The sequence below is a fragment of the Mycobacterium sp. E183 genome (genome assembly GCF_001667735.1).
Lineage (GTDB): Bacteria > Actinomycetota > Actinomycetes > Mycobacteriales > Mycobacteriaceae > Mycobacterium.
This window is the reverse complement of sequence record NZ_LZJN01000001.1, coordinates 1-53549: the sequence shown is the minus strand read 5'-3', so window position 1 is coordinate 53549 and position 53549 is coordinate 1. Positions and strand designations below refer to the sequence as shown.

Annotated in this window: 38 protein-coding genes and 2 pseudogenes; 13 read left to right on the top strand and 27 right to left on the bottom strand. The window is 70.6% G+C overall.

Translation table 11 applies throughout. The features are described from left to right. The 15 genes and pseudogenes from A5691_RS00195 to A5691_RS00125 form a co-directional block, all read right to left on the bottom strand. The coding region (locus A5691_RS00195) for a type I polyketide synthase (RefSeq protein WP_197694372.1) at positions 1 to 1771 on the bottom strand (1771 nt) is incomplete at its 3' end. 7 nt (positions 1772 to 1778) lie between these two features. After that, on the bottom strand, positions 1779 to 8129 hold the full coding sequence (locus tag A5691_RS00190; protein WP_068015370.1) for a type I polyketide synthase: 6351 nt from the start codon (positions 8127 to 8129) through the stop codon (positions 1779 to 1781). Positions 8130 to 8173: 44 nt separating this feature from the next. After that, entirely contained in the window at positions 8174 to 9235 is a 1062-nt protein-coding gene (locus tag A5691_RS00185) for a type III polyketide synthase (RefSeq protein WP_067754907.1), read from the bottom strand. Positions 9236 to 9343: 108 nt separating this feature from the next. Further along, the gene (argH, locus tag A5691_RS00180; RefSeq protein ID WP_068266364.1) at positions 9344 to 10762 is read right to left on the bottom strand and encodes an argininosuccinate lyase; all 1419 of its coding nucleotides are present in this window, start codon (positions 10760 to 10762) and stop codon (positions 9344 to 9346) included. Next, positions 10759 to 11967, bottom strand: coding sequence for an argininosuccinate synthase (locus tag A5691_RS00175; RefSeq protein ID WP_067754900.1), 1209 nt, complete (start codon positions 11965 to 11967; stop codon positions 10759 to 10761). The genes argH and A5691_RS00175 overlap by 4 nt, the downstream gene beginning before the upstream one ends. A 19-nt stretch (positions 11968 to 11986) precedes the next feature. After that, positions 11987 to 12481 (bottom strand): arginine repressor, encoded by a 495-nt coding sequence (locus tag A5691_RS00170; protein ID WP_067754896.1) that lies wholly within the window; start codon positions 12479 to 12481, stop codon positions 11987 to 11989. Next, positions 12478 to 13407: an ornithine carbamoyltransferase gene (gene argF / locus A5691_RS00165; RefSeq protein WP_067779518.1), complete on the bottom strand. Its 930-nt coding sequence runs from the start codon at positions 13405 to 13407 to the stop codon at positions 12478 to 12480. Before argF ends, A5691_RS00170 begins: the two co-directional genes overlap by 4 nt. After that, entirely contained in the window at positions 13404 to 14582 is a 1179-nt protein-coding gene (locus A5691_RS00160) for an acetylornithine transaminase (RefSeq protein WP_082950065.1), read from the bottom strand. Before A5691_RS00160 ends, argF begins: the two co-directional genes overlap by 4 nt. Before the next feature lie 64 nt (positions 14583 to 14646). After that, the gene (argB, locus tag A5691_RS00155) at positions 14647 to 15534 is read right to left on the bottom strand and encodes an acetylglutamate kinase (RefSeq protein WP_067754887.1); all 888 of its coding nucleotides are present in this window, start codon (positions 15532 to 15534) and stop codon (positions 14647 to 14649) included. Next, on the bottom strand, positions 15531 to 16742 hold the full coding sequence (argJ, locus tag A5691_RS00150; RefSeq protein WP_068015363.1) for a bifunctional glutamate N-acetyltransferase/amino-acid acetyltransferase ArgJ: 1212 nt from the start codon (positions 16740 to 16742) through the stop codon (positions 15531 to 15533). Before argJ ends, argB begins: the two co-directional genes overlap by 4 nt. Beyond that, positions 16739 to 17798 (bottom strand): annotated as a pseudogene (argC, locus tag A5691_RS00145) (N-acetyl-gamma-glutamyl-phosphate reductase). The gene argJ and the pseudogene argC overlap by 4 nt, the downstream one beginning before the upstream one ends. A 36-nt stretch (positions 17799 to 17834) precedes the next feature. Further along, positions 17835 to 20321, bottom strand: coding sequence for a phenylalanine--tRNA ligase subunit beta (pheT, locus tag A5691_RS00140; protein ID WP_068015357.1), 2487 nt, complete (start codon positions 20319 to 20321; stop codon positions 17835 to 17837). After that, positions 20321 to 21364 carry a phenylalanine--tRNA ligase subunit alpha gene (pheS, locus tag A5691_RS00135; protein ID WP_067891857.1) on the bottom strand — a complete coding sequence of 348 codons (1044 nt, stop codon included), beginning with the start codon at positions 21362 to 21364 and terminating at the stop codon, positions 20321 to 20323. The genes pheT and pheS overlap by 1 nt, the downstream gene beginning before the upstream one ends. A gap of 121 nt (positions 21365 to 21485) precedes the next feature. Next, positions 21486 to 22292 carry a rhomboid-like protein gene (locus tag A5691_RS00130; protein ID WP_068015352.1) on the bottom strand — a complete coding sequence of 269 codons (807 nt, stop codon included), beginning with the start codon at positions 22290 to 22292 and terminating at the stop codon, positions 21486 to 21488. A 17-nt stretch (positions 22293 to 22309) separates the two neighbouring features. After that, the gene (locus tag A5691_RS00125) at positions 22310 to 23218 is read right to left on the bottom strand and encodes an adenylate/guanylate cyclase domain-containing protein (protein ID WP_068015347.1); all 909 of its coding nucleotides are present in this window, start codon (positions 23216 to 23218) and stop codon (positions 22310 to 22312) included. A gap of 191 nt (positions 23219 to 23409) precedes the next feature. On the opposite strand from A5691_RS00125, the gene A5691_RS00120 reads away from it, so the two are divergent. Continuing rightward, the gene (locus A5691_RS00120; RefSeq protein ID WP_067754860.1) at positions 23410 to 24465 is read left to right on the top strand and encodes an oxygenase MpaB family protein; all 1056 of its coding nucleotides are present in this window, start codon (positions 23410 to 23412) and stop codon (positions 24463 to 24465) included. On the opposite strand, the gene A5691_RS00115 is transcribed toward A5691_RS00120, so the two are convergent. From A5691_RS00115 to infC, 4 genes are all read right to left on the bottom strand, one after another. Then, positions 24452 to 25243: an RNA methyltransferase gene (locus A5691_RS00115; protein WP_067754857.1), complete on the bottom strand. Its 792-nt coding sequence runs from the start codon at positions 25241 to 25243 to the stop codon at positions 24452 to 24454. The genes A5691_RS00120 and A5691_RS00115 overlap by 14 nt on opposite strands. A gap of 3 nt (positions 25244 to 25246) precedes the next feature. Further along, positions 25247 to 25642 carry a 50S ribosomal protein L20 gene (gene rplT / locus A5691_RS00110; RefSeq protein WP_067281580.1) on the bottom strand — a complete coding sequence of 132 codons (396 nt, stop codon included), beginning with the start codon at positions 25640 to 25642 and terminating at the stop codon, positions 25247 to 25249. A gap of 68 nt (positions 25643 to 25710) precedes the next feature. After that, complete coding sequence (rpmI, locus tag A5691_RS00105; RefSeq protein WP_067754855.1) at positions 25711 to 25905, bottom strand: 50S ribosomal protein L35; 195 nt, start codon at positions 25903 to 25905, stop codon at positions 25711 to 25713. Positions 25906 to 25935: 30 nt separating this feature from the next. Then, the gene (infC, locus tag A5691_RS00100) at positions 25936 to 26544 is read right to left on the bottom strand and encodes a translation initiation factor IF-3 (protein WP_082950068.1); all 609 of its coding nucleotides are present in this window, start codon (positions 26542 to 26544) and stop codon (positions 25936 to 25938) included. Positions 26545 to 26972: 428 nt separating this feature from the next. On the opposite strand from infC, the gene lysX reads away from it, so the two are divergent. The 5 genes from lysX (at position 26973) to A5691_RS00075 (ending at position 34338) form a co-directional block, all read left to right on the top strand. Continuing rightward, positions 26973 to 30317, top strand: a complete 3345-nt coding sequence (lysX, locus tag A5691_RS00095) for a bifunctional lysylphosphatidylglycerol synthetase/lysine--tRNA ligase LysX (RefSeq protein ID WP_082950064.1) — start codon at positions 26973 to 26975, stop codon at positions 30315 to 30317. A gap of 76 nt (positions 30318 to 30393) precedes the next feature. After that, on the top strand, positions 30394 to 31881 hold the full coding sequence (locus tag A5691_RS00090) for an alpha/beta hydrolase family protein (RefSeq protein WP_197508545.1): 1488 nt from the start codon (positions 30394 to 30396) through the stop codon (positions 31879 to 31881). A gap of 6 nt (positions 31882 to 31887) precedes the next feature. Continuing rightward, positions 31888 to 32325 (top strand): DUF6653 family protein, encoded by a 438-nt coding sequence (locus A5691_RS00085; protein WP_231969395.1) that lies wholly within the window; start codon positions 31888 to 31890, stop codon positions 32323 to 32325. A 10-nt stretch (positions 32326 to 32335) separates the two neighbouring features. Then, entirely contained in the window at positions 32336 to 32569 is a 234-nt protein-coding gene (locus A5691_RS00080) for a hypothetical protein (protein ID WP_067754846.1), read from the top strand. A gap of 29 nt (positions 32570 to 32598) precedes the next feature. Then, a complete protein-coding gene (locus tag A5691_RS00075) occupies positions 32599 to 34338 on the top strand; it encodes a serine/threonine-protein kinase PknH/PknJ (RefSeq protein WP_068015341.1) in 1740 nt (579 codons plus the stop codon). A 6-nt stretch (positions 34339 to 34344) separates the two neighbouring features. Here A5691_RS00075 and uvrA read toward each other — a convergent pair whose 3' ends face one another. Continuing rightward, positions 34345 to 37248 carry an excinuclease ABC subunit UvrA gene (gene uvrA / locus A5691_RS00070; protein WP_067781812.1) on the bottom strand — a complete coding sequence of 968 codons (2904 nt, stop codon included), beginning with the start codon at positions 37246 to 37248 and terminating at the stop codon, positions 34345 to 34347. 111 nt (positions 37249 to 37359) lie between these two features. Between uvrA and A5691_RS00065 the strand changes: the two genes are divergently transcribed. Further along, positions 37360 to 38037, top strand: a complete 678-nt coding sequence (locus tag A5691_RS00065; RefSeq protein ID WP_067891872.1) for an MBL fold metallo-hydrolase — start codon at positions 37360 to 37362, stop codon at positions 38035 to 38037. A gap of 12 nt (positions 38038 to 38049) precedes the next feature. Here A5691_RS00065 and A5691_RS00060 read toward each other — a convergent pair whose 3' ends face one another. After that, the gene (locus A5691_RS00060) at positions 38050 to 38493 is read right to left on the bottom strand and encodes a universal stress protein (protein WP_067754834.1); all 444 of its coding nucleotides are present in this window, start codon (positions 38491 to 38493) and stop codon (positions 38050 to 38052) included. A 285-nt stretch (positions 38494 to 38778) separates the two neighbouring features. Between A5691_RS00060 and A5691_RS00055 the strand changes: the two genes are divergently transcribed. Continuing rightward, entirely contained in the window at positions 38779 to 40350 is a 1572-nt protein-coding gene (locus tag A5691_RS00055; RefSeq protein WP_067754912.1) for a glycosyltransferase family 39 protein, read from the top strand. Positions 40351 to 40402: 52 nt separating this feature from the next. Then, complete coding sequence (locus A5691_RS00050; protein WP_067754831.1) at positions 40403 to 41122, top strand: MgtC/SapB family protein; 720 nt, start codon at positions 40403 to 40405, stop codon at positions 41120 to 41122. Positions 41123 to 41134: 12 nt separating this feature from the next. Here A5691_RS00050 and A5691_RS00045 read toward each other — a convergent pair whose 3' ends face one another. The 4 genes from A5691_RS00045 to A5691_RS00035 all read right to left on the bottom strand — a co-directional run bounded on the left by A5691_RS00045 (position 41135) and on the right by A5691_RS00035 (position 47518). Next, entirely contained in the window at positions 41135 to 42541 is a 1407-nt protein-coding gene (locus A5691_RS00045; RefSeq protein ID WP_067754828.1) for an MFS transporter, read from the bottom strand. 57 nt (positions 42542 to 42598) lie between these two features. After that, complete coding sequence (gene uvrB / locus A5691_RS00040) at positions 42599 to 44758, bottom strand: excinuclease ABC subunit UvrB (protein ID WP_067754825.1); 2160 nt, start codon at positions 44756 to 44758, stop codon at positions 42599 to 42601. Positions 44759 to 44834: 76 nt separating this feature from the next. After that, on the bottom strand, positions 44835 to 45329 hold the full coding sequence (locus tag A5691_RS26985) for a hypothetical protein (protein ID WP_082950063.1): 495 nt from the start codon (positions 45327 to 45329) through the stop codon (positions 44835 to 44837). A 143-nt stretch (positions 45330 to 45472) separates the two neighbouring features. After that, entirely contained in the window at positions 45473 to 47518 is a 2046-nt protein-coding gene (locus tag A5691_RS00035) for a serine/threonine-protein kinase (protein ID WP_068016086.1), read from the bottom strand. A gap of 296 nt (positions 47519 to 47814) precedes the next feature. Here A5691_RS00035 and A5691_RS00030 point away from each other — a divergent pair, with 296 nt between their 5' ends. Then, positions 47815 to 50439 carry an FHA domain-containing protein gene (locus tag A5691_RS00030; RefSeq protein WP_197508546.1) on the top strand — a complete coding sequence of 875 codons (2625 nt, stop codon included), beginning with the start codon at positions 47815 to 47817 and terminating at the stop codon, positions 50437 to 50439. A gap of 12 nt (positions 50440 to 50451) precedes the next feature. Here A5691_RS00030 and A5691_RS00025 read toward each other — a convergent pair whose 3' ends face one another. Beyond that, complete coding sequence (locus tag A5691_RS00025) at positions 50452 to 51198, bottom strand: SDR family oxidoreductase (RefSeq protein WP_067759878.1); 747 nt, start codon at positions 51196 to 51198, stop codon at positions 50452 to 50454. A gap of 84 nt (positions 51199 to 51282) precedes the next feature. Here A5691_RS00025 and A5691_RS00020 point away from each other — a divergent pair, with 84 nt between their 5' ends. The 3 genes and pseudogenes from A5691_RS00020 (at position 51283) to A5691_RS00010 (ending at position 52454) form a co-directional block, all read left to right on the top strand. Then, entirely contained in the window at positions 51283 to 51723 is a 441-nt protein-coding gene (locus A5691_RS00020) for a DUF402 domain-containing protein (RefSeq protein WP_067759884.1), read from the top strand. Next, positions 51708 to 51989: pseudogene (locus A5691_RS00015) on the top strand (ATP-dependent DNA ligase); the annotation flags it as partial. The gene A5691_RS00020 and the pseudogene A5691_RS00015, both read left to right, overlap by 16 nt. A gap of 48 nt (positions 51990 to 52037) precedes the next feature. Beyond that, the gene (locus tag A5691_RS00010) at positions 52038 to 52454 is read left to right on the top strand and encodes a hypothetical protein (protein ID WP_068016082.1); all 417 of its coding nucleotides are present in this window, start codon (positions 52038 to 52040) and stop codon (positions 52452 to 52454) included. A gap of 70 nt (positions 52455 to 52524) precedes the next feature. Here A5691_RS00010 and A5691_RS00005 read toward each other — a convergent pair whose 3' ends face one another. Next, positions 52525 to 53490: a DUF2889 domain-containing protein gene (locus tag A5691_RS00005; RefSeq protein ID WP_068016078.1), complete on the bottom strand. Its 966-nt coding sequence runs from the start codon at positions 53488 to 53490 to the stop codon at positions 52525 to 52527. Positions 53491 to 53549: the final 59 nt, after the last annotated feature.

The following is a 53549-nucleotide window of genomic DNA, read 5'->3' as shown; positions in this document are numbered from 1 at the left end:
CGAAGGCCTGGGCGAAGGCCGGAAAGCGTTGGTACAGCTCCCGTCCCATCCCGAGCCGCTGGGAGCCCTGGCCGGGGAACACGAACACGCGCTTACCGACCGGGCGGGTTCGCCCGACCGCCGCGCCCGGGCCGGGCGCCCCGGACGCCACCCCGGCCAGCCCCGCCATCAGGGCGTCCCGGTCGCCGCCCACCAGCACGGCGCGGTGCTCCAGGGCCGCCCGGGTGGTGGCCAGCGACCAGCCCACGTCCACGGCGCGCAGAGCGGGCTCGACGTCCAGGTATGCCAAGAGCCGCCCGGCCTGCGCGGCCAACGCCTCGGCGGACCGGGCCGACACCACCCATGGCAGCACCGCGTCCGGTTGATCATGTTGAGCTGCAACGGGTTCCGGCTCGGCGGGCGGCTGCTCGACGATTACGTGGGCGTTCGTCCCGCTGATCCCGAACGACGACACCCCCGCGCGGCGCTGTCCGTCGCGCGCCGGCCAAGACCGGGGTTCGGTCAGCACCGACACCGCGCCCGAGGACCAGTCCACGTGCGGCGACGGCACATCCACGTGCAGCGTCTTGGGCGCCACCCCATGCCGCATCGCCTGGATCATCTTGATCACGCCGGCCACCCCCGCGGCGGCCGACGTGTGACCGATGTTGGACTTGATCGATCCCAGCCACAGCGGCCGGTCAGCCGGCCGGTCCTGCCCGTAGGTCGCCAGCAGGGCCTGGGCCTCGATCGGATCGCCCAGAACCGTTCCGGTGCCGTGGCCTTCGACCACGTCGACGTCCGCAGCGGTCAGCCCGGCGTCGGCCAGGGCCGCCCGGATCACCCGCTGCTGGGACGGCCCGTTCGGTGCGGTCAGCCCGTTGGAGGCGCCGTCCTGGTTGACCGCCGAACCGCGCAGCACCGCGACCACCGGATGCCCCAGCCGTCGCGCGTCGGCGAGGCGCTCCAGCACCAGGACGCCCGCGCCCTCCGACCACGACGTGCCGTCCGCGGCGCCGGCGTAAACCTTGCACCGGCCGTCGGGGGCCAGCGCCCGTTGCCGGCTGAATTCCACGAACGCGGCCGGGGTGGCCATCACCGTCACGCCTCCGGCGAGCGCCAGGTCACACTCCCCCGAGCGCAGCGACTGCGCCGCCAAATGCATGGCCACCAGCGAGGACGAACACGCCGTGTCGATCGACACCGCGGGGCCTTCCAGCCCCAGCACGTACGACACCCGCCCCGAGGTCACGCTCAGGGTCGAACCGGTCAGCCCGTAGCCCTCCAGCTCTCCCTTCACCTCGCCGCCGTAGCCGGCGTGGATGACCCCGGCGAACACGCCGGTCGCCGAGCCGCGCAAGGCCAGCGGGTCAATCCCCGCCCGCTCCAACGCCTCCCAGGAGATCTCCAGCATCAACCGCTGCTGGGGATCCATCGCCAGGGCCTCGCTGGGGCCCACCCCGAAGAAGCCCGCGTCGAAGGCCGCGGCGTCGCGCAGGAAGCTGCCCTGGCGGGTGTACATCTTCCCGGCCGCGTCGGGATCCGGGTCGTAGAGCCCCTCGACATCCCAGCCGCGATCCGCCGGGAAGTCCGACACCGTGTCGCGGCCGTCGTTCACCAGCTCCCACAGCGCCTCCGGCGAATCGACCCCGCCGGCGTACCGGCACGCCATGCCCACCACCGCGATCGGTTCGGACAGCTTGCCTTCCAGCTCCGCGACGCGTCGCCGCGCCCGACGGAGATCCGCCGTCAGGCGTTTCAGGTAGTCGACGTGCTGCGTGGTATCCGGCATCGCGGTCTCAGCGGCCGAGTTCTTCATCGAGGATGGCAAAGAGTTGGCTTTCGCTGGCGGCGTCGAGGTCGGCGTCGAGGCCCTCGGGGTCGAGGTGATCGGCGGGGCCCACGGCCGCGAGCAGAGTCTGCAGGCGGGCCCGCAGCGCCGCCCTGTCGGATGGGTCCCAGTCGGTCCGGCCGAGCAACGCCTGCAATTCGCGGGTGATGTCGGTGAAGCGGGCCATCAGGTCGGGCTGGTCGTCAACCGGGTCGGCGGACAGGTGGCCGTCGAGGTGCCCGGCCAGCGCGGCCGGCGTGGGGTAGTCGAAGATCAGCGTGGGCGAAAGGGTAAGGCCGGTAGCCGTTTTCAGCCGGTTGCGCAGTTCGACCGCGGTGAGCGAATCGAAGCCGAGGTCGCCGAAGGCGCGGCCCGGGTCGATGTCGGCGGGGTTGGGCAGGCCCAGCACGGTCGCCGCGTTCGCGCGGACCAGGTCGACCAGCTCGCGGTGGCGGGCCTCGGGGGTCAGGCCGTGCAGGCGCGCGGCGAGACCGGTCAGCAGGGCGGTCGCGTCGGCGTCGTCGACGACGCGGCGGGTGGTGCGGGTGGCCAGCTCGCTCAGCAGCGGCGGCAGCGCGGCGGCGTTGTCGGACAGGGCGATCCGATCCAGGCGGGCGGCCATCAGCACCGGGGCCTCGAGCAGCATGCCGGCGTCGAAGGATTCCAGCGCCTGCTGGGTGGACAGTGGCGCGATGCCGAGCCGGCTCATCCGGGCCTTGTCGCGCTCGCCGAGGTGCGCCGTCATCGCCGACGCCTGCTCCCACAGGCCCCAGGCCAGCGACAGGCCCGCGAGCCCGTGCGCCCGCCGGTGGGTGCACAGGCCGTCGAGGAAGCTGTTGGCCGCCGCGTAGTTGGCTTGGCCCGGGGTGCCGACGATGCCGGCCATCGACGAGAACACCACGAACGCCGACAGATCCAGGTCCCGGGTCAGCTCGTGCAGGTGCCAGGCCCCGTCGACCTTGGCCCGCAGCACCGCGTCCACCCGGTCCGGGGTCAGCGAGGCGATCAGCCCGTCGTCGAGGACGCCGGCCGCGTGCACCACACCGCGCAGCGGATACCGCGCCGGAACCTGGGCCAGCATCGCCGCGACGGCGTCTCGGTCCGCGACGTCGCAGGCGACCACCGACACCTCGGCGCCCGCCTCCCGCAACTCGTCCACCAGCTCCGCGACTCCCGCGGCCCCCGCGCCGGCCCGGCTGGCCAGCATCACGTGGCCGACGCGGTAGCGGTCGACGAGGTGGCGGGCCAGCGCCGAACCGGCCATGCCGGTGCCGCCGGTGATCACCACGCTGCCGCCGGCCAGCCCGCCACAGCCGCTGAGCACGGCGCCGGGCCCGGACGGGATGGTCAGCGCGACCTTGCCGATGTGCCGGGCCTGGCTGACGAACCGGTACGCCGCCGAAGCGCAGCGGACGTCGAAGGTCTTGAGCGGCAACGGTGTCACGGCGCCATCGCGCATCAGCTCCACGATCTGGGCCAGCATCGCCGCGGTGCGGTCGGGCCCGGCCTCCAGCAGGTCGAAGGCCTGGTACCGCGCGCCTCGATGCTCCCCGGCGACGACGCGCGGGTCGCGGACGTCGGTCTTGCCCATCTCGATGAACCGCCCGCCGGGGGCCAAGAGCCGCAGCGACGCGTCGGTGAACTCACCGGCCAGCGAGTTGAGCACCACGTCGACCCCGGCCCCGCCGGTGGCCGCCGAGAACTTCTCCGCGAAGTCCAGCGTCCGCGAATCGCCGATGTGGTCGTCGTCGAACCCCATGGCGCGCAGGGTGTCCCACTTACCGCGGCTCGCGGTCGCGAACACCTCCGCGCCCCAGTGCCGCGCCAGCTGGACCGCGGCCATGCCAACCCCACCGGTGGCGGCGTGCACCAGCACCCGCTCGCCGGCCCGCAGGCCGGCCAGCACCGACAACCCGTAGAGCGCGGTGAGAAACACCACCGGGACACCCGCGGCCGTGACCAGCGACCAGCCCTGCGGCACCGGCGTGACCAATCGCCGGTCCACCACCGCCTCGGAACCGACCACGCCAAGCAGCCCCATCACCGCATCGCCGACCGCCAGGCCCTCGACGCCCGGACCGACCTCGACGACCACGCCGGCGCCCTCGGCCCCCAACTGTCCGCCGCCCGGGTACATGCCCAAGGCCACCAACACATCCCGGAAGTTCACGCCCACCGCGGCCACGGCCACGCGAACCTGCCCGGCCTCCAGTTCCACCCGCGGGCTCGGGGCCACCACCAGGTCCTCCAGCGTGCCCCCGCCGCCCGCGTCCAGCCGCCAGTCACCGGGCGGCAGCCGCAACACCGATCCGCCGCGGGCCTGCCGCATCCGGGCCGCGTAGGCCACGCCCGCGCGGACCACCAATTGCGGCTCGCCGCAACCGATCACGGCGCGGGCGTCCAACGAGCCGTCGGAGTCGATCAGCACCACCCGGCCCGGCTGCTCGGCCTGCGCCGAGCGGACCAGCCCCCACACCGCCGCACCGGCCAGGTCCGCCACGTCCTCACCGGCGAGCGCGACCGCCCCGCGGGTCTGCACCGCCAGCGTCCCGGACTCCGGATCGGCCAACCACGACTGCAGGACGCCGAGCGCCTCGGTGGTGGCCGCGTGCACGGACCGGACCGCGTGGGCGCCGTGCGCGCCCGGCTCCCACAGCGTGGCGTCGGAGCCCTTGTCGCTCAACGGTATCGGCGACCAGGCCACCTCGAAGAGCCCCTCGGCGGGCGCGGCGGCCGCGGCCAGCTGCCCGGCCGAGACCGGGCGCATCGCCAGCGATCGCACCGACAACACCGGCAGCCCGGACCCGTCGGCCAATTCGACCGACACCGCCCCGGTGCCGGACGGCGCTATCCGGACCCGCGCCCGCGAGGCGCCGCCCGCGTGCAGCGACACCCCCTGCCAGGAGAACGGCAACACGGTTTGCCCTTGTTCGGCGGCGACGCCCATCGCGTGCAGCGCCGCGTCCAGCAACACCGGATGTATCCCGAAGCCGCCGTCCTGACCGCCCGCCTCGTCCGGCACGGCGACGTCGGCGAAGATCTCGTCCCCCCGCCGCCACATCGCGTGCAGCCCACGGAAGGACCGGCCGTACTCGTAGCCGCGATCCGCGAGCCGCGCGTAGCCGTCGGCCACGTCCACCGGCGTCGCCCCCGCCGGCGGCCACACCGACAGGTCGGCGGACGGCGCGACCGCCGCCGGGCGCACCGAGCCGTGCGCGTGCAGCACCCACTCCGATTGCGCGCCCGCCGAATACACCGACAGCTCGCGCTCCCCCGACGCGGCGGGCGCGCCGACCACCACCTGCACCTGCACGCCGTCGGTCGCCGGCAGCACCAACGGGGCCGACAACGTCAGCTCCTCGATCGCCCCGCATCCGACCTCGTCGCCGGCGCGGATGGCCAGCTCCACGAACGCCGCGCCGGGGAACAACACGGTGCCGCCGACCGCGTGGTCGGCCAGCCACGGCTGAGCAGCCGTCGACAGCCGGCCGGTCAGCACCACCCCGCCGGAGTCGGGCCGCTGCACCACCGCGCCGACCAGCGCGTGCCGGGCGCCGGCCAGGCCCAGGGTGGCCACGTCGCCCGAACCGGTGGAGCCGCCCGGCAGCCAGAAGCGCTGCCGCGCAAAGCCGTACGTGGGCAGGTCGACGCGACGGCCACCCAAACCGGCGATCGCGGCGCGCCAGTCCACGGGCACGCCCGCCACGTAGGCCTGGCCCGCCGAGAGCCAGAACCGTTGCAGCGAACCGTCGTCGCGCCCCAGCGACGGGACCACCAAAGCGCCGCCGCAGTCGGTCACGGTGTCCTCGACGGCGGCCAGCAGCACCGGGTGCGGGCTGGATTCGACGAAGACCCCGTACCCGGCGCCGCACGCGTTGCGCACGGCGCGCTCGAACTGGACGGTCTGCCGGATGCTGCGGTACCAGTAGTCGGCGTCCAGGGCGGCGGTGTCGAGCAGTTCGCCGGTCACGGTGGAGAACAACGCGACCGAGGACGTTCGCGGCGCGATGCCGGCCAGCGCCTCGGCCAGCGCCGGACGAATCGCGTCCACGTGCCGGGAGTGGGAGGCGTAGTCCACGTCGATGCGGCGGGCGCGCACGCCGTCGGCCTCACAACGGACCATCAACTCGTCGAGGGCGCCCAGCTCACCGGACACCACCACCGCCGAAACCCCGTTGACGGCAGCGACATTCAACAGCTCGCCCCATCCGGCGATCAATTCCTCGGCCCGGCCCAGCCCGCATGCCAGCGACACCATGCCGCCCGCACCGGACAATTCCACCAGCAGCCGGCTGCGCAGCGCCACCACCCGGGCCGCGTCCTCCAGCGAGAGGGCGCCGGCCACATACGCCGCCGCGATCTCGCCCTGGGAGTGACCGATCACCGCGTCGGGGACGACGCCCACCGAGCGCCACAACTCGGCCAGCGACACCATCACCGCCCACAGCGCCGGCTGCACCACGTCCACCCGGTCCAAGCCCGGCGCGCCGGGCGCACCGCGGATCACGTCGACCAGCGACCAGTCGACGTGTTCGGCGAGCGCCTTCTCGCAACGCTGCAGGTGTTCGGCGAAAACGGCCGAGCTGTCCAGCAATTCGGCTCCCATGCCGGTCCACTGCGACCCCTGCCCCGGGAACACGAACACCGTCTTGCCGACCGGCTGCGCCCGGCCCACCGCCGCGCCCGCACCCGGTTCGCCGGCCGCCACCTCGGCCAGCCCCGCGGCCAGACGCTCGCGGTCGGCGCCCACCAGCACCGCGCGGTGCTCGAAACGCGACCGCGTCGACACCAACGACCACGCCACGTCGACCACCCGCAGACCCGGGTCGTCGTTCACCCGGGCCAGCAGCCGGGACGCCTGGTTGGCCAGCGCGTCGGCCGATCGGGCCGACAGCACCCACGGCGCGGGGGCGTCATCACCCGCCGGCGCGGGGCTTTCGGGCGGCGGCTGCTCGATGATGACGTGGGCGTTGGTGCCGCTGATCCCGAAGGACGACACCCCCGCGCGGCGAGGCCGGTCCCGCGTCGGCCAGTCCCGCGCCTCGGTCAGTAGCGACACCGCCCCCGCCGACCAATCCACGTGCGGCGTAGGCACATCCACGTGCAACGTCTTGGGCATCACCCCGTGGCGGATCGCCTGCACCATCTTGATCACCCCGCCGGCGCCGGCCGCCGCCGACGTGTGACCCATGTTGGACTTGATCGACCCCAGCCACAGCGGCTCGGACCGGTCCTGCCCGTACGTCGCCAAGACCGCCTGCGCCTCGATCGGATCCCCGAGGGTGGTGCCCGTCCCGTGTCCCTCCACCAGGTCCACGTCCGCCGCCCGCAGGCGCGCGTCGGCCAGCGCGGCGCGGATCACCCGTTGCTGCGACGGCCCGTTCGGCGTCGCCAGCCCGTTCGAGGCGCCGTCCTGGTTGACCGCGGATCCGCGCAGCAGCGCCAGCACGGTGTGCCCCGACCGCTGCGCGTCGGACAACCGTTCCAGCACCAGCACGCCGACGCCTTCGGAAAAACCGGTGCCGTCGGCGGCGCCCGCGTACGCCTTGCACCGCCCGTCGGCGGCCAGCGCACGCTGCCGGCTGAACTCGATGAACATCGCCGGGGTGGCCATCACCGTCACGCCGCCGGCCAGCGCCAGGTCGCACTCGCCGGCCCGCAGCGATCGCGCCGCCAGGTGCATGGCCACCAACGACGACGAGCAGGCCGTGTCGACGGAAATGGCCGGGCCCTCCAGGCCCAGTTCGTAGGCCACCCGGCCCGATGCCACGCTCAGCGTCGAACCGCGCAGCCCGTAGCGCTCCAGGTGGCCCGGCACCCTGCCCTGGCCGCCGTACGAGCCGTGGAAGATGCCGGCGAACACGCCGGTGGCCGAGCCGCGCAGGGTGACGGGGTCAATCCCGGCCCGCTCCAACGCCTCCCAGGACACCTCCAGCAACAGCCGTTGCTGCGGGTCCATCGCGAGCGCCTCGCTGGGCGCGATGCCGAAGAACGCGGCGTCGAAGTCGGCCACGTCGGCCAGGAAGCCGCCGCAGCGGGCATAGGACTTGCCCACCGCGTCGGGGTCGGGATCGAACAGGCCAACCAGGTTCCAGCCGCGGTCGGCCGGGAAGTCCGAGACCACGTCGCGGCCCTCGGCCACCATCCGCCACAGGGCCTCCGGCGAATCCACCCCACCCGGGTACCGGCAACCCATCCCCACCACCGCCACGGGTTCGGTTGCCGCGGCGAGGTATTCGCGGACCTCGCGCTTCAGCCGCTCGTTTTCCTTGAGCGAGGCGCGGAGGGCCTTAACGAGCTCCTCGGGGTCGGCGGTCATGACAGCACTGAAGGTGTGGGGGGCACAGGAAGCAACGCCTTAGTTCAGTGCCAGCGCAGCAACACGAGTTCGGAGCAGAATCCCGGACCCATCGCGATCATCAGGCCGGGGCTCCCGCTGGGCGGCGGCTTGGCCAGCGTGTCCCGCAGCACGTGCAGCACCGAGGCCGACGAAAGATTGCCGATCTCACCCAGCGAGCGCCAGGTCAGTTCAAGCGCGTCGGGCGGAAGGCTCAGGCTCGCGTTGATGGCGTCGATGATCTTCGGGCCGCCGGGATGGCTGACCCAGGCGCCGATGTCGGTCGTCGTCAGCCCGTGGGCGCCGAGGAAGCCGGTGACGTCCTGCTCAATGTGCTCCTCGACCACCTCGGCCAGGTCCTTGGCCAGGACCAGCTCGAACCCGGCCGCGCCGACGTCGTAGCCCATGGTGCGCAGCGAATCGGGGTAGAGCGTGCTGCGCGAGTCCAGGATGCTGGGCCCGCCCGCGGCCACCTTTTCCGCGCGCCGCTCGCCGACGGCGACCACCGCGCCCGCCCCGTCAGCGAACAGCGCGCTGCCGACCAGGCCGGGCAGCGACGGCTTGTATCCCGGATAGGTCAGGGAGCAGAGCTCGACCGAGATCAGGGCCGCGGCGGCGTCGGGCGCCCCGCGCAGGTAGTCGTGCAGCCGGGCCACGCCCGCGGCGCCGGCCACACAACCGAGGCCGAACAGCGGCACGCGGCGCACGTCGTCGCGCAGGCCCAGCCGCCCGGCGATCCGGGCGTCCAGGGACGGCACCGCGAGGCCGGTGACCGTCGTCGTGATCAACACGTCCAGGTCCTGCGGCCGCATGCCGGCCTCGTCGAGGGCGCCCGAGAGGGCCTCGCAGCCGAGGTCGACGGCGTTTTCGATGAAGATGCGGTTCGCCTGGCCGAAGTCGGTCAGCGCGGGATAGCGCTCCAGCGGCAGCACCAGGTGGCGGCTGTTGACCTTGGCGCTGGCGTGCAACTGCCGGACGATGTCCTCGTAGCCCTCGAATTCGGGGATGCTGACGAAGAAGTCCGTGAGCTCGCGCTGGGAGTAGCGATACGGCGGCAAGGCACCGAATACGCCGGCAACGACGCTCATTGGTCCCACCCCTTGGTGACGAAGTTCTGGCCCGACAGGTTCAGCCGCATCGCTTGAGCGGGAATTCTAGTCCGGTTCAAATTTACCGGCGCGTAAATCGGCGTCATCTCATGCCCCGCCGCCGAGCCGCGCTCTGAGCTGCTCACACTCGGCCAGGACGGCTTCGAGCTGCTCGGCGACCCGGGCGGGGGCGGTCCCACCCCGCCGGTCGCGCGAGGACACCGAGCCCTCGATCGTCAACACCTCGCGCACCTCGGGCCTCAGCTCGGGGCTGATGGCGGCCAATTCGTCGTCGGTGAGCTCGTCGAGCCCGACGGCGCGCCCCTCGGCCGCGCGCACGGCGGCCCCGGCGGCCTCGTGTGCGGACCGGAACGGCACGCCCCGGCGCACCAGCCATTCGGCGATGTCGGTGGCCAGCGTGTACCCGGCCGGGGCCAGCGCCGCCATCCGCTCGACGTCGAACGTCAGGCTGGCCACCAGGCCCGCCATCGCCGGCAGCACCAGCTCCAGCTGGGCCACCGAGTCGAAGACCGGCTCCTTGTCCTCCTGCAGGTCACGGTTGTAGGCCAGCGGCTGCGCCTTCAGCGTCGCCAGCAGCCCGGCCAGGTTGCCGATCAGTCGCCCGGACTTCCCGCGGGCCAGCTCGGCGATGTCGGGGTTCTTCTTCTGCGGCATGATCGAGCTGCCGGTGGACCACGAATCGTGCAGCCGGACGTAGCCGAACTCCGTCGAGCTCCACAGGATGATGTCCTCGGCCAGCCGCGACAGGTCCACCGCGATCATCGCGAACACGAACGCGGCCTCGGCGGCGAAATCCCGGGCCGCGGTCGCGTCGATGGAGTTGTCCGCGGCCTCCGCAAAACCCAGCTTGGCGGCGATCGCGTCCGGGTCCAACCCCAGCGACGAGCCGGCCAGCGCCCCGGAGCCGTACGGGGACACCGCGGCCCGCTTGTCGAAGTCCACGATGCGGTCGACGTCGCGCAGCAGCGGGTGCGCGTGGGCGAGCAGGTGGTGGGCCAGCAGGACCGGCTGGGCGGACTGCAGGTGCGTCTTGCCCGGCATGATCGCCGTCGGGTGCGCGGCGGCCTGGGCGGCGAGCGCGGCCACCACCTCCAGCGCCGCGTCGGCGACCCGGCGCACCGCGTCGCGCAGCCACATCCGGAACAGCGTGGCCACCTGGTCGTTGCGCGACCGCCCGGCCCGCAGCCGGCCGCCCAGGTCGGGGCCGACGCGGTCGATCAGCCCGCGCTCCAGCGCGGCGTGCACGTCCTCGTCGGTCACCAGCGGGGTGAAGCTGCCGTCGGCCACGTCCTCGGCCAGGCAGTCCAACCCGGCCAGCAGCCCGTCGCGCTGCTCTTCGGTGAGCAGCCCGGCGTGGAACAGGATCACGGTGTGGGCGCGCGAGGCGACGATGTCGTAGGGGGCCAGCACCCAGTCGAAGTGAGTGGACTTGCTCAGGGCGGCCAGCGCGTCCGACGGGCCGTCGGCGAACCGGCCGCCCCACAGCGAGCCCTCGCGCGTGCTCACGCTTCGTCGGCCGCCAGGTCCCGCCGGGACGCGATCTTCGACGACAGCCCGTGCACGTAGACGAAGCCCTTGGCGGCCGACTGGTCGAAGGAGTCGCCCTCGTCGTAGGTGGCCAGGTTGAAGTCGTAGAGCGACTGCGCGCTGCGCCGGCCGTTGACGGCGATGTGCCCGCCGTGCAACACCATTCGGATCTCGCCCGTGACGTGCTCCTGGGTCTTTTCGACGAAGGCTTCCAGCGCGGTCTTCAGTGGCGAGTACCAAAGTCCGTCGTAGACCAGCTCGGCCCAGCGCTGGTCGGTGTGCCGCTTGAACCGGCCCAGTTCGCGTTCCAGCGTGACGTGCTCGAGCTCGGTGTGCGCGGTGATCAGCACCATCGCGCCGGGAGCCTCGTAGATCTCGCGGCTCTTGATGCCCACGAGCCGGTCCTCGACCACGTCGAGCCGACCCACCCCCTGGCAGCCGGCGCGGCGGTTGAGCTCCTCGATGGCGGCCAGCACCGACACCGGTTTGCCGTCGATGGACACCGGGACCCCGCGCTCGAACCCGACGATCACCTCGTCGGGCGTGTTCCAGTTGATCGTGGGATCTTCGGTGTAGGCGTAGATGTCCTTGGTGGGCGCGTTCCAAAGGTGTTCCAGGAAGCCGGTTTCCACGGCGCGGCCCCACACGTTCTGGTCGATGGAAAACGGCGAGCGCTTGGTCACGTTGATCGGGATGGCGTTCTCCTCGGCGAACGCGATCGCCTTCTCCCGGGTCCACGCGTAGTCGCGGACGGGCGCCAGCACCTCCAAATCCGGTGCCAGCGAAGCGAATCCGACCTCGAACCGGACCTGGTCGTTGCCCTTGCCGGTGCAGCCGTGCGCGACGGTGGTGCCGCCGTGCTCGCGGGCGGCCGCCACCAGGTGCTTGGCGATCAGCGGCCGGCTGATGGCCGACACCAGCGGGTAGCGGTCCATGTAGAGCGCGTTGCTCAGGATGGTGGGCAGGCAGTAGCCCTCGGCGAACTCGTCCCGGGCGTCGACGACGACGGCCTCCACCGCGCCGCAGTCCAGGGCGCGCTGGCGGACGACCTCCATGTCCTCGCCGCCCTGGCCGAGGTCGATCGCCACGGCCACCACCTCGCGGCCGGTCTCCTTGCCGATCCAGCTGATCGCGACCGACGTGTCCAGCCCGCCGGAATACGCCAGGATGACGCGATCTGACATGAACCAATCTCCTTAGTTTTTAGGTGAGCTCTTCCAGGGTGCGGGCCAGCTCGGCGCCGGTCATCGGCTCTCGGGCGGCCACGAAGACGGTGTCGTCACCGGCGATGGTGCCGACGACGTACGGTAGCGCCGCGCGGTCGATCGCGCTGGCCAAATAGTTGGCGCCGCCCGGCGGGGTGCGCAGCACCGCAAGGTTGGCGCTGGCGTCGGCCGACACCAGCAGCTCGCTCAGCAGCCGGGACAGCCGCGCGGTGCCGCCGGACACCCCGCGCACCGGGCTGCCGTCCTCGGGAACGATGTAGACCCCGACGCCGCCGTCGGCGCCGCGCAGCTTCACCGCGCCCAGCTCCTCGAGGTCGCGCGACAGCGTGGCCTGGGTGACCTCGATGCCCTCGTCGGCCAGCCGGGCCGCCAGCTCGCTCTGGCTGCTGATGGACGCCGACGACAGGATCGCGACGATGCGGTCCTGCCGCCCGGCCCGGGTGATTTCGGCGGTGGCCTTCGAGCGGGTCATTGCGCCCGCTCCAGCAGCCACACCAGCAGCGCCTTCTGGGCGTGCAGCCGGTTCTCGGCCTCGTCCCACACCACGCTGGCCGGCCCGTCCATCACTGCGTCGGTGATCTCGTCACCGCGGTGGGCCGGAAGGCAATGCAGCACAATGGCTTCCGGGTCGGCGAGGTCCAGCAGCCGCTCGTTGATCTGGAACGGCCGGAACGGTGTGAGGCGGTCGAGCCCGTCGCCCTCCTGCCCCATCGACGTCCAGGTGTCGGTCACCAGGATGTCGGCGCCGCGCGCGGCCGCGTCGGCGTCGGCGGTGAGGGTGACCGAGGCGCCGGTGGATTCGGCGCGTTGGGTCGCGGCCGCGACGAAGGCCGGGGCGGGGGCGAAACCGTCCGGCGCGGCGATCGTGACGTGCACGCCTGCGGTCACCCCGCCCAGCAGCAGCGAGTGGGCCATGTTGTTGGCGCCGTCGCCGAGGTAGGACATCCGCAGTCCCGCGAGCGATCCCTTGTGTTCGGTGATGGTCTGCAGGTCGGCGAGCACCTGGCAGGGATGGAAGTCGTCGGAGAGCGCGTTGACCACCGGCACCGTCGCCGCCTCGGCCATGGCCTCGAGCCGGCCCTGTTCGAAGGTCCGCCACACGATCGCGTCGACGTAGCGGGACAGCACCCGCGCGGTGTCGCCCAGCGTCTCGTCGCGGCCCAGCTGGGTGCTGCGGGCGTCGACGACGACGGCGTGCCCGCCGAGCTGGGCGATGCCCACTTCGAAGGAGAACCGGGTGCGGGTGGAGTTCTTGTCGAAGAGCACCGCGACGCCGCGCGGCCCCTCCAGCGGGCGCCAGCCGAACGGGTCCTTCTTGAGTTCGGCGGCCAGCTGCAGCACCTCGGCCTGCTCCTGGGGGGACAGGTCGTCGTCGCGCAGGAAATGGCGCGGCGTCATGCCGCGGCCCTGTCCAGGATGCCCGGCAGGGCCGCGACGAAGCCGTCGAGCTGGGATTCGGTGACGATCAGGGGCGGCGCCAGCCGGATGACGTCGGGCGCGGCGGCGTTGACCAGGAACCCGGCCGCGCGCGCGGCGCTTTCGGCCTCCTTGGCCCGCGACGCGGTCAGCACGATGCCCTGCAGCAACCCACGGCCGCGGACGTGGTCGACCAGCGGGTGATTCAGCGATTCGATGCCGTGCCGTACCGACTTGCCCAGCACCTCGGCGTGCCGGGTCAGGTCCTCGTCCGCGATCACCCGCAGCACCGCCCGCGCCGCAGCCGCGCAGATCGGATTGCCGCCGAAGGTGCTGCCGTGCAGGCCGGGGGTCATCAGCTCGGCGGCCGGCCCGACGGCCAGGCAGGCGCCGATCGGCAGGCCGCCGCCGAGCCCCTTGGCCATGGTGACGACGTCGGGTGTGATGCCTTCGTGCTGGTGGGCGAAAAAGGCTCCGGTGCGGCCCATTCCGGTCTGCACCTCGTCGAGCACCAGCAGCGCGCCATGCCGCGAGGTGATGTCGCGGGCGGCGGTCAGGTAACCCTCGGGCGGGACGACGACGCCGCCCTCCCCCATGATCGGCTCGAGGAAGACCGCGGCGGTGGCGTCGTCGACCGCGGCGGCCAGCGCGTCGGCGTCCCCGTAGGGCACGTGCGTGACGTATCCCGGCAGTGGCTCGAACGGCGCCTGCTTGCTCGGCTGACCGGTCAGCGCCAGCGAGCCCATGGTGCGGCCGTGGAAACCGCCTTGCGCCGCAACCAGTTTCGTGCGTCCGGTCAGCCGCGACAGCTTGAACGCCACCTCGTTGGCCTCGGTCCCCGAATTGCAGAAGAACACCCGCGTCGGCGCCCCGGTTTCGTCGGAGGCGCCCAGCAGGTTCACCAGCTCCTCGGCCAGCGCGACGCCCGGTTCGCTCGCGTAGAGGTTGGAGGTGTGGCCGAGCGTCGCCATCTGGTGTGTGACGGCGTCGATGACCGCGGGGTGGCGATGGCCCAGGACGTTGACGGCGATGCCCCCGAGCAGATCCAGGTAGGTGTTGCCGTCCACGTCGGTGACAACGGCGCCGTCACCGCTGGCCAATGCCAGCGGCGGGGTGCCGTAGTTGTTCATCATCACGGCTTCCCAGCGCTGCTGCATCACATCCCCTTCAGTAATACGCCGCTCCTCCCCGTCACTGCGTTCCGCATCGTCGCCGGCGAAGTCACGCGCTCACGACCTTGGTGCCGGTGCCCGCGTCCGTGAAAAGCTCCACCAGCACACAGTGTTCGACCCGCCCGTCGATGACGTGCGCGCTCGGCACGCCCGCCGTGACGGCCCGCAGGCACGCCTCGACCTTGGGGATCATGCCCGCCTCCAGCGTGGGGAGCAGTTGCGAGAGTGTGGCCGTGTCGATCTCGCTGACCAACGAACCGCGATCGGGCCAGCTGGTGTAGAGGCCCTCGACGTCGGTGAGCATCAACAGCTTTTCGGCGCGCAGGGCCTCCGCGAGGGCCGCCGCCGCGGTGTCGGCGTTGATGTTGTGCACCACACCCTCGGCGTCCGGGGCCAGCGTCGACACCACCGGAATGCGGCCCGCCGTAATCAGATCCAGCACCGCGGCGGTGTTGACCCGCTCGACGTCGCCCACCAGCCCGATGTCGGTGGCCACCCCGTCCACGGTGACGCTGCGCCGCACGGCGGTGAACAGCTGCGCGTCCTCCCCGGTGATGCCGACGGCGTACGGCCCGTGCGCGTTGATCAGGTTGACCAGTTCGCGGCCCACCTGGCCGAACAGCACCATCCGCGCCACGTCGAGCACTTCCGGTGTGGTGACCCGGAATCCGCCCTTGAAGTCGCCTTCGATCCCGAGGCGGCGCAGCATGGCGGTGATCTGCGGGCCGCCGCCGTGCACGACGACGGGCAGGATGCCGCAGTTGCGCAGGAAGGCCATGTCGGCGGCGAACGCGTGCCGCAGCGTGTCGTCGGTCATGGCGTTGCCGCCGTACTTGATGACGACGACCTTGCCGTACAGCTGCTTGAGCCAGGGCAGCGCCTCGGCCAGCACCTGGGCCTTGACGGCGGTGGACAACTCGTGAGTGTTGACCGTCATGAGCTGTAGGCCGAGTTCTCTTCGACGTAGGCGTGCGAGAGGTCGGTGGTGCGGACGGCGGCGGTGCCGTCGCCCACCCCCAGGTCGACGGTGATGTCGATGTCGGCGCCGGACAGGTCCACCTCGCGCGCGCCCGGCGCCCCGACCCCGTCGACGCACACGGCAAATCCATTGAACGACACGGTGATTCGATCCGGATCCAGCGTCACCGGCGCCATGCCGACGGCGGCCAGCACCCGGCCCCAGTTGGGGTCGGACCCGAAGACCGCGGTCTTGACCAGGCTGTCGCGGGCGATCACCCGCGCGGCGGTCAGCGCGTCGTCCTCGGCGGCGGCCCCGGTCACGGTGACGGTGACGCGTTTGGTGACGCCCTCGGCGTCGGCCTGCAGCTGCGCGCAGAGGTCGTCGCACACGCGCAGCACGGCGTCGTCCAGATCGGCCTGGGTCGGGGCGATTTCGCTGGCCCCGGACGCCAGCAGCAGCACGGTGTCGTTGGTCGAACAGCTGCCGTCGATGTCCAGCCGGTCGAAGGTGCGCGCGGTGGCCCGGCGCAGCGCCTGGTCGAGCGCGGCGGCATCGACGGCCGCGTCGGTGGTGAGCACGCAGAGCATGGTGGCCAGCGACGGCGCCAGCATGCCGGCGCCCTTGGCCATCCCGCCGACGGTCCAGTTGCCGGCGTGGTGCAGCGCAACCTTTTTCGGCACGGTGTCGGTGGTCATGATCGCGCGCGCGGCCTCGTCGCCGCCGCTCAGCCCGCCGGCCATGTCCTGCACGATCGTCCGCACCCCGGCCAGCACCTTGTCCATCGGCAACCGGTCACCGATCAGCCCGGTGGAGCACACCGCGACCTCGACGGCCCCGGTCTCGGTTCCCCAGTCCGACAATGCGGCCGCGACCGCCTCGGCGGTGGCATGGGTGTCCTGGAAGCCGCCCGGGCCGGTGCACGCGTTGGCGCCGCCGGAGTTGAGGATCACCGCACGCAAGGCGCCGGTGGTCAGCGCCTGCTGGGTCCACAGCACCGGCGCGGCCTTGACCTTGTTGCGGGTGAACACGCCGGCGGCCGCGTAGTCGGGTCCCTCGTTGAAGACCAGGGCCAGGTCGCGGTTGCCCGACGCCTTGATGCCGGCGGCGATCCCCGCGGCCCGGAACCCGGCCGGCGCGGTGACGCCCTGTTCGCGCACCAGGCGCGCCTCGGCTGTGTGGGTCACGGCGCGACCCCGACCACCGAAAGGCCTTGCGCCTCCGGCCAACCCAGCGCCAGGTTCATCGCCTGCACGGCCGCGCCGCCGGTGCCCTTGACCAGGTTGTCGATGGCGGCGATGGCCACGAACGTCTCGGCGGCCTCGTCCACCGCGACGGCGATGTGCGCCGCGTTGCTGCCAATCACCGAGCCGGTGCGGGGCAGCTGGCCCTCGGGCAGCAGGTAGACGAAAGGCTCCGCGTCGTACGCCTTTTCGTAGGCGGCGCGCAGCTGCGACAGCGGCGCGCGGGTGCGCGCGGTGCAGGTGGCCAGGATGCCGCGCGACGTCGGGATCAGCACCGGGGTGAACGACACGGTGACGTCGCGGTCGCTGACCGCCCGCAGGCCCTGGGCGATCTCGGGGGTGTGCCTATGCGCCCCCGCGATGTTGTAGGCGCGGGCGGACCCGATGACCTCGGAGCCCAGCAGGTCGGTCTTGGCGGCCCGGCCCGCACCCGAGGTGCCGCTGACGGCGACGACGGTGACGGCGGGCTCGATCAGGTCCTCGGCGACCGCGGGGAGCAGCGCCAGCAGCGCCGCGGTCGGGTAGCAGCCCGGCACCGCGATGCGGCGGGCGCCGCGCAGGCGGTCCCGCGCGCCCGGCAGCTCCGGCAGCCCGTAGGGCCAGCTGCCGGCGTGCGGGGACCCATAGAACCGCTCCCAGGCGGCGGCGTCGGTGAGCCGGAAGTCGGCGCCGCAGTCGATGATCACGGTGTCGGGGCCGAGCTGTTCGGCCAGCGCGGCCGAGTGCCCGTGCGGCAGGGCCAGGAACACCACCTGGTGGCCGGCGAGCACCGCGGGTTCGGTGGGCTCGACCACCCGCTGCGCCAGCGGCGTGAGATGCGGGTGGTGCTCGCCGAGCGAGCTGCCCGCGCTGGTCGCGGCGGTCAGCGACCCGATGAGGAGGCGTCCGTCGGCGTAGGCCGGATGCCCCAGCAGCAGCCGCAGGATCTCACCGCCCGCATAGCCGCTGGCCCCGGCAACCGCCACCCTCAATACGTCGGCCATTCCGCCGATTCTGCATGGTTATGCAATGCTTTGCAAATCCATTACCAGGGGGTCAGGCCCGCAACTCGGCGCCGACCGCCTCGGCGGCGCGGCGCACCGCGGCGTCGCGGGCCGCGCTGGCGTCGTCCTCGGTCAGGGTGCGGTCCGGCGCCCGGAACCGCAGCGCGAAGGTCAGCGATTTGCGGTCCTCCCCGACCTGCGGGCCGGTGAAGACGTCGAAGAGTTGCAGGTCTTCCAGCAGCTCGCCGGCGCCCTCCCGGACGGCGTCGGCCACCGCCTGAGCCGGCACGTGCGCGGGCACCACCAGGCTGACGTCCTGGAAGACGGCCGGGAAGGGCGACACCCTGGGTGCGGGCAGCGCCTCGACGATCGGGATCGCGTCGAGGTCGAGCTCGACAGCGCAGGCGCCTTTGGGCAGTCCGGAGCGCTCGATGACCGCCGGGTGTAGCTGGCCGGCGTGTCCGACGACCGTCTCCCCGACGAGCACCTCGGCGCAGCGGCCGGGGTGCCACGGCAGGTGCTGGGCCGCCCGCAGGCTCACCTCGACCCCGCTGGCGCGGGCGATGATGCGGGCCGCCTCGAACGCGTCGGCGGCTTCGACCCGGCGGCCGGGACCCCACGGGCCGCGCCGCTCCCGCAGTCCCGCCAGCACCACGGCCACATGCTGCGGTTGCCGGGGCAACGAGGCGTCCAGCATGGCGACCTCTTCGTCGGTGGGCCGCCGGTGCACGGGGATCGGCTGGACGCCGCGGGTCTGCTCGGTCGGTTGCACAACCTGCGCCAGCGCGTACAACGCGACGTCCACCAGACCGCGGGACACGTTGCGCACCAACGCTTCCAGCAGCGCGGGCAGCAGTGTGGTCGCGAGGTGCGGGCGGTCGGCCTCCAGCGGGTTGAGCACCCGGGTGGTCGAGCGCCGGGGATCGTCGGCCGGCAGGCCCCACAGGTCGAACACGCCGGCGGGCAGGAACGGCGTCGGCAGGATCTCGACGTAGCCGGACTGGGCGAGCGATCTGCCGATGGCGCGGCGACGCTTCTGCCTCGCGGTGAGGCCCCGGCCCGCCGGCGCGGCGGGCAGCACCGACGGGATGGCTTCCAGCCCCTCCAGGCGCAGCACCTCCTCGACGAGATCGGCGGGCTGCACCAGGTCGGGCCGCCAGCTCGGCGGCGTCACGATCAGCGTTTCGCCGTCATCGCTCACCGAGGCCCCGATCTGCGCCAGCCGCCGCGCCGCGGTGCCCGGCGGGTAGGCGACCCCGGCGACGCGGTCGGGCAGGTCGGCGGGGATCCGGATCGGCGGGAGCGACCAGTCGTCGGTCGGCGGCTCGCCCCGCCAATCGGTCAACTCGTCCGACACCGCTCCCCCGGCGATATCGACGAGCAGCGCGGCGCAGCGGTCCAGGGCGGCGACCGAGATCGCCGGGTCCACCCCGCGTTCGTAGCGCCGGGCCGCCTCGCTGGGCAGGTGCAGACGGCGCTGCGTGCGCGAGACGGCGGCCGGGTCCCACACGGCGGCCTCCAGTAGCACGTTCGTGGAATCGGCGCGGACCTCGGTGCTCGCCGCGCCCATCACGCCGCCGATCGCCGCGGTCGCCCGGTCGTCGACGATGAGGACGTCGGCCGGATCGAGCCGGCGCTCGACGTCGTCGAGGGTGACGACGGTCTCGCCGGGGCGGGCGAACCGCACGCCGAGGCCCCCGGAGATGCGGTCGCGGTCGTGCGCGTGCATCGGGTGGCCGAGCTCGAGCATCACGTAGTTGGTGACGTCCACCGCCGGGGAGGCCGCGCGGATGCCGGCCAGCAACAGCCGCCGCTGCAGCCACCAGGGCGACACGGCGGCGGGCTCGATGCCGGTCACCGGGCGCAGGGCGAACCGGCGGACACCGGTTTCGGGCTGCACGGTCAACGGCCAGGCCTCGCCGTTGGCGGGCAACTGCTTCACGTCTGCGGGATCGACGAAGTCGAGGCCGTAGGCGCAGGCGATCTCGCGGGCCAGCCCGCGCACCGACATGCAGTAGCCGCGGTCGGGGGTGATCGCCAGGTGGAAGACCACGTCGTCCAACCCCAGCACCGCGGCGCCGTCGGCGCCCGGGTCGGCGGTGCCCGGCGGCAACACCAGGATGCCGGAATGGTCGGCGCCCAAACCCAATTCGGCCGCCGAGCAGATCATGCCGTCGGACTCGCGGCCGTAGGTCTTGCGCGCCGTGATGGCGAACCCGCCGGGCAGCGTGGTGCCCGGCAGCGCCACAACCACCAGGTCGCCGACGACGAAATTGGTTGCACCGCAAACGATATCGCGTGGCTCGGACTCGCCGACGTCGACCCGGCAAGCGCGGATCGGCTTCTTGAACCCGGTCAGCTCCTCGATGCCGGCCACCCGTCCGACGGTCAGCGGCCCGTCGACGGGGCCGAGCGTGACGACCTCCTCGACCTCGTGGCCGATGCCGACCAGCGTCTGTTCGAGGTCGGCGGGGGCGGCGTCCCAGTCCGGGGCGCCGGCTGCCACGATCTCCCGCAACCAGCTGTAGGGGATGCGCATCAGGCACCCACCCCGAAGGGCAGGGAGAACCGGACGTCGCCCTCGACCATGTCGCGCATGTCGGGGATGCCGTTGCGGAACTGCAAGGTGCGTTCCAGGCCCATCCCGAACGCGAACCCGGAGTACACCTCGGGGTCGATCCCCGCGGCCCGCAACACGTTCGGGTGCACCATGCCGCAGCCGCCCCATTCGACCCAGCCCGCGCCGCCCTTCTTGCCGACGAACCAGACGTCGACCTCGGCGGAGGGTTCGGTGAACGGGAAGAAGTGCGGCCGGATCCGGGTGCGGGCCTCCGGGCCGAACTCCGCGCGGGCGAACGCGTCGAGGGTGCCCCGCAGGTGCGCCATCGATAGCCCGCGATCCACCGCCAGCCCCTCGACCTGATGGAAGACGGGCGTGTGGGTGGCGTCGAGTTCGTCGGTGCGAAACGTGCGGCCGATGGAGATGATGTACACCGGCAGCTCGTGAGCCAGCAGGGTGCGCACCTGCACCGGCGAGGTGTGGGTGCGCAGCAGCTGCCGGGAATCGTCCGGCGCGATGTAGAACGTGTCCTGCTCGCTGCGCGCCGGGTGGTCGGCCGGGAAGTTCAGGGCGTCGAAGTTGAATTGTTCCGTCTCGACTTCGGGACCCTCGGCCAATTCCCAGCCCATCGCGACGAAGGTGTCGGCGATGTGCTCGGCCAGCTGGGTGATCGGGTGCCGGGCGCCGACCGGTTGCCGGGTCGACGGCAGCGTGACGTCGATGCCCTCGGCGGCCAGCACCGCCGCATCGCGCTCGGCGCGCAACACCGCCAGCCGTTCGTCGTAGCTGCGCTGGGCCTCGGTCCGCGCGGAGTTGACCCGCTTGCCGGCGTCGGCGCGCTCGTCCTTGGGGACGCCGCCGAGCGCCTGCCGGGCCAGCGCCAGCGGCGAGCGGTCGCCGAGGTGCTCGGTCTTGACGCGTGCCAGCGCCTCGAGATCGCCGGCGCGCGCGATCGCCTCCCGGGCGGCTTCGACCGCCTTGGCCAAGGCGTCCGGTGACAGGTCGACGGGCTGAGCACCCACGCGGCGACACTCTCCTTGCTGATGAGGGGCTGGGAGAAAGTTGCCCAGCGGCAAGTGCCGATCATAAGTGATCTGAGCACGCCGCTTGGCGCGTGCTTTGCGGGGATGACCGGCGGGCCGCCTAGCCCGCGGTGACCGGCTGCGGGCTGCGCAGCGCCTCGTCGTCCAGGGCCCCGCCGCGCGCGGTGGCGAACTGCACGAGCTTGTGGGCCGCCAGGGCGCCCAGGAGACCGAACACGGGCGCTCCGGCCATGGTCCCCCAGTGGTGGGCCAGCAGCAGGAAGCCGAAGCCCGACGAGGCGGCCAGCATCAGCATGCGCACCGGCGTCCAATGGATGGGCTGGCGGAAGCGGGCGGACACCAGCACGCCCAGGACCACGGCGACGGTGTGACCGGCGTCGGTGAAATCGCCGCCGATGATCGCCGACGCGATGCCGGCCGACACCCACCAGCCGACCCAGGCGGGGCGCCAGCGCTGGGGGATCACCGCAGTCATCGCGCCGAGCACGGCCAGGGCGCCGTAGCTCATCCCGACATCGCTGGCCCGGGTGATCGAGACCGGCATCCACTCGAACTCGACCGCCGCCGCCAGGGCCGCGGCCACCAGCAGCGTCGCGCCGATGTGTCCGATCAGGAACGCGACCACCAGCCGGATGGTGCGCAGGTGCAGCTCGCCGAGCGCGAGCAGGCAGGTGAGGAAGGGCAGCCAGAAGTAGAGCGGACCGGCGTCGACCACCAGCGCGCTGCCCAGCAGCGTGCCCACGTGGCCGTGGGCCAAGTTGTGCAGGTTGGTGCTGGCCCGCTCGACCAGCACGTCGTGCGCGTGCGGGCCGAGCGCCACGATGGCGCCGCTGACGGCAAGCAGCGCCGCCACGTACCCCACCGTGAACTGGACCCGGGCGAGCCGGGCAAGGATGCCCCCAAACATTGCATCCAGTATGTCGGCTAATTTGTTTCTGAAGTGTGATCGGACGCTGTCAACTCCCTATGAGTCCGCAAACGATATATCGATAAATCCGCCGGGACTCCGGTCGTCTTCGGGGCGAAAACCGGTTTACGTGCACGTTTGGCGACGACACCCATCGCGTCCAGTTCGCTCTGGGCGATCAGGTCGAGTGTCGAACCTGACACCATCACCCCGCCCTTGGTGGCCCGTTCCATCACCCGCGCGGCGATGTTGACGTCGACCCCGAGCCAGTCCGCCGCCATCCGCTGGGGCCGGCCGGTGTGGATCCCGACCCGCATCCGCGGCGTGTAGCCGGCCACCTCGACGGACTTCAACGCCTCTTTGGCCGCCAGCACCGCCCGCACCGCGACCGTCGGGTCGCTGAACACCGCCATCAGTCCGTCGCCCATCCGTTTGACGATGTGGCCACCGGCGTCCAGCAGCGGCGGCTCGACGGCCCGAGCCACCTGCCGCAGCAGGGTGAGCGCCGCGTCGTCACCCGCCTGCAACGACCAGGACGAGAAGCCGACCAGGTCGGTGAACACCAGGGTGACCTCCGGGTTGGCCGGCCGCCGGGACACCGACTCGGTCAGCGCCTGCCATACCTGCAGCAGCCCGAGGCCGACCTCGCGCGACACCGCGTCGCGATCCCCCAGCAACCGGTCGGCGGCGCGCGCCGCGGCGCGGGGCCCACCGTCGCCGGCCGTTGAGAGCGGGTCACCGAACTCGGGATCGCCGGGCAGCAGTCGTCGGGCCCGGCGGATGAAGGCGACCGCGCCGGGGCTGCGGTTGCGGTTGTGCAACCACTGCGTCGCGTTGTGCACCGGGACCGAAGAGCGCCGCGGCGGATCGGGCGCCGTCAATTCCTCGGGCCCGCCCGAATCCGAATCGCGACGCGCGAGTTCCACCTGGCCAGGTTATTTCCTCGCGCGGGAGGCGGGCAATGAAGGGTCGCGCGGGTGTGGCGCAGCTCGCAACGCAGCCGCTGGTCACGACGGCGGCACGCCGCTGTCGACGGTCGATAACACCCGCGGGCACGCGCGGCCGAAATCGTAGACAACGCACGTTGTCAAAGTTATCGTGAGCGCAGGAGGCCGAGATGACTGCCATTCCAACGACATCCGACGATCCGCTGGGACCGGATTCCCTCACCTGGAAGTACTTCGGCGATCTCCGCACGGGAATGATGGGCGTGTGGATCGGCGCCATCCAGAACATGTATCCCGAGCTGGGCGCGGGCGTCGAGCAGCATTCGATCCTGCTCCGCGAGCCCCTGCAGCGGGTGGCCCGCTCGGTGTACCCGATCATGGGCGTCGTCTACGACGGTGACCGCGCGGCGGCGACCGGGCGGCAGATCAAGAGCTACCACCACACCATCAAGGGCGTCGACGCCTCCGGCCGCCGGTATCACGCGCTGAACCCGGAAACGTTCTACTGGGCGCACGCGACCTTCTTCATGCTGGTGATCAAGGTGGCCGAATACTTCTGCGGCGGCCTTACGGAGGCCGAGAAAAGGCAGCTGTTCGACGAGCACGTGCGGTGGTACCGGATGTACGGGATGAGCATGCGCCCGGTGCCCGGCTCCTGGGAGGAATTCTGCGAGTACTGGGAACGGGTCTGCCGCGACGAACTCGAGATCAACCAGGCGACGCTGGACATCTTCCAAATCCGGATCCCCAAACCGAAATTCGTGCTGATGCCCACGCCGATCTGGGACCAGATGTTCAAGCCGCTGGTCGCCGGCCAGCGCTGGATCGCGGCGGGCCTGTTCGAGCCGGCGGTGCGCGAGAAGGCGGGGATGCGCTGGACACCGGGTGACGAGGTGCTGCTGCGCCTGTTCGGCAAGCTCGTCGAGCTGGCCTTCCTGGCGGTCCCCGACGAGATCCGGCTGCACCCGCGCGCGCTGGCCGCCTACCGCCGGGCCGAGGGCCGGCTGCCCACCGACGCGCCCTTGGTGGAGGCGCCGACTTTCATGGCGCCGCCCCGCGACCGTCGCGGGCTGCCGATGCACTACTTCCCTCCCCATTCCCGCCCGGCTCTTCGCTCGCCCCTCGACCCGGCCAAGGCGCTGATGGAACGCGCCGGTTCGCTGGTGCACGGGACGCTGTCGCTGGCGGGTCTGCGGCCCGCCCGGGGACGCGTCAGGGCCGCCTGAACACCCCCAGCGCCTGCGCGCTCTGGTAGAGGCAGATCGCCGCGGCGGAGGCCACGTTCAGGCTCTCGGCCCCGCCGGCCATCGGGATGCGCATGCGGTGGTCGGCCGCCGCCGCGATTTCGCTTGGCAGGCCGTGGGATTCGGGCCCGAGCAGCCACGCCGTCGGCCTGCCGAGCAGATCGGCCGCCTCGTCCAGCCGCGTCTCGCCGTCGACCGTGGTGGCCAGCACCTGCAACCCCGCCTCACGCAGGGCGCCCAGCGCCGCGGGGGCGTCGGGCTCGGCGACGACCGGGATCGAGAAGATGCTGCCGGTCGAGGCGCGCAGGCACTTGCCGTTGTACGGGTCCACGCTGTGCCCGCCGAGGATCACGGCGTCGGCCCCCATGGCGTCGGCGATGCGGATGACCGTGCCGGCGTTGCCGGGCTCGCCGATCCCGACGGCGACCGCGACCAGCCGGGGCGGGCCGGCCAGCACGTCGGCCAGCCGGGTCGACGGCATCTCGCACACCGCCACCAGCCCGGTGGGGGTGACGGTGTCCGACAGCGCCTTTGCCGCCCGCTCGGTGACCAGCTGGACCGAATCACCTTGCGCCGCAAGTAAACCCGCATACCTTTGCGCGGCGGCTTCGGTGACGAAGACGTCGCGGACCAGGCCGCGGGCGGCCGCGGCCTCGACCAGGTTGGGGCCCTCGGCCAGGAATCGGCCCGCCCGCCGCCGGCCGACGTGCCGATGCAGTTTGACCGCCGCGGCGACGCGGGCCGAACGTTCGGTCAGCAGGGGCTAGGCGGCCTCTCCGGAATCCGACGGGGCGTTCACGTCCTCGGGCAGCGCGGCCCGGGCGACGTCGACCAGCGCGGTGAACGCCGCGGGGTCGGTGATCGCGATGTCGGCGAGGTTCTTGCGGTCCACCTCCACCCCGGCGGCCTTCAAACCCTGGATCAGCCGGTTGTAGGTGATGTCGTTGGCGCGCGCCGCCGCATTGATCCGCGAGATCCACAGTTTCCGGAACTCGCCCTTGCGCGCGCGGCGGTCGCGGTAGGCGTAGTTCAACGAATGCAGTTGCTGCTCTTTGGCTTTGCGGTAGAGCCGCGAGCGCTGGCCGCGATAGCCCTTCGAGGCCTTCAGAATGCTGCGCCTCTTCTTTTGGGCGTTGACCGCCCGCTTCACGCGTGCCATGGGTGTTCCTACTCTCTAAGTAAATGGTCGGGTGCCGGCAGCGGCGCCGGCGCTCGGCTTCTTGTCGGTCAGCCGTTCAGCAGCTTGTTGACCCGCTTGGTGTCGTTGGCCGACACGGCGGTGCGGCCTTCCAGGCGACGCGTCCGGGTGGACGGCTTGTGCTCGAACAGGTGCCGACGATTGGCTTTCTCGCGCAGGATCTTGCCGGTTCCGGTGCGCCGGAACCGCTTCGAAGCCCCGCTGTGGGTCTTGGCCTTGGGCATGTTTCCTCTGATTCTTCGTTTCGTGCCGGGTCAGTTGGGTGAAGGGTTGGTGTCGGCGCCCGCATCGGCGTCCGATGCCGCGCCCTCCCCGGGTCCTTCGGGGTGCCGCGCCCTGGCGCGGGTTTTCGCGCCGCGGTGCGGGGCCAGCACCATCGTCATGTTGCGGCCGTCCTGCTTGGCGGACGTCTCGACGAAGCCGTATTCGGCGACGTCCGCGCCCAACCGCTGCAGCAGGCGGTAGCCCAGTTCGGGCCGCGACTGCTCACGTCCGCGGAACATGATGGTGACCTTCACCTTCGAACCCGCCTCCAGAAAGCGGATCACGTGACCCTTTTTGGTCTCGTAATCGTGATCGTCGATCTTGGGTCGCAGCTTCTGCTCTTTGACGACGGTCTGCTGCTGGTTCCGGCGGGATTCGCGCGCCTTTTGCGCCGCCTCGTATTTGAACTTGCCGTAGTCCATGATCTTGCAGACCGGGGGTCTGGCATTGGGGGCGACTTCGACAAGGTCGAGATCGGCGTCCGCAGCGACGCGCAGTGCGTCTTCGATGCGCACTATGCCTACCTGCTCTCCCCCGGGGCCGATCAATCTGACTTCAGGTACGCGGATGCGCTCGTTGACGCGGGTCTCAGTGCTGATGGGGCCTCCCTTGTTGGGCTTGTAGATATGCTGCGATCCACGGCCGGGTCTGGGTCGGGAGCCAGCGGCGGAAACACCACACCACCAGCAGAAAAGCCCTGCAATAGCAGGGCCCAATGCCGACCGATCGAGGCTTGCCAATGATCAAGCCGCCCGCGTCGCTCGCGGAACAGACATGCGCGATGCCTGTGACCGGACCGCCAAGCCTTGAAGAAATCTCGTGGCTCGCGGTGGGAGTGGGACTCCACTTACTGTTTCCTGGCCTTCGCCGGGATGGTCGCGATCGCCAGTTTAGCAGCCACGGGGCGGCATTTTGCACTTCGCCCCCGGCCCCGTCCGGCGCCGCTGCGCAACCGGACGAACTATTGCTAGCCACTCTTAGCGCTTCGCCAAGCTTTTCACGGATTGAGGGCATATCCTCGCGGTCTGTGACACTCGCTTCATCTCGTTCGGGGCGCCGTTCGGGGGCCCGCGGCCGGTCGCATTCCCGGTATCGCTGGGTACCGGCGGCGGCCGGGTGGATCGTGGGCGTCATCGCCACCGTCTCGTTGCTGGCCAGCGTGTCGCCGGCGCTCCGCTGGCTGATCAAGGTCCCCCGCGAGTTCATCAACGACTACCTGTTCAACTTCCCCGACACCAGCATCGCGTGGTCGTTCGTGCTGGCGTTGCTGGCCGCAGCCCTGACCGCGCGGAAACGGATCGCCTGGCTGGTGTTGCTGGGCCAGATGATCCTTGCCGCCGCGCTGAACGCCGCCGACATCGCCGCGGGCGACAACACCGCCGCCGAGACCTTCGGGGAGAACCTCGGGTTCGCGGTGCACATCGTCGCGATCGTGCTGCTGGTGCTGGCCTACCGGGAATTCTGGGCCAAGGTCAGGAAGGGCGCGCTGGTCAAGGCCGCCGCCGTGCTCGTCGCCGGCGACGTGATCGGCATCCTGGTGTCCTGGGGTCTGGTCGAGTTGTGGCCGGGAACGCTGGCCCGCCAGGACCGCCTGGGCTACGTCGCCAACCGGGTGGTCGGCTTCGCCCTGGCCGATCCGGACCTGTTCACCGGCAAGCCGCACGTGTTCCTCAACGCCATCTTCGGTCTGTTCGGCGCGCTGGCGCTGATCATGGCGACCATCGTGCTGTTTCAGTCCCAGCGGGCCGAGAACGCGCTGACGGGCGAGGACGAGTCGGCCATCCGCGGGCTGCTCGAGCTGTACGGCAAGAACGACTCGCTGGGCTACTTCGCGACCCGCCGCGACAAGTCGGTGGTGTTCGCGCCCAGCGGCCGCGCCGCGATCACCTACCGCGTCGAGGTCGGCGTGTGCCTGGCCAGCGGCGACCCGATCGGCGAGCCCCGGGCCTGGCCGCAGGCCATCGACGCCTGGCTGGGGCTGTGCCAGACCTACGGCTGGGCGCCGGGCGTGATGGGCGCCAGCACGCAGGGGGCGCGGGTGTACCGGGAAGCCGGGCTGAACGCGCTCGAGTTGGGCGACGAGGCGATCCTGCGGACCGCCGACTTCCGGCTGTCGGGTCCCGACATGCGCGGGGTGCGCCAAGCCGTGACCCGGGCCCGCCGGGCCGGGCTGACCGTGCGCATCCGGCGGCACCGGGACATCGCGGCCGAGGAGATGTCCGAGACCATCACCCGCGCCGACGCCTGGCGTGACACCCAGACCGAGCGCGGCTTTTCCATGGCGCTGGGCCGGCTCGGCGATCCCGCGGACGGGGATTGCCTGCTGGTCGAGGCGCTGGACCGGGACGGCGCCGTCGTGGCGATGCTGTCGCTGGTCCCGTGGGGGACCACGGGCGTCTCCCTGGACCTGATGCGGCGTTCCCCGCAATCGCCCAACGGCACCATCGAGCTCATGGTCAGCGAGCTCGCCTTGACCGCCGAAACCCTTGGCATCAGCCGGATTTCGCTGAACTTCGCGATGTTCCGCTCGGCGTTCGAGCAGGGCGCCCAGCTCGGCGCGGGCCCGGTCGCGCGATTGTGGCGGGGGCTGCTGCTGTTCTTCTCGCGGTGGTGGCAGCTGGAGACGCTGTACCGCTCGAACATGAAGTACCAACCCGAATGGGTGCCGCGCTACGCCTGCTACGAGGACGCGCGCCTGATCCCCCGGGTGGGCGTCGCCTCGGTGATCGCGGAGGGCTTCCTCGTGCTGCCCTTCACCCGACGCGACAGGGTGCACACCGGCCATCACCCCGCGGTGCCCGCCCGGCTGGCGGAATCGGGCCTGTTGCATCACGACGGATCGGCGCCCGACGTGAGCGAGCTGCAGCAGCGACGCGACGCCGTGGAACTGGAAGAGTCGAGGGCCCGCCTGCCCGAGCAGGTCCGGGTCCGGCTGGCCAAGCTGAAGATCCTGCGGCGCAAGGGCATTGACGCCTACCCGGTCGGCTCCCCGCCCAGCCACACGGTCTCGCGGGCGCTGGACGCGGACGACCAGGAGACCGTCTCGGTGTCGGGCCGGATCTTGCGGATTCGCGACTACGGCGGCGTGCTGTTCGCCCAGCTGCGGGACTGGTCGGGCGAATTGCAAATGCTGCTGGACAATTCGCGCCTGGAGCGGGGCCGCACCGCGGATTTCACCGCGGCGATCGATCTCGGCGACCTGGTCGAGATGACCGGGCACATGGGCTTCTCCAAGAACGGCACCCGTTCCCTGATCGTGCGCGACTGGCGGATGATCGGGAAGTGCCTGCGGCCGCTGCCGAACAAGTGGAACGGGCTGACCGACCCGGAGGCGCGGGTGCGGACGCGCTACGTGGACCTGGCGGTCAATCCCGAATCCCGCGAGCTGATCACGGCCCGCAGCAGCGTGCTGCGCTCCGTCCGGGAGACGTTGTTCGCCAAGGGTTTCATCGAGGTCGAGACGCCGATCCTGCAGCAGATCCACGGCGGGGCCACCGCCCGGCCGTTCGTCACCCACATCAACACCTACGACATGGACCTGTTCCTGCGCATCGCGCCGGAGCTCTACCTCAAGCGGCTGTGCGTCGGCGGCGTGGAGCGGGTTTTCGAGCTGGGCCGGGCCTTCCGCAACGAGGGCGTCGATTTCAGCCACAACCCGGAGTTCACGCTGCTGGAGGCGTACCAGGCGCACGCCGACTACACCGTCTGGATCGACGGCTGCCGCGAGCTCATCCAGAACGCCGCGCAGGCAGCCCACGGTGAGCAGACCGTTCTGCGGCCCCGGGGTGACGGCGCCGACGGCGGGCTGCATCCCGTCGACATCTCCGGGGACTGGCCGGTCAAGACGGTGCACGATGCGGTGTCCGAGGCGCTCGGGGAGCACATCGATCCCGACACGCCCCTGCCCGTGCTGCGCAAGCTTTCCGACGCCGCCCGGATCCCGTACCGCGCGCAGTGGGACGCCGGCGCCGTGGTGCTGGAGCTCTACGAGCATCTGGTGGAGGACCGCACCGAGGGACCGACCTTCTACATCGACTTCCCGACGTCCGTGTCGCCGCTGACCCGGCCGCACCGCAGCCGGCGCGGCGTCGCCGAGCGGTGGGACCTGGTGGCGTGGGGGGTCGAGCTGGGGACCGCCTACAGCGAGCTCACCGATCCGGTCGAGCAGCGCCGCCGCCTGCAGGAACAGTCGCTGCTGGCCGCCGGCGGCGACCCCGAGGCGATGGAGCTCGACGAGGACTTCCTGCAGGCCATGGAGTACGCGATGCCGCCCACCGGCGGGCTCGGCATGGGCATCGATCGGCTCGTCATGCTCATAACCGGCCGCAGCATCCGCGAGACGCTGCCATTCCCGCTGGCCAAGCCGCACTGACCCGGCCCACGACACGTGGGTGGCCGACGGCGAACATTCGGTGAATATGTTCCAGGCCGGTTAACAATCGATCACAATGAATGCCGTGACAGCGTCGACGACCAACGCCACGACGCAGTTGCTGGCAAGTAGTCACACGTCCCTGATGCACGGCTGGGTGCCCATCACCACCCAGGCGGTGGCCGCCGTGGTGCTGGCGCTGGCCGTCGGCTGGCGATCGCGCCGTTGGCGGACGGTGTGGCTGCCGGCGGCCGCATCGGCCGGCGCTGCCGTCGCCTACCTGACGCACTGGTACGTCGTCGACCGCGGCCTGTCCGACGAGCCCGCGCCGGCCGCGCTGTGGCTCTGGATCACGCTGACCGGCACGGCGGTCGCCGTGCTGATCCTCGGATGGCGCAGCGCCCGCGGCTGGCGGCGCGGCGCCGGGCTGCTGGCCATACCCCTGTGCGCGCTGTGCGCCGCCCTGGTGCTCAACCTCTGGGTCGGCTACTTCCCCACCGTGCAGGCGGCGTGGAACCAGCTCACCTCCGGCCCGCTGCCCGACCAGACCGACCCGGCCACCGTCACCGCGATGGTGGCCAAGCGGGCGCGGCCGCCGCACGGCAGCGTGGTTCCGGTGGTGATCCCCTCCGACGGTTCGCATTTCAAGCACCGGGGTGAGTTGGTTTACCTGCCGCCCGAATGGTTCACCAGCAGCCCGCCGCCGGCGCTGCCGACGGTCATGATGATCGGGGGCCAGTTCAACACCCCGGCGGACTGGACCCGGGCGGGCAACGCGGTCAAGACGATCGACGACTTCGCGGCCGCGCACAACGGCAAGGCCCCGGTGTTGGTGTTCGTCGACTCCGGCGGGGCCTTCAACAACGACACCGAGTGCGTCAACGGCGTCCGCGGCAACGCGGCCGACCACCTGACCAAAGACGTTGTGCCGTACCTGGTTTCCAAATTCGGCGTCAGTCGGGACCGGTCGAACTGGGGCGTCGCCGGCTGGTCGATGGGCGGGACCTGCGCCGTGGACCTGACCGTGATGCACCCCGACATGTTCAGTGCGTTCCTCGACGTCGCCGGCGACTTCTTCCCGAACGCCGGAAACAAGGCCCAGACCATCGCGCGGCTCTTCGGCGGAAACGCCGACGCCTGGGCCGCGTTCGACCCGACGACGGTGATCGGCCGGCACGGGCCGTACCGGGACGTGGCCGGCTGGTTCGCGATCTCCTCCGACGGGCCGCCCGCCGGGCGCCATGACCCGCTGATGACCGACAGCGGCGCGATTCGGCTCGCCGGCCGGGAGGCCGCCGCCGACCCCGGCAACCAGACGGCGGCCGCCTATTCGCTGTGCGCGCTCGGCCGTGCCAACGGCATCGACTGCGCGGTGCTGGCGCAGCCCGGCAAGCACGACTGGCCGTTCGCCGACCGGGCCTTCGCCGCCGCGCTGCCGTGGCTGGCCGGCCGGCTGGGCACGCCTGGGATTCCGCGGACCCCGTTGCCCGGCGCCGCCGCCCCGCCCGCGGCCGCCGCCCCGGTCGTTGTTCCGGCCGACCACTCCAGTCCCGCCCGGCGGTAGCCGCGGGTGCCTTCCATTGCCCGGGTTCGGCGCGCGATCTTTGCGCGGCACTGCAATCCGTGGAGCGCCTGGACCCGCTGGGCGAGCACCCCGCTGATCCTGGTGCCGCCGTGGACGCGGCGCTGGAGCCACGCGGCGTGGATCGCGCTGTGGCTGGCCGTGAACCCGTTCGTGTTCGGCGCGCCGGGTCACCAGCGGGCGTGGTCGACGCGGGCCATGCTGGGCGAGGAGCTGTGGATCGGCCGCCGCCCGCGCGATGGCGCGATGGCGGTCAGCGCGCTGACGTCGGTGGCCGCGGTCGTTGCCGTCGTGGCCGCCTGGCGCCGCCGGGCGCGGCCGGCGGCGATCGCCGCTGGGGTGCAGATGTCGTTGACGCTGGTGTACTGGCAGCAAATGGTGCGCTATTGGGAGCGGGAGCGGCGGGACCGGCCGGGGCTTCAGTAGCGTAACGACCATGCCCGACGAACCAACCCCACCCGACCCCGGATACGACAGCGCGGGTGTGCCCACGTTCGAGTCGGTGCGCGAGAAGATCGAGAATCGCTACGCGACGTCCTTGGGCGACGCGGAATTGGACGCCGACTCCCCCGAGGGCCGTTCCGTCGCCGAGCAATACGACGAGCGCGAGCGCGCCGCCGCCGAGCGGTTGGCCCAGATCCGCGAGTCGATGCGCGCGGACGAGGGCTAGGGAAGCGGCTTGGCGTCGGGGGGACGTCGATGAGTGAAACGCAGCCCGGTCCGCGGATCGGGAGCCGGTTCGGGCCATACCAGTTACGGCGACTGCTGGGTCGCGGCGGGATGGGCGAGGTCTACGAGGCATACGACACCGTCAAGGACCGCGTGGTGGCGCTGAAGCTGATGTCCGAGCAGGTGAGCTCCGATGACTCCTTTCGGCGGCGCATGCAACGCGAGGCCCGGACCGCGGGCCGGCTTCAGGAACCGCACATCGTGCCGATACACGATTTCGGCGAAATCGACGGTCAGGTGTTCATCGACATGCGCCTCATCGAGGGGCGTGACGTGGGGACGGTGCTCAGCCGCACCGGGCCGCTACCGCCCCCGCGCGCGGTCGCGATCGTCGAACAGGTCGCCGCCGCCCTCGATGCCGCGCACCGCGCCGGGGTCATCCATCGCGACATCAAGCCCGAGAACATCCTGCTCGGCGAGGGCGACTTCGCCTACCTGGTCGACTTCGGCATCGCCGCCGCGGCCACCGACGAGCGCGTGACCAAGACCGGCGCCGCGATCGGCAGCTGGAACTACATGGCACCCGAGCGATTCGGCAACGACGACCCCACCTACCGCGTCGACATCTACGCCCTCGCGTGCCTCCTTTTCGAATGCCTCACGGGCACAAGGCCTTTCCAGACCACCAGCCTCAGCAGCCTGATGGCCGCCCACCTGGTGGAGCCGGTGCCGCGCCCGAGCCTGCGCAATCCCGCCGTCCCGGCGGCGTTCGACGAGGTCGTCGCCCGCGGGATGGCCAAGGACCCGAACGACCGCTACCTGACCGCGGGCGATCTGGCGAAGGCGGCCCTGCACGCGCTGAGCACGCCGGACCAACGCGAGGCGACCGAGCTGATCCAGCACAGCCAACATTTCGCGCCGCCGCCGCGCGTGGAACCCTTTGCCGCCCAGCCCGCGCCGCAGCACCCGGCGTGGTTCGCGCCTCCGCCCGCCCCGCCGTGGGCGCCGCCCGCGCCGCCGCGGCGCAGGCTGGGGCTGGTGATCGGCGCCCTCGCGCTCGTCATCGCGGTGATCGCGGGCACCGGGGTGTGGCTGGCGGTCGACAAGTCCGGGGCCGCACAACCCGAGAGCCCCACCACCGGCGCGACCGCCGCGCCCTCGACCACGAGCGCGGTGACGACCAGCGCCTCCCCCACGGTGGCTCCCGCACAACTGGATTCGCTGCTGCTTCCCGTCGACCAGATCAACACCCTCGTCGGCACCACCGGCATCATCGTCGACCACAACGTGACGGAGATGACGGACCCGGGTCCCGGCAATACGCTGTCGGACGACAAGTGCCTCGGGGCGCTGATCGGTTTCCAGACCCGGACGTACAAGAGCAGCGGCTACACCGCGATGCTGGCCCAGCTGATGAAGAAGCCGCTGAGCAACCCGGCCTACGTCGTGGTCCAGGGCGCGGTGATCTTCGCGTCCGCCGACCAGGCCCGGGGATTCGTGAACGACCAGTGGAACCAATGGCGGGACTGCGGGGGGAAGACCGTGACCCAGCCCAGCGACAAAGCCCCATTCGAATGGACCTTCGGGCAGATCAGCGGCAATCCGCCCAACATCGCGCTGCAGCACACGTTGGCCAACAGCCCGGTGGTGTGCCAGCACGTCCTGGAGGCGGTGTCGAACGTGGTGCTCGACGTCAACGTCTGCGCACCGGGAACCATCAATCAGGCCAGGCAGATCGCCAACCAGATGGCGACCAAGATCCCCGGTTGACGGCGGTCAGGCGGTGACTTTGCGTCGCCGCTTCGGCCGCTGCGGCGGGGCGGCGCGGCCGATCACCTCGGCGAGGAATTTCCCGGTGTAGCTTTCCGGCACGGCGGCGATGTCCTCTGGAGTGCCCTCGGCGACAACGGTTCCGCCCTCGGCGCCGCCCTCGGGACCCATGTCGACGATCCAGTCGGACGTCTTGATGACGTCCAGGTTGTGCTCGATGACGATGACCGTGTTGCCCTTGTCCACCAGCCCGTTGATGACGGTGAGCAGCTTGCGGATGTCGTCGAAATGCAGCCCGGTGGTGGGCTCGTCGAGGATGTAGATGGTCCGCCCCGTCGAACGCTTCTGCAGCTCGGCGGCCAGCTTGACGCGCTGCGCCTCACCACCGGACAGCGTGGGGGCGGGCTGGCCCAGCCGGACGTAGCCCAGGCCGACGTCGACCAGCGTGCGCAGGTAACGGTGGATGCCGGTGATCGGCTCGAAGAACTCCGCCGCCTCCTCGATCGACATGTCCAGCACTTCGGAGATCGTTTTGCCCTTGTAGTGCACTTCCAGGGTTTCCCGGTTGTACCGTGCGCCGTGGCAGACCTCGCAGGGCACGTACACGTCCGGCAGGAAGTTCATCTCGATCTTGATCGTGCCGTCGCCCGTGCACGCCTCGCAGCGGCCGCCCTTGACGTTGAACGAGAACCGGCCCGGTTGGTAGCCACGGACTTTGGCCTCCGTGGTGGCCGCGAAGAGCGTGCGGATCTTGTCGAACACGCCGGTGTAGGTGGCCGGGTTGGACCGCGGCGTGCGACCGATCGGCGACTGGTCGACGCGGACCAGCTTGTCGAGGTGGTCCAGGCCCGTCACCCTGGTGTGCCGGCCCGGGACCAGCCGGGCGCCGTTGAGCCGGTTGGCCAGCACCGTGGCCAGGATGTCGTTGACCAGCGTCGACTTGCCCGATCCGGACACGCCGGTCACCGAGGTGAGCACCCCGAGCGGGAACGAGACGTCGATGCCGCGCAGGTTGTGCTCGCGCGCGCCCACCACGGTGAGCTGACGCTTGCGGTCTATCGGACGCCGGATCGCCGGCATCTCGATGGCCTCCTTGCCCGACAGGAAGGCCCCGGTGATCGACTCCGTGTTGGCCAGCAGCTCGGCGTAGGTGCCGCTGTGCACGATCTGGCCGCCGTGCTCGCCCGCCCGCGGGCCGATGTCGACGATCCAGTCGGCGTGGGCGATGGTGTCCTCGTCGTGCTCGACGACGATCAGCGTGTTGCCCAAATCCCTTAGCCGCGTGAGTGTTTCGATGAGCCGACGGTTGTCGCGCTGGTGCAGCCCGATGGACGGCTCGTCGAGCACGTACAGGACACCCACCAGTCCGGACCCGATCTGGGTGGCCAGCCGGATGCGTTGGGCCTCACCGCCGGACAGCGTGGCCGCGGCGCGGGACAGCGACAGATAGTCCAGCCCCACGTCGAGCAGAAAGCCCAGCCGCGACTGGATCTCCTTGAGCACCTGCCCGGCGATCGCCTGCTCGCGGGGGCCCAGAGTCAGCGCGTTCAGGAAGTCCGAGCAGTCCGAGATCGACAGCTCGGACACCTCGGCGATGGACTTCTTGCCGTGCCGCCCCGCGGCCAGCGTCACCGCCAGGATCTCGGGCTTGAGCCGGGTGCCCTCGCACTCCGGGCAGGGCACGTCGCGCATGAAGCCCTCGTAGCGCTCCTTCATCTGCTCGGACTCGGTCTGCGCCATCTTGCGCTGCAGGAACGCCAGCACGCCCTCGAAATCGGCGTAGTAGGAACGGGTTCGGCCGTACCGGTTGCGGTAGCGCACGTGCACCTGGTGGTCGGAGCCCTCGAGAATCGCCTTGCGCGCCTTGGCCGGCAGCTTGCGCCAGGGCGTGTCGACGTCGAAGCCCAGCTCGTCGCCGAGGCCGGCCATCATCCGGGTGAAGTACTCCGCGGTGTGGCCCGTCGACCACGGCGCCACCGCGCCCTCGGCGAGCGTGCGCTCCGGATCGGGCACCACCAGGTCGGGGTCGACCTCCTTGCGGATGCCCAGGCCGGTGCACTCGGGGCAGGCGCCATAGGGCGAGTTGAACGAGAACGACCGCGGCTCGAGGTCGTCGACCGCCAGCGAGTGCCCGTTGGGGCAAGCCAGCTTCTCGGAGAACCGCTGCTCGCGGTTGTGCGCGTCGTGCTCGTGGTCGACGAACTCCAGCACCACGATGCCGTCGGCCAGGTTCAGTGCGGTCTCCACCGAGTCGGTGAGCCGCTGCTTGGCGCTGGCTTTGACGGTGAGGCGGTCGACCACCACCTCGATGTCGTGCTTCTCCTGCTTCTTCAGCTTGGGCGGGTCGGTCAGCGGGTGCACCACGCCGTCGACCCGGACCCGGCTGTAGCCCTGCGCGTTCAGCTTCTCGAACAGGTCGGCGAACTCGCCCTTGCGGGTGCGCACCACCGGGGCGAGCACCAGGAACCGGGTGCCTTCTGGCATCGCCAGCACCTGGTCGACGATTTGCTGGGGCGTCTGCCGGGCGATCCGCTCGCCGCAGACCGGGCAGTGCGGCGTTCCGGCGCGCGCGTAGAGCAGCCGGAGGTAGTCGTAGACCTCGGTGATCGTCCCGACCGTCGACCGCGGGTTGCGGTTGGTCGATTTCTGGTCGATGGACACCGCCGGGGAGAGGCCCTCGATGAAGTCGACGTCGGGCTTGTCCATCTGCCCCAGGAACTGGCGGGCGTAGGCCGACAGCGACTCCACGTACCGGCGCTGGCCCTCGGCGAAAATGGTGTCGAAAGCCAGCGACGATTTGCCCGATCCCGACAGCCCGGTGAAGACGATCAGCGCGTCGCGCGGCAGGTCGAGGTCGACGCCGCGCAGGTTGTGTTCGCGGGCGCCCTTGACGATCAGGCGGTCAGCCACGCTGCCTTCTTTCAGTGAATCTTTGACGTGCTGTAGCCGTAGATGCGCACGGCGCATTCCATGCTATGTGCCCATACCGACAAGCAACGTTTGACCAGTAACGTGGCCGCTATGACTGCCCTGGACGACAACTACACCGGACACGTCGACCCTGGTACCGCGGCCCGCCGGACCCTACCCGGCGCCACGATCCTAAAGGCGTCGGTGGGCCCCATGGACAACAATGCGTATTTGGTGACTTGTTCCGCCACGGGCGAAACGTTGTTGATCGACGCCGCCAACGACGCCGACGTCCTGATCGACCTGATCCGGCAGAACGCCCCCAAGGTGGCGCTGATCGTGACCAGCCATCAGCATTTCGACCACTGGCAGGCGCTTCAGGCCGTGGCCGAGGCCACCGGCGCACCGACCGCAGCCCACGAGATCGACGCCGAGCCGTTGCCGGTCAAACCGGATCGTTTGCTGGCCGACGGCGACACCGTCGAAATCGGCGAGCTGCAGTTCAAGGTCATCCACCTGCGCGGCCACACGCCGGGCTCCGTCGCGCTCGCCCTCGACGGGCCCGCGACGGGCGGGGTCACGCAGCTGTTCACCGGCGACTGCCTGTTCCCGGGCGGCGTCGGCAAGACGTGGCAGCCTGGCGATTTCACCCAGCTGCTCGACGACGTCACCACGCGGGTGTTCGACGTGTACGACGATTCGACCGTCATCTACCCCGGTCACGGTGACGACACGGTGCTGGGCGCCGAGCGTCCCCACCTGGCGGAATGGCGCGAGCGGGGCTGGTAGGGCGGCCCTGCGTTAGGACGTGGTGTGGACGATCAGCACGTCGACCTTGGCCCGGCGTGAGACGTTGGCGGGCACCGATCCCAGCAACCGGCCGGCGATCGTGCTCAGGCCGACGTTTCCGACGACCAGCAGGTCGGCCTTCTCGTCCTCGGCGAGCTTGACCAGCGCGTCGACCGGGGCGCCCTCGATCGGGCGCTCCTCGACGTTCTTGGCCCCGGCCTTGTGCGCCCGCTCCTTGGCATCCTGCAGGATCGCGTAGATGGGCGCGGTGCCGGACACCTTGTAGCTCTCGTTGCGCAGGGCGTCCGCCGCCCGGGCGTCCTCATGCTGGGGCAGGTATGCCGACGCGACGAGCAGCTTGGCGTCCGGCCCCGCGATCTGCGCCGCCTTGTCTACCGCGCGCATTGACGAGTCCGAGCCGTCGGTTCCCACCACCACAGTCCGATAGGCGCCCATTTACCCTCCCTGATTCGGTTGGTCAGCCAACCCAAGACACTATCGCGTTTGCCCGTTGCACAGGGAAGAGATTAGCGACACCACATGGCCGGGCGTGTCGACAATTTGCGGCGTCGCGCCGCGGCAACGGAGAATATCGCCGATGACAAAACATTCAAATGCTCTGGCCGGCGGCGGAAAGCGTTGCATAACGCCGCTTTTCGTGGAATGCGCACGGCGGGGTCGAATAGCCCGGGGCGGTATTGTGACCCGTCCCGGCGATTCCGCTTTACAGTGACAAGCATCATGTCAATGCCCACCGTCGAGCAGCGCGTCGCGGACCACGTCGAGGAGCCCGCACCCGCGCGTCCGCCCGGAAGATTGCTCGACCCGTGGGCCATCGCCGTCTTCGCGGCCGTCGTCAGCGGCGCCTGGGCCTGCCGGCCCTCGCTGTGGTTCGACGAGGGGGCGACCATCTCGGCCGCGGCGAGCCGGACTCTGGCCGAGCTGTGGCGCCTGCTGAGCCACATCGACGCCGTACACGGGCTGTATTACCTGCTGATGCACGGCTGGTTCGCCGTTTTTCCGCCGACCGAATTTTGGTCGCGGGCGCCCAGCGCCCTCGCGATCGGCGCCGCCGCCGCGGGTGTCACGGTGTTCACCAGACGGTTCTCCACCCGGCCGGTCGCCGTGTGCGCGGGCGTCGTGTTCGCCATCTTGCCGCGCACCACCTGGGCGGGCATGGAGGCGCGACCCTACGCCTTCGCGGCCGCCGCGGCGGTCTGGCTCACCGTATTGCTCGTCGCCGCCGTCCGGCGCAACAGACCGCGATTGTGGATTTGCTACGCGCTGGCGTTAATGCTGTCGATTCTGCTGAATCTGAACATGGTGCTGTTGGTGCCGGTTTATGCGGTAATGGTGCCTCTGCTGGCGCCCGAGAAAGCGCGCAAATCCCCGCTGATTTGGTGGGCGGGCAGCTCGACCGTCGCGGTCGCTGCCATGACGCCGTTCATGTTGTTCGCCCACGCCCAGGTTTGGCAGGTCAACTGGATCTACCCGGTCAGCTGGCATTACGCGTTCGACATCGTCCTGCGCCAGTATTTCGACCACAGCGTTCCGTTCGCGATCCTGTCCGCGGTCCTCGTCGTGGCGGCGATCGCCGCCCGGCTGGCGGGGGTCCGGCCACCGGCCGGCGACGTGCGCCGCCTGTTGATCGCCTGCTCGGCCTGGCTGGTCATTCCCACCGCGCTCGTGGTCGTCTATTCGGCCGTCAGCGAACCGATCTACTACCCGCGCTACCTGATCTTCACCGCGCCCGCGATGGCCGTCGTGCTGGCCGTGTGCATCGTCACGCTCGCCCGCAAACCCTGGCCGATCGCCGGTGTGGTGCTGGTCTGCGCCGTGGCCGCGGTGCCGAACTACCTGTTCGTCCAGCGGTGGCCGTACGCCAAGGAGGGCTGGGATTACAGCCAGGTCGCCGATCTGATCAGCTCGCACGCCGCCCCCGGTGACTGCCTGATGGTCGACAACACCGTGCCGTGGCGGCCCGGCCCGATCCGCGCCCTGCTGGCCACCCGGCCGGCGGCCTTCCGGTCCCTGATCGACGTCGAACGGGGCGCGTACGGGCCGAAGGTCGGGTCGTTGTGGGACGGGCACGTCGCCGTGTGGCTCACCACCGCAAAAATCAACAAATGCCCCGCGATCTGGACCATTACCAATAAGGAAACGTCGCTGCCCGACCACCAATCCGGGGCGTCATTGCCACCCGGGCCCGCATTCGGCCGCGCCCCGGCCTATCGATTCCCGAGTTACCTCGGGTTCCGCATTGTCGAACGCTGGCAGTTCCATTACTCGCAGGTGGTGAAGTCCACGCGCTGATTCGCGCTTTGCCGGCGGCATGAACCGCCATTTGTTGGGTAGTTGACGGGGTATGCAAAGCTCGCTGGCCGCACCGCTGCTGGGCGGCAACGTGCAGGGTCTCCGACACCTGGTCGAGCTGTTCGCCGCGTTCGGATTGACCGCGCTCATCGGCTTCGAACGCACCATCCAGGGCAAGAGCGCCGGGCTGCGGACGCAGACGATCGTCGGGACGTCGGCGGCGTTGATCATGCTGGTCAGCAAGTACGGCTTCGCCGACGTCCTGTCGCCCGGCGCGGTCGCACTGGACCCATCCCGCGTCGCGGCCCAAATCGTTTCCGGCGTCGGCTTTTTGGGGGCCGGCATCATCATCACCCGGCGTGGTGCCGTGCACGGGCTCACGACGGCGGCCGCGGTTTGGGAATCGGCCGCGGTCGGCATGGCGGTGGGCGCCGGCCTGCTGCTGCTCGCCAGCGCCGTCGTGGCCCTGCACTTCGTCAGCGCGCTCGTCTTCAAGGCGGTCGAGGGCCACCTGACGGCCCAGCTGCGGGGCACCGTCCGGGTGCAGATCATCTACGAGAACGGTCGCGGCATGCTGCGGGAGGTGCTGCGCATCTGCGGGCAGCAGAACTGGCAGCTGGCCGAGCTCGACGCGGACGCGCACGACATCGACGACGGCGAGGTGCGGGTGGCGATGACGTTGTCCGGCACCAGGATCGCGAGCGCGCGACAGGTGTTGGGCGACGTCGACGGGGTGGTGGCCGTCTTCCAGGCCGACGACGACCCGGACTGACGCCGCCGCGGGTCAGCCGACGGGTTGCACCTGGCGCGGGCGGGTCGCGCCGTAAGACACTGCCACCCCGGCCGCGCAGAGCGCGGTGAACACCGTGAACAGCCAGTGCGCCGCCATCCCGTCGCCGCCCTTGGCGGTGTTCACCACCACGCCGGCCAGACCCGCGGCGATGGCCGCGGAGATCAGCTGGACGGTGTTGATCGCCGCCGAGGCGGCGCCGCCTTCGGCCGGGTCGTCGACCGAGGACATCGCGCGCGCCGACAGATGCGGCCAGGCCATCCCGATCCCGGTGCCCGCCACCAGCAGCGCGATCGCCCACAGCGCGGCCGTCCACGGGGACGTGTCCCCGCGGCGGGCGACCGCGGCCAGGGCCAGGCCGGAGGCGGCCACGATCGGTGCCGCCACGATGACCCGCGCGATCGTGCGGGGGCTCTCCAGGGACGCGCTGAGGATCTCGCTGACCGTCCAGCCCAGCGCCAGCGCGGCCCCCAGGAATCCGGCCGCTATCGGGGTCAGGTGCGCCAGCCGCTGGCCGAACAGGGGCACGTAGGTGTTCACCATCGCGGCGCCCATCAGCGCGCCCATGGTCAGATAGATCCACTTCAGTGGGCCGGGGCCGAAGACGCTGGGCGGCAAGATCGCCGCGTGCGTCCGCCAATCGACGAGCACGAACGCTCCCACCAGGGCGACGCCGACGGCGAGCAGGGCGAACGTCGCCAGCGTGTTGCTCGGAATCTGGGCGACGCTGACCGCCAGCGCGGCGGCACCGATCAGCAGCAGCGACCGCACCGGGACCTTCATCGGCGCCACGACGGGCGTGTGCTCGACGCGGGCCAGCGCGACGGGCACCAGCAGGCCCATCAGGGCGGTCAGCACCGCCATCGCCACGAAGGCCCACCGCCACAGGCCCAGCTGGGCGAACAGGCCGCCCGTCGTCGGGCCGACCACCGTCGCCACGCCCCACATCGCCGACACCAGCGCCGAGCCGCGCGTCCACAGCATGCGCGGAAGAGCGGAATTGATCAGCGCGTACCCGAGGCCGGCCAGCAGCCCGCCTGCGACACCCTGCAGGGCGCGCCCGGCTATCAGAACCTCCATGTTGGGCGCCGCCGCGCAAACCAGGCTGGAGGTGCCGAACACGGCGAGACCGGTCAGGTAGCACGAGCGCGCCCCGACGCGCAGCAGCATCGGATTGACCATCGCGGCCGCCACCACCGACCCGACGAGGTACAGGGTCGTGACCCAGGCGTAGAGCCGGCTGCCGCCGATTTCGGCGATGGTGTTCGGCAACAAGCTGGTGGTCAGGAACTCGTTCGTGGCGTAAAGACACACCCCACCCGCCAGCAGGATGGAGGTCCTCAGATACCTGGCGCCCAGCAGCTGGCGCCAGCCGCCAGTCACGGTCGCGGTGTCGGTCACCCTTCTACCGTATGGGGTGCCTCAGGGGTGCAAATCGGAGATGCGCTGCCAGCAAACTCATTTCAGGCCGGCGGCGTCCATCCCCCGCAGTTCCTTCTTCAGGTCGGCGATCTCGTCGCGGAAGCGCGCGGCCAGCTCGAACTGCAGGTCTCGCGCGGCGGCCATCATCTGCTCGGTGAGGTCCTTGATCAGGTCGGCCAATTCGGCGCGCGGCATGCTGGTCGTGTCGCGGCCCTCGAAGACCCCGGCGCTGACGGCGCGGCCCGGTTCGCCCTGGGCGCGCCGGCCCCGGGAGGAGTTGCGGCCGGACCCGCCGACCCCCACCGTTTCCGTGTCGTCGGCCTCGCGATAGACCTGGTCGAGGATGTCGGCGATCTTCTTGCGCAGCGGCTGCGGGTCGATGCCGTGGGCCTCGTTGTAGGCGATCTGCTTGGCCCGCCGCCGTTCGGTCTCGTCAATCGCCTCTTTCATCGAGTCGGTGATCGAGTCCGCGTACATGTGCACTTCGCCGGAGACGTTGCGGGCTGCGCGGCCGATGGTCTGGATCAGGCTGCGCGAGGACCGCAGGAAGCCCTCCTTGTCGGCGTCCAGGATCGCCACCAGCGAGACCTCGGGGAGGTCCAGGCCCTCGCGGAGCAGGTTGATGCCGACGAGCACGTCGTAGTCCCCCAGCCGCAGCTGGCGCAGCAGTTCCACCCGGCGCAGCGTGTCGACCTCGGAGTGCAGATAGCGCACCCGGATGCCCATCTCCAGCAGGTAATCAGTGAGGTCCTCGGCCATCTTCTTGGTCAGCGTGGTGACCAGCACCCGCTCGTCGGCGTCGGTGCGCTTGCGGATCTCCCCGATCAGGTCGTCGATCTGCCCCTTGGTGGGCTTGACCACCACCTTCGGGTCCACCAGGCCGGTCGGCCGGATGACCTGCTCGACGAACTCGCCGCCGGCCTGGCTCAGCTCGTAGGGGCCCGGGGTGGCCGACAGGTACACCGTCTGCCCGATCCGGTCGGCGAACTCCTCCCAGGTCAGCGGGCGGTTGTCGCACGCCGACGGCAGCCGGAACCCGTACTCGACCAGGTTGCGCTTGCGGGACATGTCGCCCTCGTACATCCCGCCGATCTGCGGCACCGTGACGTGCGACTCGTCGATGACCAGCAGAAAATCCTCGGGGAAGTAGTCGAGCAGGGTCGCCGGGGGCGAGCCGGGGCCGCGGCCGTCGATGTGGCGCGAGTAGTTCTCGATTCCCGAGCAGAAGCCGACCTGGCGCATCATCTCGATGTCGTAGTTGGTGCGCATGCGCAGCCGCTGCGCCTCCAGCAGCTTGCCCTGGCCCTCCAGCTCGGCCAGCCGCTGCGCCAGCTCCTCCTCGATAGTCGAGATCGCATGGGCCATCCGCTCCGGACCGGCGACATAGTGGGTGGCCGGGAAGATCCGCAGCGAGTCGACCTGGCGGATCACGTCGCCGGTCAGCGGGTGCAGGTAGTACAACGCCTCGATCTCGTCGCCGAAGAACTCGATGCGCACCGCCAGCTCTTCGTAGGACGGGATGATCTCGACCGTGTCGCCGCGCACCCGGAACGAGCCCCGGGTGAAGGACAGGTCGTTGCGGGTGTACTGCACGTCGACCAGCAACCGCAGCAGCGCGTCGCGGGGCACCTCGGTGCCGACGCTGAGTTCCACGGAGCGGTCCAGGTACGACTGCGGGGTGCCCAGGCCGTAGATGCACGACACCGAGGCCACCACGACCACGTCGCGCCGCGAGAGCAGCGACGACGTCGCGGAGTGCCGCAGCCGCTCCACGTCGTCGTTGATCGAGCTGTCCTTCTCGATGTAGGTGTCGGTCTGGGCGATGTACGCCTCCGGCTGGTAGTAGTCGTAGTACGAGACGAAGTACTCGACCGCGTTGTGCGGCAACATCTCTCGCAACTCGTTGGCAAGCTGGGCGGCCAGCGTCTTGTTCGGCGCCATGACCAGCGTGGGCCGTTGCAGCCGCTCGATGAGCCAGGCGGTGGTGGCCGACTTCCCGGTACCGGTGGCGCCGAGCAACACCACGTCGCGCTCGCCCGCCCTGATGCGGCGTTCCAGCTCGTCGATGGCGGCCGGCTGGTCGCCGGCGGGCGCGTGCGGGCTGACGACCTCGAAGTGGCCGCCGACGCGCACGACCTCGTCGACCGCGCGGTATTCCGAATGTGCGACTACGGGATGTTCCGTGGCGAAAGCCATGCCACCAGGTTAGAACCGCGCACCGACAAGTGTCGCGGAGCCGGCGTCAGGCAGCCCTCTGACCAGGCCATTGCGCTCAGAGCGGATTGCCGTATCGACGGGGCTGCGGGGCGGGCCCGCTCTCGCCCCTTCTGGGATTGGGCGGCCGGGATCGGTTCGATGGGGTGCACCGACACGCCTCAGGGATGCTTGATGGCCGTGCCGGGAGGCCTTCGCCCGGGCAGCCGAACCACCAAATGGTGTCCGGCTCGCCCGGCCCGCCAAGAGACGAGGAGGGCTGGTTCTCCTCGAAATCGAGCAGATAGTAGTAGAGCACCGCCTCGTCCAAGTTCGGCCACGGGGCGGGGTCGATGATTGACTCCCTGGTGTCGCGGGCCAGTCCCCAACTTCTGTCCGACGGTGGCGCCGCGTACACCAGGTACATCATCGGCCCATCGGTCCAAGCGTGGGAGACCAGATAGCGGTTGCTACGCCTGCTGTTCTCGAAGTCGATATGGCGCAACAATTTCCGCAGCACATCAGCGGCAAACTGCACTTCAGCGTCGTCGGCGTCAGGCGGTGGGCGCACCATTGTTCCGACCTCCTCTAGTCAGTCAACGCGCCGGGGCCCGCCACGTCCTTCACACGAGTGCCGGCTTAAGGACAACACGATTCTGGAACGTGATAGCGCTGGTGATATCAAATCCGAAGGTCACCTATTGGTCCGGACACGCACTACCCCACCGGACGGGTCCACGTCCGCGTGACGGGATCGCACTGCAAGAGGTAGCCGTCGTTGGAGGTGGTCATGGCGAACACCGAGGTGCCAGGCCGGTCGCATGAACTGCCGGAGGCGTGCACGCCCATCGTGATCGGTGCCTTGGCCCAGCTGTTGCCCTCGCAGACGATCTGCTCGCTGTTGGTCGGGTCGTAGGCCAGCTTGCCGACGTCGCCGCACACCGCGCCGAGCACGGGCGGCACCGGGGCGGCGGCGGCCGTCGACGTGGCGACGGCCTCCGCGGGGTCGCCCAGGCTGACCCCGGCGGGCGCGTCGCCGACCCGGGTGGCCACCACCGGCACCCGCACCACCGCGCCCTGCGCGCCACACTCGTTGGTCTGCACGGTCTCCGTCACCGTGCCGCGCAGGGTGCCGTCGGCCTGCGGGGCCAGCGACCACGCCAGCGTCTCCTGCTGGGTCGCCTTGGCCTGGGAGTTGGGCGGCGTGCAGTCCATCCGTTCCTGCTGCGGCGCGCCCTGCCAGTAGCCGCCGACGAAGTGCAGCGTGTCCGTCGGGCCGCTCGCAGTCTGGTGGGTCGCGTTGTCCAGCCGGGCGCCGGTGGCCGCGCAGCCGTTCGTGGTGCACCCGGAGCGGAAGGCCCACCAGCCGGTGGCAGGGCCGTCGTGGCGGATCGCGACGCCGTTGGTGGTCCGCTTGCCCTGGTCGTAGTCCAGCCGATAGCTGCCGGAGAGCGTCGGCCCCCCGGACCTCGCGGGCGCCGGGACGGACGGTTTCGACGCGAGCGTCGGGCTGGCGGGCGGGGTGTCCGGCTCGAACGAGTACAGGACCGACCAGGTGGCGGCCACGGCGATCAGCATCGCGCACAGCAGCCCGACCGCCCATCGAGTCCGCGCCGAGAACCGGTGGTTCATGGCGGCGAGGGCGGCGCGGGGGCCGTTGCGCGGCGGCGTGGTCACGGCGGTGCGGGCCCGGGCGCGCGGGCCGGCCTCCGCCACGTCGTCGCAGCGCTCGCCGACGGCGGCCGCGAAGGCGCGGCACCGCTCGAAACGGTCCTCGGGTTGTTTCGCCAGCGCCTTGCGGAACGCCTCGTCCAGATGCGCCAGCTCCGGGCGGTAATCGCTGAGGCGGGGCGGCTCTTCGTGCAGGTGCTGGCTGATCACCGCGATCGGATTCGAATGCTGGAACGGCGGCGCTCCGGTGAGCAGGTGGAAAGCCGTTGCGGCCAATGCGTATTGGTCCGCCCGGCCGTCGATGTTGGATCCCGTCAACTGTTCCGGCGCGGCGTAGGCCACCGTTCCCACCGCGACATTGGTCTCGGTGATCCCGCTGATGTCGCCGAGGTGACGCGCGACGCCGAAGTCCGCCAACAGGATTCGGCGTTCACCATCGTCCGGATGGGTGAGCAGGATGTTCGCCGGTTTCACGTCGCGGTGCAGCAGCCCGCGGTCGTGAGCGTAGTCGAGGGCCCCCGCGACAGCCTGGACGATCGCGCACACCTCACCGACCGGCATCCCGTCGGGGTAGCGCTCCTTCACCAGCCGGGAGGCGTCGGTGCCCTCGACGTAATCCATGGAAATCCAGAGGTGACCGTTGAATTCGCCGCGGTCGTGCACGCCGACGATGTGGGGATGCCACAACGTCGCGGCCAGATCCGCCTCGCGGTTGAACCTTTCACGGAACTCCGGATCGGCGGTGACCGCTTCCGCAAGAACCTTGATGACGTCGCGACGCGGCAACCGGGGATGCAGCGCCAGGTACACCTCGGCCATGCCCCCGGCGCCCAGCTGGCGCAGGATCGTGTAGCCGGCGAAGGGTGCCCCGCTGGAGATCGACAGGCGGGCACCGTCGGCCTCCGCGGGGCGCTCCTCGGGCTCCGCGTTCGGGCTCGAACTGATCGGCGGGATGCGGCGAAACAGCTGGGCGATGGTGACCGCGGGCAACGACTGAAATCCCGCGCGCAGGGCGGCACGGGCCTCCCGCGGGTTGCTCAGCAGCCGCCGCCCGGCGCCGATGCGCCGGGTAGTCCCCTTGTCGTCATCCATCTACCGCCTCGCCCCCTCGTCGTTTGGACCCCGGCGTGCCGCAACCTGACACGGCGCGCACTGCCTCGGGCACATGCATCGCGATTGAGCCTCGCTTCACCTCGGCGTTCCAGCCGGCACGACGATGTGCCCGGCGCGCCCGGAAACAGACCTCCCCTTCCGTTCAGATCATGCCGGACCGCGGTAGGGGCTTCGTCTCAGCGAGCTATGAAACGGCTATGAGTCGCCGCTTCGACACATAGCCAAATCACAGGCGGTCCCAATAGAGACCACTCACCGCGCGCACCGATACTTGAATGGTGACTCGACCCGCCCCGCCCATCCTGACGATTCGGCACGACGGGTCCCAACGATCCTTCGCGGCCGGCCACGAGGTGGTCGTCGGCCGCGACACCGAGGCCGACGTGCGCATCCCCGATCCCCGGATTTCGCGCGCCCACCTGATCCTGCGTTTCGACCAGGGCCGGTGGCTGGCAATCGACAACGGCTCGCTGAACGGGACCTATCTCAACGGCTACCGGATGCCGGTCATCGATGTCCACGACGGCCAGACCATTCACGTCGGCAACCCGCGGGGACCGCGCCTGACCTTCGCCGTCGGGCCGCAGCAGGGTTATACCGACCGCCCGGGCCGGACCCGCCCGGGTCCGGAGGCCGGGCCGCCGACGCTGGCCTGGTCCGCGCTGCCGGAGCAGCAAACGAATCCGACCCGTCCGCCGCGGCCCGCGACACCCGGGCCGCCGGCCGCGCGCCCGAATTCCCCGGTCCGCCAGCCTGTTCCACCGCCCCGGCAGGCGCCGCCGCGGCCGCGGCCACGGGGCACACCGCCCGCGGAACGGACCGTCGTGCACGCGGGGAAGCCACAGGCGGGGTCGACGCCGCCGGCCGAACTCACCGTGGTCGACGCGAAGACGGCCGACGTGTCCAACCTCGCGACGCGCTTTGTGAAGTTGCTCTCGCCGCGCTCGTCGGCGGCCGCGGGCACCCCGGGCGCCATGACGATCGGGCGCGCCGCGGAGAGCGACATCGTGGTCTCCGACGTGCTGGCCTCACGTCAGCACGCCACGTTGGTGCAGACGCCGCTGGGCACCGAGATCCGGGACAACAGCATCAACGGGACCTTCGTCAACGGCACCCGGGTCGGGTCGGCCATCCTGTCCGACGACGACGTCGTCACCATCGGCAATGTCGACCTCGTTTTCCGCGGCGGCACCCTGACCAAGCGCAGCGAGGCCGAGACCCGCACCGGCGGGCTCGAGGTGCGCAACGTCAACTACGTCGTCGACGGCGGCAAACAACTGCTGGACGAGATCTCGCTGATCGCGCGACCCGGAACGCTGACCGCCGTGATCGGCGGGTCGGGCGCCGGGAAGAGCACCCTGGCCAGGCTGATCGCCGGCTACACCACTCCCAGTTCGGGCTCGGTCACGTTCGAGGGCCACGACATTCACGCCGAATACGCGTCGTTGCGCAGCCGCATCGGCATGGTCCCGCAGGACGACGTGGTGCACCGGCAGCTGACCATCAACCAGGCGCTCGGCTACGCCGCCGAGCTGCGGCTGCCGCCCGACACCAGCAAATCCGACCGGGCGAAGGTCGTCGCGCAGGTCCTCGACGAACTGGACCTGACCAAGCACGCCGACACCCGGGTGGACAAGCTGTCCGGCGGTCAGCGCAAACGCGCGTCGGTGGCCCTCGAGCTGCTCACCGGCCCGTCGCTGCTGATCCTCGACGAGCCGACCTCCGGCCTGGACCCGGCGCTCGACCACCAGGTCATGACGATGCTGCGGCAGCTGGCCGACGCCGGCCGGGTGGTGATCGTGGTGACGCACATGCTGTCCTACCTCGACACCTGCGACCAGCTGCTGCTGGTGGCCCCGGGCGGCAAGACGGCCTACTGCGGCCCGCCCGACCGCATCGGTGCGGCGATGGGCACCACCAACTGGGCCAAGATCTTCACCAAGGTGGGCGCCGATCCCGAGGAGGCCAACCGGCGCTTCCTCGAGCAGCGTGACGCCGAGAAGCGGCCGCAGAAACTGTTGCCGGACAAGGCGGACGAGCCGGGCGCCCTGGGCGAACCGGTGCACACCAGTGTGCGGCGCCAGATTTCGACGGTCGCCCGAAGGCAGATCCGCCTGGTCGTCGCCGACCGCGCCTATTTCATCTTCCTGGCGCTGTTGCCGTTCATCTTGGGTTCGCTGTCGCTGACGGTTCCGGGCGGCAACGGATTTCATCTGCCCGGCACGAACGCCGGGACACCGGACGAGGCGGCGCAGATCCTGGCGCTGCTGATGCCGGCCGCGGCGTTCATGGGCACCGCGCTGACGATCCGCGACCTGGTCGGCGAACGCCCGATCTTTCAGCGCGAGCAGGCGGTCGGGTTGTCGACGACGGCCTACCTGCTCGCGAAGACCGCGGTGTTCTGCGGCTTTGCCGTCCTGCAGTCGGCCATCATCACCGCGATCGTGGTGATCGGCAAGAGCGCGCCGACACGCGGCGGCGTCCTGCTCGGCCACTCGACCGCCGGGGCGACGGTCGAGCTGTTCGCCACCGTCGCGGCGACGTGTGTCGCCTCGGCGATTCTCGGCCTGGCGATCTCGTCGCTGGTCCGCTCCAGCGAGCAGATCATGCCGCTGTTCGTGGTGACGGTGATGGCCCAGTTGGTGCTCTGCGGCGGCATGGTTCCCGTGACCGGACGGCTGGGACTGGACCAGCTCTCCTTCGCGATGCCCGCGCGCTGGGGCTACGCCGCGGCCGCGTCGACGGTGGATCTGCGGCACCTGGTGCCCGATTCGCTGCTGTCCCAGGACCGGTTCTGGCAGCACACGCCGAAGGTGTGGCTGCTGGACATGGGCATGCTGGCGGCGTTGTCGCTCTTCTACGCCGGCTTCGTGCGGTGGAGAATCCGCTTACGCCGATAGGCCGGCGCGGCCCTAGATTTGCTCCGCACCGCCGTCGACGAAGATCTCGCTGCCGGTCATGAAGCTGCTCTCGTCCGACGCGAGGAAAAGCACCGCCGCGGCGACCTCCTCGGGCCTGCCCAGGCGGCCCATCGGCACCTTGGCCGCCTCGCCTTCTCGCAACTCCTGCTCCCGCCCGGCCGGCGCCAGCCCCAACAGCCCCGGCGTCTCGACCGGTCCGGGAACGATGGTGTTGACCCGGATCCCGCGGCCCACGAGTTCGGCGGCCCAGGTCCGCCCGAACGAGCGGATCGCCGCCTTGGTCGCCGCGTACACGCTGAACGCGGGGGTGCCGTTGTAGGCGGCGGTCGAGCCGGTCAGCACGATCGACGAGCCGGGGTTGAGCAACGGCAGCATGGCTTGCACGGTGAACAACGTGCCGCCCACGTTGGTCATGAACGTGGACGTGAAGTGTTCGACCGAAATGTCGCCCAGCGCCGCGAATTCTCCGCCTCCCGCGTTGGCGAAGAGCACGTCGAGCCCTTTCCCGCGTGACGCGACGGCGTCGGCGACGGCCGCCACGTCGTCCAGGTTGGCCACGTCGGCGCGGATGCCCGTCGCCCGTTCACCGATCGAGGCCACGGCGGCGTCGATGGTCTGCTGGTTGCGACCGGTCAGGATGACGTGGGCGCCCGCGTCGGCCAGCCGCTGCGCGGCCGCCAGCCCGATGCCCGAATTCCCGCCGGTGACCAGGGCTGTCTTTCCGCTGAGGTCGCTCATTGTGACTAGAGTAGGTGCATCCATCCGCCCAAGCACGAGACGTTCGACCTGATCGCCCGCACCAACACCGATCCCAAGGGCATCGTGCGGGACGTGGACGACTATGCGGTTCACCCGTGGGGCCTCTACGTGGCCCGGCCCACCCCCGGCCGCGTCCAGTTCCATTACCTCGAATCCTGGCTGCTGCCCTCGCTCGGCTTGCGCGCCACCGTCTTTCACTTCAACCCGGGCCACGAGCGCGATCACGACTACTACCTCGACGTGGGCGAATACACGCCCGGACCCGAGGTGTGGCGTTCGGAGGACCACTACCTCGACATCGAAGTCCGCACCGGCGACGGCGCGGACCTGGCCGACGTCGACGAGCTGCTGGACGCCGTCCGGCACGGCCTGTTGACCCCGGAGGTCGCCGAGCTGGCGGTGCGGCGCGCCGTGGACGCCGTTGCGGGGTTGGCCCGCAACGGCTATGACCTCTCCCGCTGGTTGGCCGGCCATGGGATGGAGCTGACGTGGCGCCAGACGTAGCCGCGCTGCCCGACGAACCGGTGCCCGACTGGCGATCCCCCACGCTGGCGACCCTGACCGACATGCGGTTCTCCGATCCGCGCTGGATCTTCGAGCGCAAGTTCGACGGGATGCGCTGTCTGACATTCCGCGACGGCGACCGGGTGCGGTTGTTGTCGCGAAACCGACAGCCGCTCAACGGAACCTACCCGGAACTCGTCGATGCGCTTGCCGCCCAGCGCGCGACGCGCTTCGTGGTCGACGGCGAGGTGGTGCGGGAGAGCGGGGCCTGAGCGCTTGGTCCCCCGATTGCGCTGGGCGTAATGTCAGCGACTATGAGCTGCACCGGTAGCAGGCTCCTGCCGATCACCGCGGTGACCCTCATCGCCGTTGGCTCCCAGCTGAGCCCGGCGACCGCGCGGGCGGACCTGCACAACATCACCTATCGCGCCCGGATCGATGCGCTGACGACCGGGAGCCAGGCCACGTTCGTCATCAACGGCGGCCAGACCAACACCACCAACCTGCCGTCCATGCCCGGAAACGTGTTCGAGGCCAACACGGTGCTGCCCGATCCCCAGCAGGCCGGGATGCGGATAGTGCTGCATTTCCCCTACGCGGCGAACGTGCACTGCGAAATCGACGTCGACGACGCGGTTTTCACCCAGGCCGACCAATTCGTCAAACCGGCGCCCGGAAACCCCGACCCCAACAGCGGGGCGCTGCAGTGCGGCGGACCGCTACCCGCCTGAGTTCGATTCGCCGACTCCACGCGGGATCCCGCGGACCTTCAGGACATCGAACACCAGATCGTCGACCTGCTCACCGGCTGTCCATCAGCGCCTGCAGATCGGCGATCGAGCGCAACGTGTCGTTGAGATGGGTGCAGGTGCTGGTGCCGACGAATTCGCCGCGGACGCGGTCGCGCAACTCGGCGAGAGTCATACCGCGGATGCGGGACGCGCTACCGATCGCTCCGGGGCATTCCTGCCACGGCAACACTCGCACCTCGGCGTTCACCCCGGTGATGACGCGCGTCGAGGTGTCGATCGTGCCGGCGACCGTGTACTCGTGCACGATCGTCTCCACCAGGTCGTCGTCCACGTGAGAGTCGCGGAAGTGGGAATGGAAGCGCGCCGACCCGGAGTCGCTGTCCGCCAGATCCAGCCGCCGGTACCTGCGCATCCCGCGCGCTCGGAGCGGTTCCACTTCGTGTAGTCCGCTCAGCGGCGGCGCCACCGGACCGCGGCCCGTCGGGATGACATCGTGCCGCCGGGTGAATGCGATCAGCGACGCGTCCGGTGCGAAACCTGCGCAGATCCCGGCCATTCGGTCGGCGATGCCCAGTGGCATCTTCTCTTCGACGCCCTCGACGATCGCCGCGTACTGGGCGGCGTATCCGGACACGAGCGCCGCACCGACCCAGTCGTCGAGCAACAGATTCAGCAGGCTGGCCCGCACTACTTCCTCAGGGAACAGCCGGCCGACCGTCGCCCGAAATCCCGCGCCGACACGACAGCCCAGCAAGGCGTCCAGACCGGCGGGCGCGGTGATGTCGTCGACGACTTGATCGGTGAGGTGCGCCCTCACTCCGACCTCGCCGAGGATCTCGACACGTCCGTCCTCGGCGCCGACCACGTCACGCGCCCGCAGGTCCGCCACGGAGCCGCGCACCCCATCCGGATGGGTGTCGATCGTGCTGGTGCGTCGCCGTACGCCCGGCAGCGACTGTGGCCCGCCGTCCACGAAGGGCCGCCGCGGGCCGAGGATGTCGTCGACGAACGGCATGGTGGCTCAGGGCTTCCAGTCAGTCGCGTCGGCCCATTCCCAGGCCTGCCGGTAGGCGT

Bases quoted from the DNA above. Each gene is read 5' to 3' on its own strand.
- argF (WP_067779518.1), bottom strand. From the start codon at position 13,407: ATGACGCCGCGCCATTTCCTGCGCGACGACGACCTGTCCCCCCAGGAG.
- A5691_RS00010 (WP_068016082.1), top strand. From the start codon at position 52,038: ATGAGCTGCACCGGTAGCAGGCTCCTGCCGATCACCGCGGTGACCCTC.
- A5691_RS00050 (WP_067754831.1), top strand. From the start codon at position 40,403: ATGCAAAGCTCGCTGGCCGCACCGCTGCTGGGCGGCAACGTGCAGGGT.
- rpmI (WP_067754855.1), bottom strand. From the start codon at position 25,905: ATGCCCAAGGCCAAGACCCACAGCGGGGCTTCGAAGCGGTTCCGGCGC.
- A5691_RS00170 (WP_067754896.1), bottom strand. From the start codon at position 12,481: ATGACCCGCTCGAAGGCCACCGCCGAAATCACCCGGGCCGGGCGGCAG.
- A5691_RS00025 (WP_067759878.1), bottom strand. From the start codon at position 51,198: ATGAGCGACCTCAGCGGAAAGACAGCCCTGGTCACCGGCGGGAATTCG.
- A5691_RS00120 (WP_067754860.1), top strand. From the start codon at position 23,410: ATGACTGCCATTCCAACGACATCCGACGATCCGCTGGGACCGGATTCC.
- A5691_RS00190 (WP_068015370.1), bottom strand. From the start codon at position 8,129: ATGACCGCCGACCCCGAGGAGCTCGTTAAGGCCCTCCGCGCCTCGCTC.
- A5691_RS00080 (WP_067754846.1), top strand. From the start codon at position 32,336: ATGCCCGACGAACCAACCCCACCCGACCCCGGATACGACAGCGCGGGT.
- A5691_RS00055 (WP_067754912.1), top strand. From the start codon at position 38,779: ATGTCAATGCCCACCGTCGAGCAGCGCGTCGCGGACCACGTCGAGGAG.
- A5691_RS00185 (WP_067754907.1), bottom strand. From the start codon at position 9,235: ATGAGCGTCGTTGCCGGCGTATTCGGTGCCTTGCCGCCGTATCGCTAC.
- rplT (WP_067281580.1), bottom strand. From the start codon at position 25,642: ATGGCACGCGTGAAGCGGGCGGTCAACGCCCAAAAGAAGAGGCGCAGC.
- uvrB (WP_067754825.1), bottom strand. From the start codon at position 44,758: ATGGCTTTCGCCACGGAACATCCCGTAGTCGCACATTCGGAATACCGC.
- A5691_RS00160 (WP_082950065.1), bottom strand. From the start codon at position 14,582: ATGCAGCAGCGCTGGGAAGCCGTGATGATGAACAACTACGGCACCCCG.
- argB (WP_067754887.1), bottom strand. From the start codon at position 15,534: ATGACGGTCAACACTCACGAGTTGTCCACCGCCGTCAAGGCCCAGGTG.
- pheT (WP_068015357.1), bottom strand. From the start codon at position 20,321: ATGCGCATCCCCTACAGCTGGTTGCGGGAGATCGTGGCAGCCGGCGCC.
- A5691_RS00060 (WP_067754834.1), bottom strand. From the start codon at position 38,493: ATGGGCGCCTATCGGACTGTGGTGGTGGGAACCGACGGCTCGGACTCG.
- A5691_RS00075 (WP_068015341.1), top strand. From the start codon at position 32,599: ATGAGTGAAACGCAGCCCGGTCCGCGGATCGGGAGCCGGTTCGGGCCA.
- A5691_RS00035 (WP_068016086.1), bottom strand. From the start codon at position 47,518: ATGGATGACGACAAGGGGACTACCCGGCGCATCGGCGCCGGGCGGCGG.
- A5691_RS00090 (WP_197508545.1), top strand. From the start codon at position 30,394: ATGAATGCCGTGACAGCGTCGACGACCAACGCCACGACGCAGTTGCTG.
- A5691_RS00175 (WP_067754900.1), bottom strand. From the start codon at position 11,967: ATGTCAGATCGCGTCATCCTGGCGTATTCCGGCGGGCTGGACACGTCG.
- A5691_RS00030 (WP_197508546.1), top strand. From the start codon at position 47,815: ATGGTGACTCGACCCGCCCCGCCCATCCTGACGATTCGGCACGACGGG.
- A5691_RS00005 (WP_068016078.1), bottom strand. From the start codon at position 53,490: ATGCCGTTCGTCGACGACATCCTCGGCCCGCGGCGGCCCTTCGTGGAC.
- A5691_RS00065 (WP_067891872.1), top strand. From the start codon at position 37,360: ATGACTGCCCTGGACGACAACTACACCGGACACGTCGACCCTGGTACC.
- A5691_RS26985 (WP_082950063.1), bottom strand. From the start codon at position 45,329: ATGGTGCGCCCACCGCCTGACGCCGACGACGCTGAAGTGCAGTTTGCC.
- A5691_RS00130 (WP_068015352.1), bottom strand. From the start codon at position 22,292: ATGTTTGGGGGCATCCTTGCCCGGCTCGCCCGGGTCCAGTTCACGGTG.